Here is a 56,884-nt window from a genome sequence, read left to right as displayed (position 1 = left end):
CACCTCCCGCGACCCGATGGACGTCCCCTTCGGCGGCTCCGCGTCCATCAACCGCTACACCTACGCCGGCGCCAACCCGCTGGCCTACAACGACCCCACCGGCTACGCCTTCGGTTTGCTTGCTGCCCTGGTAGTTGTGCCAGGTGTCGGTGAGGTCGTCCTCGGAGCCGCGGCCATCGGCGCAACCGTGGCGACGGGGGTCTACGTCGGTCGCAAGGTCAACGACTGGCTGTACGACAACGACGCCCCCGCCGACACAGCACCCCAGGCACGAGCCGGAGCCGGAGCCGCGGCAGGCGTCGGATCAACCTACGGCTGGTACACCGACATCCTCCGCGAAACCGCCACCGTAGCCCCCGAACCCGTCATCGACACACTTCCCGAAGCATCGAACCCGCAGCCGCTTCCCCGTAACGACCCGCCCCGCATCACACCACGACCCGTCGCATCAGGCGGCGGCCCCGCCGCCGGTGGCCGCAGTCGCCGCCGACAAGATCAACCTGGAATGGCTCAACGCCCCCCTCATCTCCGCCACCGACCCCACCAACATCCCCGCAGCCAGACCCGCACGCGCCAACAGCAACAGCGGCGGACCCGGCCTCCAAGCCGACCTCGACAACGGCACCACACAGCCGTTCCAGATCCCCCAGTGCAAACCACCCCTACGCTGCATCGGCGACACCCCCAACAACACCAACCAGAACCCGAACCGCCTCAAAGGACTCGGCAAAGAAGCCCTCAAGGAACTCGGCCGAGAACTCCTCGAAAACCAGGGACCGGACAACTGCGCCGACACCGAACCCGGCGGCACCACCCTCAACAACACCTGCCAACCCAAACAACCCGGCGACCAGCGAGACAATGATGAAGAATCTTGCAGGAGGTCATCGGCCCCGGCGCGCGACTGTGAAACCGATGACCTGGTGCACGTGTACCGCGCTCCACAGCGGGGGAACGGGCCGGACGAACTTGCCAACGGACTCAACCCAACCCGCCATGAGTATGGCAACGGTCGTGCGTATGTGGGGACTCAAGATGTGGCACTACGCTATGCTGACTACTCAGTCGGCACACACGAAGACGGTTATATTAAGTTTACGTTTAGGCGACCGGATTTCGAGGAAAACTTTGGCACAGGATACCCTTACGAAGGAGGTCCCGGGCGCGAATGGGAGATACCTTACGAGCAAATTGATACATTCAATCGACTGACGGTATCCAGGGAATGGATCTACGCGCCATGGTAGAACTTCAAGATATCCACGAACTACCTTCCGAGCAATGGGGGGAGATTGGCATTGAATTGGTCGGGAGTGTGGTTGAGGTGCGAATCGTGTGCGTCCACACTTTCGGTGTGGGTGTCCAGCTGCAACCGGGTGGAGCCTACGGGCATGTAAACCCCCCACGCGTGACAGACGGCCACTTTACGGTAGACGAGGCCACCGCGCATATCGGAGAATTGCGGAAGGCCGTCGTTCTCGCAGCGGCTCCGGGCCGGCAGCCGACCCTGACGATCCGACCATCCGAAATTCCGGTAGATTGAGCTTCCTTAGCCTGGATGCACCGCCGCCTATTGCCATCTACTGGGGTTCCTGAACGTGGAAGTGCCCCCCGAGCTGGGAGGATGGGAGTTCTCTTGCGCTTCCGTCCGCCAGGTCGAGAGGGCACTTCGCACGTGCGGTTGTCGAATGCAGCGTCGAGAACGCACGCGCGGTTCCACGACCCTAACCTGATCGGCTGCGCGGGGCTGGCCCCGATGGTGCGCTGGTCAAGCAGGCCGGACTATCCGAACTCCTCGACCGCCAACGCCAACCCGCTGGCCTACAACGACCCTTCGGGCTACCTCGGCTTGCCGAGCGGGTTGCAGAGCCTCCAATCCGCGCTCGAGGGCACGGTCGGAAAAGCAGGCGAATTCCTTGCCGAGGGCACTGAAAAAGTCGGACGAACCGGCATCCACATCGTCGAGGAAACAGCCGGTGTCGTGGGCCGAACCGCCAGCACGGTCGGACGCGTCGCCGCCGGTGGAACAGTCGCCGTACTCACCCTCGGCTTCGTCGTCCTCATGGCGACCCCCGTCTACGACCTCCCCTACGAACCCGCCACCGACCCGGCCGCCCGTGAAGGCGCCGGAGGCGGAAACGGTGGCGGTGGCGGTGGCGGTGTCACGGTTCTGGAAAAGACCGCGCAAACCGTCAACCTCGAATGGCTCAACGTCCCCCTCATCTCCGCCACCAACCCCACCAACATCCCCGGCGACCGCGGAACACGACCCAACCCCAACAGCGGCGGCCCCGGCCTCCACGCCGACCTCGACGCAGGCACCAAAACCCCCTACACCATCCCCCAATGCGCCCCACCCCTACGCTGCATCGGCGACACCCCACCCCCCCACCACCGGAACCGGAACCAAACACCTCGTCGACATCACCATCACCACCCCCACCGGCCCCGCCACCCTCACCGCCACCAACCACCACCCCTTCTGGAACCCCGACACCCACCACTGGGAAAACGCCGACCAGCTCACCACCGGCGACCACCTCCAAACACCCACCGGCCAGCCCACCACCATCACCACCACCCACACCTACCAGCGCGTCGACACCGTCTACAACCTCACCATCGCCGACCTCCACACGTACTATGTACTCGCCGGCAACACCCCGATCCTCGTCCACAACAGCAACTGCAATATCATCGCGAGTGGTATTGATAACTCGGCGGCCCTGTCCTCTCACGGCGTGGGAGATGTATTTAGTGGAGTTTACGATCCCGTAGATGGACGTCTCGTGCTGCGGTTGAGCGTAGATGACGATGTAACCCCCCCGGGCTCCGGGTTCAGTTATGAGATTCGGAGGGCACGGTCAGATTCTATTGGAAGACTTCGCAGGGTCCCGATCGGCGATCGGATTTACGGTCCACTCTGAACAGGATGGATTTTCCGTCGGATGGAAATCAAGGAGCGTCAACCGGCGCAACTTCGGGGATCCAATGGCCCCGCCGGGATCGCGAACTGAGACACTGGAAGCAATAGAAGCTACGATGGGAAGGCGGACGTGGAGTCGTTGAATCCTGAGGATCGGATTGTCATTGCGGGGCTTCCGCTCCCAGTGGCTCTCGCTGCCGCAATACTGGAAGGAAGATGGAAGGTGCCCGCGCTGGCGGCGATGCGGAATGTATTCTACGAGGAGCCTGATCGGCCAAAATTCTACGACTTGAGCGGGATTCGTGCGACCTCCGTGGCATGGCAAAGTGGTTACCCGGGAGTTGGGTTTCAAGAGTTCTATCTCGGCGTCGAAAATTCAGAGAAGCCTCCCGGAAATCTAACCCCGCACCAGTCTCTGATTATCGGTGACCTCGGGCCCGATATGCCTTTCGCGCTCGACTACCGGGCCTCCTGTAGTCGACCGGCGGTTGTTGAATTGACAACCTACGACAACTGGCGCTACGTGGCAGACGATATTGATGAGTTTCTTGAAAAACTTGGACTCGCATCGTAATTATTAGGATCTATCCATTCGGTTTTGCTTGAAAGGTGGCAGAGGTTTTCGCGTGAAGGCCTGTAAGGTTATCGGCTCCGCTGTCTGTAAGTCGGTGGTGACCGTGTATTAGTCGAGCAGGATACGGTGGTGTGATTCCAGTCGAGAGCAAGATCCGGACTGTATCATCGGTGCTCGCCGGCGAGGTGATGGTCATGGAGGCCGCGCAGCGGAACCTGGTGCCGGATACATCGGTGTTGAAGGGGAAGCAGGCGTTTCTGGAGCCCGGGAATCAGGGCCTGGCCGCCGGCGGCCTCGGGCGGGCGTCGTCGCGGGAGGAGACGCTCGCCGCCGAGGTCGAGGAACTCAAGACCGCGCTCGGTGAGGCGCACATCGAGATCCGGGTGTGGAAGAAGTCCGTAGCGCCGGCTGGGCCCTACGCGGACATCGAGGTGATCAGGCTCGACGCCGGGATGTCGACCGCGAGGTTCTGCCGGCTGCCCGACATCCCGCGCTGTTCCTACGCCCTTTTCCAGGCCCGGCAACGTGTGGGGGCGCCGGCGGGGAAGAGCCCGTGGCCGGCACTGTCGTGGACCCCTTGGAGTCGGCCGCAGCGAAGTACGCCTCGGACTGGCCGGCGTGGGGACACCGGAGGATCCACGTGATGATGGCCGTCGGCGACCATCTGGCGTCGGCGTCATCGGTCGAGCGGGCGTTACGCCGCCGTGGGCTGTTCCAACCGGTCGACTTAAGGCTAGGAAAGGCCCGGTGACTCGTTGCGATCTTGAGAATGAGGGGCGACGCCTTGCGCAGCGGCCCTCCGAGGATCCGATCAGCCTCCTTGGCTTGCTGGTCGTCAGGCCCGTAGCGGATGCCGACGCGTATTCGGGGCGCCTCCGGAGTCTGATCGCTGCGGCCATCGAGATCTGCAGGGCTGCCGACTTTGAGCACGACGACGTCTCGGAGGATGGGCTCCCATCCTGGTTCTTGAATCTGTCGGACGGCAGTGAGGATGAGGCATATGGCGATGCTGTCGGAAGCGCTGGGAAGAGTCGATACCTAGAGGTAAGGGATGACCGTGCCTGGGATGCTGGGGAGTGGATCTATTGCTTCGATCCCGATCTCAGGAAATGGTCATGGTGGGATATTACCGTTGTCGATGACGGGGTCGTCTGCGTCTGGGTTGACACCAAGGGTGAGGCGCACATTCCGTGTGAAGAACTATGGTGGGCGGTCTTCGTTGCTGGGGCTCAGGAGGTTCAAACGATGACGTTGGAGACCTCCAGCATCTGGAGTCAACAGGACAGTGTTGGCCTCCGGAAATAGCGCCGTTCTCTAAAGCATGAGGCCCCACTTGAACTGCTTCCAGTGGGGCCTCCGGGGCGTCCGGGTAGAGCCTTCCCCCCACTCGCCAGACGTTCATCTCGCCCACACAGGCCGGTAGGTGTCAAGTCAACTGAGACAGTTGATCGTTGGTCGGTTGGCTTGGAAGTGGCTGGTTGATCCACACGGTCTCGGGTAGCCGGGGCGGCCGTGGCCTGCGAGCGAACCGTTCAGGGTGCGCCGCGCGGGCGCGGTCGAGGGTGGCCTGCCGGTGGGCCTGGACCTGCTCGGCGGTCCCGAAGTGGACCGAGGCGGGGGTGTGGAACCCGATCCCGGAGTGGCGATGGTCGTGGTTGTAGGCGGTGAAGAACCCCTCGCAGAAGGCACGGGCATCAGCCAACGACCCGAACCGGTCAGGGAAGTCGTAGCTGTACTTGAGAGTCTTGAACTGCGCCTCGGAATAGGGATTGTCATTCGAGGTCCGTGGCCGTGAATGTGACCGGTGGACACCGAGCTCGACGAGAAGGTCGGAGACCTGTTTTGAGACCATCGCTCCACCACGGTCCGCGTGGATCGCCCGCGGCGCGGCCCCGTTCCGGTTGATGGCGTCGGTGAGGAAGTCCTTCGCGACCACTGCGTCCTCGGCGGCGGCGACAAGCCAGCCGGTCACATACCGGGAGTAGATATCGAGGATGACGTACAACTTGTACCAGACACCTTTGGTCGGGCCTTTCAACGCGGTGATGTCCCACGTCCAGATCTCGTCCGGTCCGGTCGCGGACAGCTCCGGGCGGACCCGGGCCGGATGGGTCGCCTGCGCGCGGCGTTCCCGGGTCTGCCCGGCCGCGCGGGCGATCCGGTACATCGTGGACAGCGAGCACCAGTACCGGCCGGCGTCCAGCTCCCGGGCCCAGACCTGCGGGATCGCCAGATCCTGGTACTCCGCCCGAGCCAGCACCGCCAGCACCTGGGCGCGTTCGGTGTCGCTCAACGCCGCCGGTGGCGGCTTCCTCGCCGGCCACGGGCCGTGCAGCCGGCCACCAGGAGCTGTATGACGGTAATGCGTCGCCCTCGACCTGCCCGTATATGCGCAGGCCCGTTTCACCGGCACCCCCGCGGCACGGAGCTCGTCGAAAGCACCGTTCAGGGTCTGGTCTACGGCTTCTCGGTGTCCGTGCTCTCGGAGATCTGTTCCAAGAGCACGCGCGCTTTTCCCATGATATCCAGCGCGGTTTCAGTCGTTGYGAGCTTCGCTTTCAGTCGTTCGTTCTCCCTGCGCAGCTTCTCCAGCTCGATCTGCTCCGCTGATTTTCCCGGCTTCTTCTCCGGAGAACGAGCCGCACCACCGGATCCACCCAGCGCTCCCGCGTCCCGGGCCCGGGTCCACTCCACCACGTGTGAGGAGAACAAGCCCTCCCGGCGCAGGATCGCGCCTTTCTCTCCGTGTGGGGCGTTCTCGTACTCGGCGATGATCCGCAGCTTGTACGCCGTGCTGAACACCCGCCGCGACGGCCGCGGCGCTGGATCACGCCGCGACGGAGGACCGCCCGGACGTTCCTGCGACTCTGACTCCACGGGCACAAGGATCTCCGATCACGCCCTCTGTAGCCAACCCGCACCCAGCGGGTGTCTCACCCGAGACTGACACAGAGGGGGCCTCCTCGGAGGGCTATGAGGGTAGGCATCCCGAAACTGCGGACCGATTCATTTTTCCCGGCGCYGCCGGAACCCCGCCGGCGGATCGACATAGCGTTGCACGCGGTGGCGATGGAGGCCTATGTGCGCGGGGTGTCGACCCCTGAAGTCGACGACCTCGTCGCCGCGTTGGGTGTGGGGACGGCCGCCGGGAGGTCCTCGGTGTGCAGGTTGGGGACAGTGAGGGCGAAGCGTTCTGGACCAAGTTCCTGCGGCGGCCTACGCGACCGTGGCCTGGCCGTCGGTCCGAGCGGTGTGCGGCTGGTCCCGAGCGAACAGGCGCTGCGGCGATGTAGGAGTAGACGTACCTTTCCCGCCGCGTTCCAGGCCGACTCAACCGGGTCAGGGATCCGGTCCGCGGCGAGCTGGTCCGCGTGGCCGAGCGGGCATCGGAGCCGGGCGCCAAGGCTCTCGATGTCGGCGCACCGCGGCCGGGGCAGACCGCGGCGAATGGGCCGCCGGTGGACGCGGTGTCGGCATTGCGGTGCGCGCACGAGTGGCTCGTCACCGAGCCGCCGCACGACAACGAGATCACCGCCATGGCAGACCGCCTCCCCGTCGGCCCGAGGCTACGCCCCCAGCATGATCTCGACGATGCGGTGACGACGCCGCTGAGCGCCGAGCAGACAGCGCCCGAGGAACCGCGCCGCAGCCCACGGGCACACACGCTGGTATCGGCGCTTCTGGACGCGAGCAGGTTGGTCCCGGTCTCCTCTGCTGCCAGCCTCTCGGCTACGATTCGGCGCAGCCTTGTACGACATACCGCCCTGAGCGACTACAAAAAGTAAACATTCGGCCGACGGTTCGTGGGCCAGCCCGTGGCGGGCCCAGCTGTTCTGACGGGCCCCGCTGCCGGTCGCTGTCCGTACTCGACTGACATCAGGTGATCATGACTGACCCCTCATCGCCAGCTTCGCGTCATGCGACGATGTCCGGGCGGTACCTCGCCGGGCTGGCGAACCGTCTCGCCGACCGTCACCGGAAGGAGACGGCGGTCGTCGCCGTCGCCCGCGGCCACGCCGATCAGCTTCGTGCGCAGCTGGCACAGCGGGACACCCAGTTAGCGGAGTGCCAGCTGCAGCTTGGGCGCCTCCAGGAGCGGACCGGGGGACTGACCGCCGACCTCGCGCAGCGGGATCAGCGAGTCGCCGAGCAGGCTGAGATCATCGGTCAGCTGGAGAATCGGCTGGAAGTCGCCGAGCAGGCGTTGGGGTTCATCTCCCACGAGGCGCTACCCGCGTTGATCGAGGGCACGTATGCGCCCGCGTTGCCGGCGGCCCTCGGCGGCGATGCCGACATCGTGGCCCGCTACGACGGCATCGCCGGCAATATCGTCGAACTGCGCGACGCGCTGCGACAGGCACAGGAGGCGCTGCGGATCGGTGAACGACGGATCGCCGCCTGGGAGGAGGGTATGCGATTCGTCATAGACCACCAGCTTCCCGCCCTGACCACCGGTGATCTGGTTCCCGCACTGCCGGACGCCGGTGACGAGGCGATCGTCGGAGTGCTGGACCGGATCGGCGCGGCCGTCGCGAAGCTGGTGGAGCAGGCCCACGATCGTTTCCGGGACCGCGAGGAGGCCCTGCGGACCGCGACGGTCGGGCTCGCGCGCAACGTGCAGGCCGTGTCCCACCGGGTGCAGGAAGAAGCCACAGCCATGGTGCTGGCGCATCCGACGACACCGGATGTGCTCGAGAGCGGCTACCGCGTGGATCATGCGGCCGCGCAGCAGGCCCGTTACGCGCAGAACCTCGCKGTGCTGTGCGGCGAATCGCCGGGCCAGCAGTGGCAGGAGCCAGTGGCCGTAGCCGACATCGTGACCGCGGCTGCCTCACGGATCATCGCCTATCAGCGGGTGCACGCGTCCGGCGGCCCGGACACCGCGGTTGTCGCTCACGTCGCCGAACCGCTCATCAGCGTCATCGCCGAGCTGTTGGCCAACGCGGCGCAGTCCTCGCCGTCGACGACCGAGGTGCTGGTCGCAATCCGGTCGGTGCAGCGCGGAGTGGTCTACGAGATCGACGACTGTGGCGTGGGCATGGAGGAGTTCCGCCTGAACCGAGCGCGGGAGATCGCCTCGGGACGCCTGCCAGTGCGGGTGGCGGATCTCGGCCAGACGCCGCAGACCGGCCTGGCGGTGGTCGGCGAGTACGTGCGCCGCCACGGGCTGCGGGTCGATCTCAGCGAGTCGGTCTACGGCGGCGTCCGGGCGGTGGTCTTCGTGCCCGACGAGCTGACCGAGCTGTTGACCCCCGCCACACGCCTTACCCGCGGCCACCACCGGGCCGGCTCTGCGGCCGTTGGCACACCCCCGGCACCCGGCGGCGTCTCCCTGCCGGACCCGGCCTCGGTCCCCCCTGGCGACCCGGCCTCGGCCGCGGGGGAAGATCGCCCGTCGAAACCGGTGCTCCCGCGACGCCGATCGCCCCGCCATGCCGCGCTCACCGAGAAGGTCCCGCCGCCCGTCACGCCATCCGCGAGCCCGCCCGCACCGCCGCCGTCAGCCGACGAAGCCGGATCGTTCCTCGCGGCGATTCTGAGCGTCTCGCCGGACGCCGCTTCCGGTGGTGACGTCGCTGACCCGGGCGACTCCACCCCGCCCTCGCCCCCGCTCGCTCCCGCAGAGGACACGGAATGACCCCCGATGCCACCGGTACTCTCCACACCGACCACTGGCGTGGGATCGACGCCAACCGCTGGATGGTGGAGGAAATCGAGACGACGCAGGGCGTACGGCACGCGTTCGTGTTCACCGCCGATGGCTTTGTGACCGCAGTCTCCAGCGCCCTGGACCGCGACGGCGCCGAGAAGCTCGCCGCCGCGTGCTCGGCCATGGCGTCCCTGGGCAGGGCGGTTGCCGGGGACCACGGTGAGGGCGGCATTCCCAGCCACGTGGTGTACGAGCTCAACGGCGCCAAGCTGATGTTCCGCGGCGCCGGCGACCGCACCTACCTGGGTGTGATCACCGAGGCCGTGATCGACCCGGCGCTGGTCGCCCACCAGATGACCACGACGGTACGCAAGATCGGCGAGAGGTCGTTGAGCTCCGCCGAGCGCCCGCACTAGGCCGTGGTCGACCCCACGGACTACCTCGGCCCGGTTCGACCGTATGTGCTGACCGGTGGCCAGGCGCGCCCCAGCCGCAACACGGTCCGGCCGGAGACCCTGCTGGTGGCGAACACGGACGCCAGCCTGCCGCCCTCGGCCACGCGTCAGCATCGGTCCCTGGTGCAGCTGTGCCGGGGAATGCTGTCGCTGGCCGAGGCCGCCGCCCACCTGAGAATCCCGGTGAGCGTCGCGGCGGTCATGGTCTCGGACCTGGTCGACAGCGGCCATCTCGCCGTGCGCACGGTGGGAGCCGATCCAGACGCCCCGAACCAAGAGCTTCTCGAAAGGGTCCTGCATGGTCTCCGTAGCCTCTGATCACCGCAGGGCTGATCGTGACGAGGCGGACCGGTATGTCTCGCCGACGGTGCGCCAGTCGGTCAAGATTCTGGTCTCGGGCCCGTTCGGCGTCGGCAAGACCTCGTTGATCGACTCGGTGAGCGAGATCGTACCGCTGCATACCGAAGAACAGATGACCCGGGAAAGCCTGGGGGTCGACTCGCTGACGGGTGTCGAGCGCAAGACGTCGACGACGGTCGCCCTGGATTTCGGTCGGATCACCATCGGGGACGACATCGTGCTGTATCTCTATGGCACTCCCGGGCAACGACGGTTCTGGGACCACTGGGCAGGGCTGGCCGAGGGCGCGATCGGCGCCCTGGTCCTGGTCGACACGCGCCGGCTGGAGGAGAGCTTCGAGGTTTTCGACCAGATGGAACTGAGTGACACGCCCTTCGCCGTGGCCGTGAACGTGTTCCCCGATACGCCGGATATCCCGCTGGACGAGGTCGTCGCCGCGCTGGACCTGCCCACCGATACGCCGATGACGTCCTGCCGGGCTCTGGACCGGCAGTCCTCGATCCAGGCGCTGATCACGCTGGTCGAGCACGCGACGGTGTCCTCCCGGCTGACGGGGGCGCATCGATGATTTCCACCCGCCATTCCCTGTCGGACTTCACGGGTCTGACTCCGCTGTCGGAGACCACCACCTGCGCCGACCCACAGGCCGCCTACCGGGTGCTGCGGGAGCGGTGGGGGCAGGTCGCACCGGTGGAGCTCGAACCCGGTGTACCGGCCTGGCTGGTCATGGGCTATTCCGAGATTCTTCACGTGGTGCGCAACGAGCGCCTGTTCGCCCGCAATCCCTCGCACTGGCGGCTGCTGTCCGACGGTGTCGTGCGCCCGGACTCCGGACTGGGACCGATGATGTTCCCGCGGGACAACGCCTACTTCGCGGACGGAGCACGGCATCGCCGGCTGCGGGCCCCACTCGACGAGGGCATCGCGGGCATGGACCAGCACGCCCTCCGGCGCTCGCTGCAGGCGACCTGCCGAGAGCTGATCCGCGGGTTCGCGAAACGCGGCGAGGCCGACCTGGTCACCGAGTACGCGTCGGTCATTCCCATGCTGGCGGTCTCCAGCCTGTTCGGAATCTCCACCGAGCACGGCCATCAGCTGCGGGCCGGCCTGATCGCCCTGTTCGGCAGCGGCGAGGACTCGCAGGAGGGCAACCGCACCTTCGAACGCATCCTGACCGAGGTCATGCAGTCGCACGCGGCCAGCCCGGCCGAGGACCTCACCACCGCCTTCCTGGCGCACCCGAACCTGCACGACAGCGACGAGGTCGTGCAGTCCATCGTTCTGATGATCTCGGCCGGCTACGAGACGACGACCTCGTGGATCGCGCAGACCATCCGGCTGATGCTCACCGACCCCCGGTTCGCCGGGCGCCTGCACGGCGGCCGTCTGGGCGTGGATGACGCGCTCGACGAGGTGCTGTTCCGCGACCCGCCCATGGCCAACATGCCCGCCCGGTACGCGCTCGCCGACACCGAGCTCGCCGGGCAGCCCGTCCGTGCGGGCGACGCCCTGATCCTCGGCCTGGGCGCGGCCAACGCCGACGCGCGCATGCACACCGACGACCCCTGGCTGGAGACCGGCAACCGTTCGCACCTGGCGTTCTCCGCCGGCCCGCACACCTGCCCGGCCCTGGACCCCAGCCGTCTGATCACCCGCACAGCCGTCACGACCGTCCTGACCGAACTGCACGACCTCACCCTGGCCATTCGTCCGGATGAGATCGAGCTGTTGCCCTCGCCGTGGACCCGCTGCCCGGCAGGCCTTCCCGTGCGTTTCGCCGTATCCGACGTGCCCATCGTTGAGCAGGAGGTCTCGCATGGCTGACTCGACCGCCATCCCGCTGGTTCCCCTGGACCCCTTCGGCGCCGATCACCACGGCGAACAGCGCCGGCTGCGGGAGGCGGGTCCGGTGGTGCGGGCCGAGCTGCCCGGCGGCATCCGCGTGTGGGTGGTCACCGACCACGCTCTGCTCGCCGACCTGGTGGCGGACGAGCGGGTGAGCAAGAACTGGCGGAACTGGAGCGCCATCCAGGACGGGACGATCACCGACGACTGGCCGCTGATCGGCATGATCAAGGTGACCAACATGGTGACCAGCGACGGCGTCGCGCACTCCCGCCTGCGCCGACCGGTGACCCGGGTGTTCACGCGCGGCCGGGTGGAACAGCTCCGTCCCCGCCTCAACCAGATCGTCGCCGAGCTGCTGGACGAGCTCCCCTCCCATGCCGGCCCCGACGGATCGGTGGATCTGCGGTCGCATTACGCCTACCCGGTGCCGATGCAGGTGATCTGCGAGCTGCTGGGCGTCCCGCGGGAGTGGCGCGCCGAGCTCCGCCGGCTTGTCGACAGCATCTTCCGCACGGATACCAGCAGCGAGGAGGCCGTGGCCACCGAGCGGCAGCGCCTGGCCCTGCTCGCCGAGCTGGTGCGGCTGCGTCGCGACGAGCCCGGTGAGGACCTCACCAGCGAGTTGATCAAGCTGCGTGAGGAGGACGAGGAGGCGCTGACCACCGAGGAGCTCGTCGACACCATCTGGCTGCTGCTCACCGCCGGCCACGAGACCACGCTGAGTCTCATCACCAACGGCGTACGCGCCTTGCTCACGCATCCGGACCAGAAGGCCATCGCCGTCGCCGGTGACGCCGCGACCTGGTCCAGCGTGGTCGAGGAGGTGCTGCGCTGGGACGCGCCGATCGGGAACTTCCCCGCCCGCTACCCGCTCGAGGATGTCACGATCGCGGGCGTCACGATCGCGAAGGGCGACGCGATTSTCGCCGCGTACAGCGGTGTCGGGCGGGACCCCCGCCAGTACGGCGCCGACGCCGACCAGTTCGACGTCACCCGCGCCCCCCAGCGGCATCTGTCCTTCGGCGGCGGACCGCACCTGTGCCTGGGCGCGCACCTGGCGCGGCTGGAGGCAGGCGTCGCCCTGCCCGCTCTGTTCGCCCGGTACCCGGACCTGCGCCTGGCGGCCGACCCCGCGACCCTGCCGCCGGTTCCGTCATTCTTCTCCAACAGTGCCGCTGTGCTGCCGGTCCAGCTCGGTCAGGCCGCTGTGGCCCCGCCCTTCGTTCCCTGAGAGACGCTCGGGGGACCCACTGCGGGTCCGCGGGGGAACAGCGGCGGCACTCGGAGGTACGTGGCCGGCGCCGCTGCGGCCGGGCTACGACGACTGGCCCTCGGTGGAGGTCGGCGTGTCGCCCTGCCGTTGCTGCGGTGGGGCCGTGGTGGCGGTGGCGGCCGGGGCGGGTTTCACCCCGTTGAGACGTGCCAGGTAGGCGTTGTAGGCGTCGAGCTGCTCGTCGACCCCCAGCGTGTCGACCCGCCGCTCGCGGTTGCGGGCGCGGCGCTCGTCGGTGCGGGCCCACTGCACCGCGAGCACGAGCATCACGATCAGGGTCGGGACCTCGCCGAACGACCACGCGATGCCACCGGCGGTGCCCTGGTCGCCCAGCGGGCTGTCGCCCCACGGCCGGACGAGGACGTCGTACCAGCCGCTGCCCAGCACCGTCGTCGTGCTCATCATCGTCAGCCCGAGGAAGGCGTGGAACGGGATGACCGCGACCAGCATGAGCACCCGCCCCGGATGCGGTGGGCGTTTCGGCAGCGGGTCGACGCCGATCAGCACCTCGAAGAAGTAGAAGCCCGTCATGAGGAAATGGGCGTTCATGAAGAGGTGGCCGAGGTGGTTGTTCATCAGGTCGCCGAGCAGCGAGCTCAGGTAGATCACGTAAAGGCTGCCGGCGAAGTTCGCCGTGACGAACAGCGGGTGGGTCAGGATCCGGGCCGGCCACGAATGCAGGGCGGCGACCAGCCATTCCCGCGGTCCGCTGCGGTAGGGCGCGGGTGCGGTCCGCAGCGCCCGCAGCGCGAGGGTGATCGGCGCGCCGAGAACCAGCGGTATCGGCGCCAGCATGGTGAGGATCATGTGCTGGGCCATGTGCACGCTGAGCAGCACCGGCCCGTAGCGCCCAAGGCCGCCGGACGTCACCACGACGACCAGCAGGAGCCCGCCGAGGAACCCGATGGTGCGCCCGACCGGCCACCGGTCGCCCCGGCGCGCCAGCCGGATCACGCCGGCGATGTAGAGCCCGGCGGCGAGCACGCACAGCCCGATGAACACCCAGTCGGGACGCCAGTCGGCCAGCAGCCGCCACGGGGTCGGCGCCGGCGGCATCGGGTAGCCCAGCAGTGCCTCGGTGGCGTCCTTCGGCACCGCCGCGTCGTTGACCGGGGTCGACGTCCGGGAGAGGGCGGCGGCCAGGCCGAACGTCGCCGCGAGGACGCAGCTCTCGATCAGCGCGAGCCGGCGGAACAGCTGACGCCGGGCCAGCTGTCCGCCCTCGGCGGTGGCTTCGCTCCCACCCTCGGCGGTGGCTTCGCTGTCGGCGTCGGCGGTGGCCGCGGTCGCGATGATCCGGCGGCGGGTCAGGCCGCCGAGGGCCACCGCGGCCAGCAGACCAGCGGCCTTGCCGAGGACCATCAGGCCGTACCGGTCGTCGAACAGCGGGCCGAAGCCGCCGAGGCGGATCGCGGCGCTGGCGATCCCGCCGACAGCGGTGAACGCGGCGGCGCCGGCGGCGACCCGGGAGTAGCGGCGCATGGCGGCGGTGAACGGGGCGTCCGCCACCGTTCGCATGGTCAGCAGCGCCAGCAGGCCGCCCAGCCAGACAACCGCCGCCAGGATGTGCACGCCGAGCGCGACGACGGCCAGCGCGTGCTGCGACGACCCGGCGGCGTGACCGGTGAAGACCGGCGGGAGCAGCGCGACGCCGGCCAGCGCCAGCAGCCAGCCGGCGGCCACCGTCGACATCAGTGTCGGCGCGATCAGCACGATGACCAGCGCGCCCGCGGCCACGCCGACCAGGGCCTTGCCCTGCGACGTCGCGCTCACGAACGAGCGCAGCGCGGACGGGTCGAGGACGTCGCCGGCCGGGCGGGCGGAGATGTCGGAGGCGGTGAAGACGAGCTCCGCCAGCGTCGCGGCCAGCCAGACCGCGGCGGCGAGGGCGGCGGCGCGGGCGTGCCCGCGGGCGGCGGCGCCGAGCCGGCCGTCCCTGGACGGAATGAGAACCGCCGCGGCCAGCAGCCAGCCGACCACGCCGACCGAGGCGATCTCCCCCACGACCCGGGAGAGCGGCAGGCCCCAGTGGGTGAGCGTGCCGGCGTCCGGCAGACCGGGCAGGGTCGCCACGGTGGGATTGGTGGCGACCGTCACCAGGACCGCGATCAGTGCGAGCAGGGCGAGYAGCGGAGCGGTCATCGGGCTACTCCCGCTTCCGTCGCCGGAACACCACGTACGCGCCGCCCAGGGCGACCAGTGCGGCGATGAGGAGGCCGATGATCCACCAGTCCTCGCCCTCCTTCGGGGGAGCCGGTTGCGCCGGCGGTGTCGTGGCGGCGGCCCCCGCGGCCACCGACGTCGACACAGGTGCGGACGCCGGTGCGGACGCGGAGGCCGATGCGCTCGTGGCCGGCCCTGCGGTCGCCGTCGCGGTCGTGCTCGCGGCCGGGCCCGCGGCGGTGGCCGTGAAGGAGAACTCGCCGGTGATCGGGTGACCGTCGGCGGAGACCACGCGCCACGTTACGTGGTATCCGCCAGGTGTGGCGCCGCGCAGCGGCACCGTCAGGGTTGTCTCGATGACCTGCGGCGGGCCGGTCTGCAGGGTCCGGCCGTCGCTGCCGGTCACCACGACCGTCGCGTAGTCCGTCCAGACGGGTTCGTTGAAGACGAGGGAGATCCGGTCGGGCGGCGCGTTGACGGTGGAGCCGTCGCCTGGCTCCGTGCGCAGCACCGTCGAGTGCGCCCACGCGGCGCGAGGCGCCGCGAGCAGGGCTGCGAGGACCAGCAGGAGCAGCGCGGTCAGTGCCGCGGGTGCCGGGCGGGAAGCCGGGGCGAACGATCCTCGTTGCACCGGGCAGAGTCTACGTTCTACCAGCGGTAGAAGGACGGACGGTACGACCGCCTGGTGCCCGCGCCGCCGGCGACCCGACGGCCCCGGCCGGCCCCGGCGGCCCCGGCCGGCCCCGACGAGCCCTCAGCCCACACCGAACCCGGCCGGTGCGGCCCGCAGCGCGCCCAGCAGGCGTTCCAGCCGCCCCCGCGGCGTCTCCACCAGGGTCAACGTCAGGACGTCCTGCTCGGCCTCGCCCACCAGGGCGCGGACGACGGCCCGGGCCTCGTTCTTCGACAGTGCTCGCCCGTCCCGCGCCGCGACGCGGATGACACCTTCACGCAGGACGTTCCCGATCCGGCCGTGGGCACGTTCCAGCAACCACCGGGCGAGGAGATCGGCGCTGGCGGCCCCCTCTGGGTCGATCAACGCCGCCTCGACGGTCACGTGCCGCGCACCGCCCGACGAGGGCGACGACGACGGCGGGAAGCTCAGCCGGTATTTCGCGGCCAGCAGATCCGTGAGCTGGGCGCGGGCGGCCGGGGTGGAGACGTCGGGATGGTCCGCCGGCACCAGGAACCGAGCATGCGCCCCGGTCACGGCCAGCAGCCCACGCAGGAGCAACGGCCCGGGATCCGCGGTGAGGTCGACCTCGAAGGCCGCATCGGCATCGAGATCGCGCAGATAGTCCGAACCGGCGAAAAGCACCCGTAGCCCCATCCGGCGGGCTCCCGGCGGCCCGGCCGTCTCGCCGATCACCGTGGCCGGCCTGGATGCACTCGAAGGCGGCGAAGCGGGTGCAGCAGGTGACGCGGGTGATGCGGGTGATGCGGACGGCGCGGAGGCCCGGGTCGCCGTGGAGCCGCCGTCTCCAGCAGCCCGGTCCGCGCCGGCGGCGCTTTCCACCGACTGGCGGCCGTGGGTGTAGATGCGGGTCCCGAAACCTTCGGACACCCGGTCGAGGACCTTCCAGGTCCGGCTGGTCGGCGCGCACACGTACAGGTCACTCGCGCTGCCCACCGCCTGCGCCCCGTGGTAGCGGTTGAAGGCCGGGAGAATTGTCTCGAAAACAACGCCGAGCTGCTGTGCGGACTGCTGGACCTGAAATCCCAGCATCGGATGAAGGCGGCTGTGCCCGTAGGCGACGACCACCACGCCGTTCACCTTGTCCCGCAGGCCCGAAAGGCCGCGCCCCAGAAACAGCCCGACACCATCCGGCGTGTACGGAGGGTCGGTGAAGACGAGATCCGCCCATTCCCGTGCCGCGGGCGGGAGCATGAATCGCAGGTCACCGAAAAGGGTACGGATCGGGAGGCCTTCCGAACGGGCTGTCGCGTCGATGTACGCAAGGGTCCGTTCGTCGAGGTCGACCACGGTGATGTCGGCCCGCGGGCAGACCCGGGCCAGCGCGACCGAGGTCAGATCATGGTCGCCGACGAACAGCACCCGCCGACCGGCGAGATCGTAGGTGGAGCACAGCCAGCTCGCGCGGCGGGCCAGGGTCGGCGCCGTGGCGGCGACATGGTCGAGGTCACGGCGCGGAGCGGGCGCCCCCTCGATCAGCGCGGCCAGCGCCCGCACCCGCGCGGCGGACTCGGGATCCGCGGCGGGGCCGACCCCGTCGGTGGCGTCGAGGCCTTCGGCGGGGCCGAGGCCCGCGGCCCGCGCGGTGCCGGCCAGTTGGTCGTCGGCTGGCACGGCCAGCTCGCCCAGCCCGAAGAATTCTCGGTACCGGGCGGTGAGCTCCGGTCGGATGCGCAGCCCTTCGGGACTTTCTTCGAGGTCGCCCCCAATACTGCGCAGAAGGTCCTCCACAGCCCTTCGCGGGGTCGCCGTCAGGGCGATGAGCGCCTCGATCGGCTGGCTGCCCCGGGTCAACAGCGAGAGAATTTCGCGGAGCGGTCGCGAACGCACACCGAAGCCGCCGACAAAGGCCGCGACAGCATCCACCGTGGACTTTTCGCCGGTCATGTCGACAGTCATATCATTCGAGGGGGCAACCGTGGTCAGGTCGGTCCCGGGCACGCGGGAGGTCCCGACGTCCGCCGCCGTTCGGACATCCGCCACCGTTCGGACATCCACTGCCCCGACGCCCACCTGGCCGGTGGCCCGCGGGCGGGAGCAGGTGGCCAGGCCCCGGGTGGTCGTGCTCGGCGGCGGCTTCGCCGGGCTGCGCCTGCTGCGCCGGCTCGAGGCGCTGTTGCCCGCCGACCGGGCCGAGCTGATCGTGGTCTCCCCGGTGGATCACCTGCTGTACACCTCGCTGGTACCTCAGGTCTGTGCCAGCACGGTCGAGCCCCGTCATCTCGCCGTGTCGCTGCCCGCCGTGCTGCGGCGGACCCTGCTGTGCCTCGGTGACGCGGTCGCGGCGGATCTGGCGGCGCCGGCCGATGCGCAGGCCTCGGCTGACCTGGCAGCCCCGGCTGGCGGCATCGCCGCCCCGGCTGGCCTCACAGCCCCGGCCGCGATGGCAGCCCCGGCTGCGACAGCGGCCAGCGTCGGCCGGCGGACGGTGACCGTGCGTGCCGCCGACGGGTCGACCCGGGCGATCGCCTGGGACCGGCTGGTCATCGCCGCCGGTTCGGTGACGGCGACACCGGACGTTCCGGGACTCGCCGAGCATGCCCTGGGCCTGAAGAACCTCGACGAGGCCGTGGCGCTGCGTGACCACGTGTTGTCCCGGCTGGAGCTCGCCGACGCCACCGACGACCCGCGCCGGCGCGGCGCGCTGTGCACGTTCGTCGTGGTCGGCGGCGGCTACACCGGCACGGAGCTGGCCGCGCAGATGGCGGCGTTCACCCGGCGGGCCGCGGCGGCCTACCGACGCCTGCGGCCGGCGGACGTCCGCTGGCTGCTGGTGGACCACTCCCCCCACCTGTTGCACGATCTCGCCCCGGCGCTCGGTCGGCGCGCGGCACGGGTGCTGTCCCGGCGCGGGATCGAGCTGCGTCTGGGCACGTCGGCCGTGCGGATCGGCCCGGACTCGGTCACCCTCGCCGAGGGCGGGTCCGGCGTCCGCCGGCACACCCGGGTCGCGACCCACACCGTCGTATGGTGCGCCGGTGTGTGCGCCAGCCCGCTCGCCGCGGCGCTCGGCCTGCCGACCGTGCACGGCCGGATCGTGACCGACGAGTTCTTCCGGGTGCCGTCGGTCGAGGATGTCTTCGCTCTCGGTGACATCGCCGCGGTGCCGGACTCGGCCCGCGGCGGTGCGCCCGCCGGTCAGACCGCCCAGCACGCCGTCCGCCAGGGCGCGGCGGCGGCCCGCAACGTCGCGGCGTCGCTCGGCGTCGGGTCGCCGCGCCCCTACCGACATCGTGACCTGGGCTTCGTCGTGGATCTCGGTGGCCGTGACGCGGTGGCGAACCCTTTCGGTGTCACGCTGAGCGGGCCACCCGCGGCCCTGCTGACCCGCGGCTACCACCTGGCGTCACTCCCGGCGACCGCGAACCGGCTGCGGGTGGCCACCGACTGGCTGCTCAACGCCGCCTTCGGCCAGGAGATCACCCACTACGTTCCGTCCGGCACGCAGCAGGAGACGATCGCCACCGCCGAACACACCGGGATCTACCGCACGCCGACCGACACCGAGCCCTAGCCACTGCCACTGCCACGGCGCCGCAGGTAGGGCGTCAGCGCGCCGCGCCCTGGCGTGCGGCGGGCCTGCGGCCGGCGGCCTCGCCGCCGGTGGCACGGTCGAGACGGCGGCGGATGAAGATCCAGGCGATCTCCAGGAGCAGCCCGGCCCCGGCGGCGATCGCCACTCCCGTCCACGGCCCGGTGGTGCCCACCAGCGACAGCTGGAAGAACTCCTGGCCGAACGGCACCACCAGTACCAGCGCGAACGCCCCCGCCATCACGGCGACCAGCAGGATCCGCCACCACGTGTACGGACGAGCCACGATCGCCAGCGCCCACAGCGCCACCAGGAACAGCGTCAGGGTCGCCATGGACGTCTCGGCGTCCAGATCGTCGTAGATCGAACGGCCGACGAAGTAGGAGATCAGGGTCGCCGTCCCGGCGATGATGCCGGCCGGCAGCGCGAACGACAGGACCCGGCCGACGAAGTCCGGGCGGGCCCGTTCCGCGTTCGGGGCCAGGGCCAGGAAGAACGCGGGAATGCCGATCGTCAGGGAGCCCAGCAGCGTCAGATGCCGGGGCAGGAACGGATACGGCACCTGGGTGATCACGACGACGATCGCGAGCAGCACCGAGTAGACCGTCTTGGTCAGGAAGAGGTTCGCGACCCGCTCGATGTTGCCGATGACCCGCCGTCCCTCCCCCACGACCGAGGGCAGGGTGGCGAAGCTGTTGTTCAGCAGGACGATCTGCGCGACCGCCCGGGTCGCCTGGCTGCCGGAGCCCATCGACACGCCGATGTCGGCGTCCTTGAGCGCCAGCACGTCGTTGACGCCGTCACCGGTCATCGCGACGGCATGCCCCCGGGACTGCAGGGCGGCGACCATCTCCCGCTTCTGGTTCGGGCTGACCCGACCGAAGATCGAATGGGTTTCCAGGACGTCCGCCAGGGCGTCGCGGTCCTCGGGAAGGGTCCGGGCGTCCACGGGGTCGTCCGCGCCGGGCAGGCCGAGCGTGCGGGCGACGGCGCCGACGGACAGCGCGTTGTCCCCGGAGATGACCTTCGCGGCGACACCCTGCTCGGCGAAGTAGCGCAGCGTGTCCGACGCTTCGGGGCGCAGCCGCTGCGCGATGACGACCAGCGCCACCGGCGTGGTGCGGTCGGGAACGCCGCCCGGATCGTCGGCCGCCGCGGCGAGGTCGTCGCCGAACCGGGCCAGCAGCAGCACCCGCAGGCCCCGCGCGCCGAACTCGTCGACCTCGGAGAGCGCCGGGTGGCCGGCGGGCAGCAGGACGTCCGGTGCGCCGATGAGCCAGGCGGTCACCGCGCCGGTGGGGTCGGCGATCGCCGCACCGCTCCACTTGCGTGCCGAGGAGAACGGCACGTCGCCGCGGACGGTCCAGCCGTCCTGGGCGGGGTAGGAGTCGATGATGGCCTGCATGCTCGGGTTGGGCCGTCTGTCCGCGGCACCGAGCGCGCCGAGCACGGCGCCGACCGTCGCACGCGTCACCGCTGCGCCCGTGGCCGGCGCATCCGACGTCGTTCCCTCCGAGGCCGGCGCATCCGTGGTCGGCGCATCCGGCGCGGTCTCGTCCGAGGGCGACGCCTCCGGTGGGGCCGCGTCCGAGGGCGACGCCTCCGAGGGCGTCGGGCCGGGGTCGACGAGGCGCAGCTCGGCGACGTCCATCGCCGCCTCGGTGAGGGTCCCGGTCTTGTCGAGGCAGACGACGTCGACCCGGGCCAGCCCCTCGATCGCCGGGAGCTCCTGAACGAGGCACTGCCGGCGCCCGAGCCGCACCACGCCGACCGCGAACGCGACGGAGGTGAGCAGCACGAGTCCCTCGGGCACCATCGGGACGAGCCCGGCGACCATCCGCCGGATCCCCTCCGCCAGATCGTCGTCGTTCACCGTGATCTGGCTGATGACCAGCGCGATCCCGGTGGGAATGATCATCCAGGTGACGACCCGCAGGATCGTGTTGATGCCGTTGCGGAGCTGGGAGTTGACCAGGGTGAAGCGGCTCGCCTCCTCGGCGAGCTGCGCGGCGTAGGCGGCCCGGCCGACCCGGGTCGCGCGGAACGCACCCGTGCCCGCCACCACGAAGCTGCCGGACATCACCTGGTCAGCGGGCTGCTTGTGGACGGGGTCGGCCTCACCGGTGAGCAGCGACTCGTCGACCTCGAGGCTGCCCGCCTCCAGCACGAGACCGTCCACCGCGATCTTGTCGCCCGGACCGAGCTCGATCACGTCGTCGAGCACGATCTCGGCCGCCGCCAGCTCCGCGGCGACGCCGTCGCGGCGCACGAGCGGCCGTGCCTCCCCGACGACGGCGAGCTGGTCCAGGGTCCGCTTCGCGCGGATCTCCTGGATGACACCGATCAGCGTGTTGGCGATGATCACGCCACCGAACAGCGCGTCCTGGATCGGGCCCACGATCGCGATGAACACGAAGAGCACACCGATGATCGCGTTGATCCGGGTGAGGACGTTCGCCCGGATGATCTCGCCGACCGACCGGCTGGACCGGACCGGAACGTCGTTGACCCGGCCGTCCGCGACCCGCTCCGCGACCTCGGCGGCGTTCAGCCCCCGCGCGGAGAGCTCCGCGGCGCCACCGGCGCCGTCGACGTCACCGCTGGTCGCCCCGTCCGGCTCCTCGGCCCCGTCACCGGCGGCGGTGGGCCCGGTGGAGTCGGGCGACGTGGCCACTGGGCGGTCCATCAGCTACCTCCGGAGGGGACTGGTCGGCGCTCAGGCTAGGCGGGTGCCCCCGCCGACCCCACCGTATTGGACGCCCCACCGACGCCACTCGCCCACTCATCGCGACGAACCCGTTCATCGCGACGATGCCGCCCGACCAGTCGACGCCCGACCGGCCGGCACTCGGCCGGCCCGCCCGCCCAGGAACCGGAGGGCGCATCGCTGGGAGGCATCCGGTCAGATCCAGCCCTCTTCCCAGGCGATGTGCGCGGCCCGGTGGCTCCCATCAGGCCGTGGCGCCGCCGTCGATCACGTGGTCGTGGCCGACGACGTAGCTCGACTCCTCCGAGGCGAGCCACAGCACGGCGTTGGCGATCTCCTGTGGGTCCGCGACCCGGCCGAGCGGCACGGTCGGCGAGAGTCGGGCGTCCCGCTGCTCGCGGTTCTCGCCCGCCAGGTAGGACATCGGGGTGTCGATCGGCCCGGGGCTGATGGAGTTGATGCGCACCCCTCGCCCGATGTACTCCAGCGCGGCGGTACGGGTCAGGAAGCTGACTCCCGCCTTGGACGTCGCGTAGGCGCTCATTCCGGCCAGCCGCCAGTGGGCGCCCAGGTTGGAGGCGGTGTTCACGATGGTGCCGCCGCCGTTGGCTGCCAGGTAGGCGGTCTCGTACTTCATCGCGAGGAAGACACCGGTCAGGTTGACCGCCAGGACCTGGTTCCACACGTCCTCGTCGTGGTCACCGACCGGCGTGCCACCGCCGAGCACGCCGGCGTTGTTGAACGCGACATGCAGGCCACCGTGCCGGGCGACCACCGTGTCCACCATGGCCTTCACGCTTTCGGACCTGGTGACGTCGACGACGACGCCGGAGGCCTTCCCACCGTTGGCCTCGATCAGGCTCACGGTCTCCTTCGCCGAGCCCTCGGTGCGGGCGGCGACGGCCACGGTCGCGCCCTCGCCCGCGAACGACAGCGCGGCCGCCCGGCCCAGGGCTCCGCCGCCGCCGGTGACGAGGACGACCTTGTCGGTGAAACGTGCGCCCATGACGCAACTCCTTCGTCCTGGCGGACCTGGCGGACCTGGCGGGCGATGCCAGCCGGCACCTCAGCAGCAAGGGTCCACATAAGAGAACAGACATTCCACTATTCGGGGTGCGGCAGCACGCTCGAGCTGCATAACCACGCGAGCGCACGGTAACACGATCCGAAACGATCGGTCTAGAACCCATCCACAAGCCCAGGCCGGGCCCGGACAGTGATCAACACCGGCGACGGGAGCGGACACCGCCCACGCGCTGCGGCAGATCGACGCGGCCAGTACCCCGAAAGCCAGACCGGACGCTCTCATCACCCCGGCCACGACCTTTTCTTGACCGCTCGGTCTTGTTAGTCTCGCGTCCATGGGCAGGACGAGGGAATTCGACCCCGACGTGGTGCTCGAGCGCGCGATGGACCTCTTCTGGGCACGGGGATTCGAGGCGACCTCGATGACGGACCTCGTCGAGCATCTCGGGATCGGTCGCGCCAGCCTGTACGCCACGTTCGGTAGCAAGCACGATCTGTACCTGGCCGCCCTGCGGCGCTATCTGCTCCGCAGCGAGGCGGGTTTCGTCACCGCCCTCGCCCAGCCTGGGCCGGCCCTGCCGGCGGTGCGCGCGTTCGTCCGGAGCTGGATCGACGAGGCACTCACCGACCCGGACCGGCGTGGCTGCCTGGTGGTGAACGCCGCCGTCGAACTCGCCCCACGCGAACCCGAGGTCGCCCGTCAGGTGGCGGTCAGCTGGACCGTGGTGGAGACGGCGCTGCTGTCCTCCCTGCTACGAGCCCAGGCGCAGGGCGAGCTCGCCCCGGACAAGGACGCGCATGAGATCGCCAACTTCCTGCTCGTCGTGATGCAGGGCGTCCGTGTCGTCGCGCGGGCAGCGCCGGACGCGGACCGGCTTCGGGCCGCCGCCCGTCTCGCGCTGGCCGCGCTGGACTGAGCCGCACCGGCCCCAACCCCGATCACGCGGCCGGGATGGCCTCGGTCCGTCCGGCGAGCACGAGGGCCAGGAGCAGCAGCCCCAGGCCGACGCGGTACGCGACGAAGGGCGTGAAGTCGTTCCCGCCCACGTACCGCAGGAACCAGGCGATCGCCGCGTACCCGACGAGGAACGCCACCACGCTCGCACCCGCCAGCGGGCCCCAGGCCACGGTGGACGTCGGTTGCCTCGCCTCACGGTAGAGCCGGTGCAGCCCGAACGCCCCCGACACCGCGACCGCGGGGACGGCGAGCAGGAAGGAGAAGCGCGACGCGGCCTCACGCGAGTACCGCAGCACCAGCCCGCCGCCGATGGTCGCGCCGGACCGTGACACTCCGGGAATCAGCGCGGTGGCCTGCGCCAGCCCGATCAGCAGGCCGTCGCGGGCGGACAGCTCCGCCAGGGGCTTGCGATCACCGGGCCGGCGATCCGCCCAGCGGTCCGCGGCGCCGAGCAGCAGGCCGACGCCGGCCAGGGCGCCGGCCATCAGCCGCAGGTCACGCAGCCGGCCCTTCACCACATCCTCGAAGAGGTAGCCGCAGGCTCCGATGGGAACGGTGCCGAACGCGATCAGCCAGGCGAGCCGGGCATCGGCGGCCTGAGCCTCGGTGTCCCGAGCGTCGGCCCCGGTGCTGCCCGCCGACAGGGGCAGCGATCCGAACCAGGCACGACCGAGGCGGGCTATGTCCGAACGCAGGTAGACGATCACCGCCGCCGCCGTGCCGATCTGGGTCACGGCGGTGAAGGCCGCACCGGGGTCGTCCCAGCCGGCCAGCGCCGCCACGACCCGCAGATGCGCGCTCGACGAGACCGGCAGGAACTCGGTGAGTCCCTGGACCAGCCCGAGGATCGTGCCTTCGGTCCAGTTCACCGCGAGGTCCCGTGCATGGACACGACGTTATCGGTGCGCCGTCGCCGTCGCGCGCGTGCGCTGGGCCACGTAGCTTCCCGCGGCGAGCGCGGCCGCGATCGGCCACTCGATCGCCTCGACCGCCGCGAGTGTCCCCAGCCCGATGTAGTACGCCGTCATCTTCGCCGAGGGGATCGGGACGGGCCCGAGGTGGCGCCCGTCGTCCTTCGGCGGCGGTGCCATCTCCAGCCGGGCGGTGACGTAGGGCAGATGCAGCACCACCACCCGCTCGTCGTGATTCGGCCGACGGCTGCGGACGGCGGATCCGATCGCGCCGCCCACCGCGCTCCCGATCGTGTTCGCGGCGGACCCCGTCGCCCCGGACCCCACCGAGGCGACAGAAGCGATCCTGGACGCGACCGACCTCGGGAAGCCGGCCGTCACCGACACGTGACGCGCGGTGCGGGCGGCACCGGCCGACGTCCGCGCCTTCGCGGCGCTCCGGGGGGCGGTCGTGCGCGTCGTCGCCGTGAGGGAGGGCGTGGCACGGGACGTCGTGGCCCGCGCAACCGCGGAGCGTGACGCACCGGCCCGCGGCGTCGTGGCGCGAGTCGTCGCAGTCCGCGCCGGCGCGGTGCGGCTCGACGTCGCCCGGGGTGCCGTCGCTCGGATCGTTGTGGACCGGGACGTTGTGGACCGGGAGGCGGAGCCTCCGGGAGCGGAGGCAGCGGAGGCGGATCGCCGCTTCGCAAGCGCCTCGGTAGCGGCGGATTTCCCTGTCGGGGAGGCAGTCGAGCTACCGGTCGACGCCGTCATGGGCTGGGCCGGGCTCCCACCGACGCGCGCCGCGGGCACCGTCTTCGCGCCACCTGATGTCGCCTTCGCCGGCCCCGAGGGCGCCCCGGTGCCGGTCGTCGCCCCGGGAGCGCTGGTCGCCTTGACCTTGGTCGCCTTGGTCTTGGCGGCGGAGGGCTTGGCGGCGGAGGGCTTGGCAGGCACGGGCTTGCCGGCCGACGCTTTGCCCGACGCCGATTTGGCCGCCGCGGACTTGGTAGCGGCGGGCTTGGCGGTCGACGCCTTGTTGGCGGACGCCTTGGCGGCCGCGGGCTTGGCGGCCGAGGACTTGCTGGCCGACGACTTGGCGGCCGCGGGCTTGGCGGCCGAGGTGGCCCCGGCAGCCGAGGTCTCCCTGGGCACCGTCACCGCCGCGGAAGCGCCGGTCGACTTCGAGGCGGTGACGGGCTTCGAAGCGCTGGCGGGCTTCGAGGTGCTCGGGGGAACCTGCTCGGCGCCGTTGGTCGACCCGGCTGCCCCGGCGGCCTTCCTCGTCTCCGCGCTGGACGTCGCCGCGGACCCGCCGGTCGCAGGTGCGGCCGGAGCCACGGCGGTCGGAGCGGTGAAGGTCGGCATCGGACCGGGCCGGTGCGCGAGGCCGCCCACGGCGCCCGCACCGTTACTGGACGCGCTGGTCTCCGATGAACTGGTCGCCATGGGGCCGTTCCCTCCGTCGTGCGCCATGAAGCAACGAGCCCGAGCAGCTCATTGTCACTGAGCGTATATTACTCGTGACTCCGAGGGCGGGGCGGTAGCCGTCTCGCCGGGCACGCGCAGCCATGCGGCCCAACCGCCACTCCCGGCGACGACCCCGGAACATCAGCGCCCAGATCGGACGCGGCCCCCACGCCTGGCCCGACAAACCGTTCCATCCGCGGATCACGGCGAAAAGAGGAAGAGCCGATCCCTTGACGCCGTCGAACACATCAACCGTTTCGACGACAGGAGAAGATTTACGCAGAAATCACGCGGCGCCACCGGATCATCCCTCGGGGGTGACTGGAAGCAGCACGACCTGTCGCCGCCTAGAATGCCCCGACGGCCTCGACGAAACGTAGCCTGCTGATTACGGSATACCCGGCCTGATAAAGCGGGGAAAGGCTGTGGCCGGGTTCACGGAGGTCCTTCTCGGCCGCTTCGGCGTATCGGCGCCCGCCGTAGGTCAGCGCCCTGAACACGATGCGGCCCGCCGCCGGTGCCGGCGCTCGCTCGCCGTCCGCCTCGAAGCTGGTCAGGTGTGCTTCCGTCACCTGCAGGAAGCGGCGGGTGGCGGCGACCACCGTGCCGTGGGCACCGCCCCCGACCGCACCGCCGCCAGCACTCGCGTACAGGCTCGTGGTGCCGTCGGCCAACGAGACGACCGTTACCGTTCCCTCCGCGGCGCCGATTTCCATCAGCGCACCCCACACAATCGTGCCAGCCGTGTGACCGAGCATTCCCTCAACGACCGGATCGAGCGTAAGAACCCCCTCACGGAGCCGGTGGAACAATGCCGCACCGTTGTCTGAACGACGAAGCCCACTCGCAACGATCATCGTCCAAATCGTAGTGGCGAACTCCGGATCCGTCCTCGGCAAGAGGAAATATCGGCGAAGAGGATCAGTGCTGACTACACTTTCGGTGGTCCAGGTTGGCGACATCCGGACCAGCTCGGGACCATAACTACTGACTGATGCGGACCGAGCAGATATCGGTCACGACCCTCGGCTCAGCTGTCGGTCACCGCGGCACGGCGACGCCAGGTCGGCGGCTCGCCCGCACGCTCCGCGACCACGCCGCGGCGCTCCAGGGCGCGCAGGTGCGCCAGCGCCTCGGCCACGGCGCTGCGTTTCATGAAGCCCTCGATCTCGTCCCAGGGCCGTGACCACTCCATCCGGCTCGCGACCTCCCAGGCGGTCGCCGGACCATCGTCCAACGTGGCCAGCACCTCGCCGAAGCGCTGGTCGTGATGCCTGCGCAGCTGCGCGACCCGGTCCGTCAGGCCGTCGAAGCGGTATTCGTGCGCGGGGAGCGTGGCCTCGGCGGGCAGGGCGTCGACCTTGTCCAGGGAGCGCAGGTAGTCCCCCAGCGGATCATCCCCGACCGCGGCGCCGAACGGGATGTTCGGCGTGATGCGGGGCAGCACGTGATCGCCGGAGAGCAGCAGCCGGTTGGCCGGCTCCCAGAAGCACAGATGCCCCGGGGAGTGCCCCGGTGTCCAGACGGCCCGCAGGTCCCAGCCGGGGACGTCCGGGCGGTCGCCGTCGTCGAGGAGGATGTCCGGGCTGGCAGCGGCCGGGAACGGACCGGGTGGCAGCTTCTCGGCGGTGAACGCGCGCATGGCGCTCGGCGGTGCGCCCGCACGCAGCATCTCCGCGTTGAGGTTCCGGAACAGATCCGCCGGTTCGAGCGGGTGCGCGCGCAGCAGCGCGGCGTCCGCGGGATGCAACGCGATCCAGGCCCCGGACGCCTCCCGCAGCCGCCCGGCGAGTCCGTAGTGGTCGGGATGCATGTGGGTGGGCATGATGCCGCGCAGATCCGTGACGGAGTATCCGGCGACGGCCAGCCCCGCCTCGACGGCGGCGAAGGCCGCGTCGGTGTCCCAGCCGGAGTCGATCACGTAGGCACCGCGATCGGTCTCGAACAGATACATGAAGACGTGGGTCAGCCCGGCGGTCGGCAGCGGGACCGGGATGCTCCACAGACCCGGCCGGAGCCGTTCCACCGGGGGCAGTTGCGGGCCCGACGGACGCGCCACCCCGGTCACGCGTTGATCACACTGGTACGACGGTCAGCTTCCTTCATCCGGTCACGCCTCCCTGCGCTGCGCGTTCGCGGGCGGCTCGACCGGTGCCCCACAGGAGCCAGGGCCGCGCACCGCGCACTCACGGTCACCGGCGCTGTCACGATCACCCGGCCAACCAGGGCCCACGCGGTCGACGCCAGCAGGACGCGACGACATTATTCGATATATCTTTACTGCTAATCGAACGGTAGCCCAAACAGACCGCCGGTGCAGAAGGCGGGATGGCCGATCATCCGCCCGACCAAAGTCTCGCGATCTCGGTCCGATGGCGTGCCGCCCACCGCGGCACCGACGTGCCCGGGCCCGTCGGTGGCTCGTCGAACCAGCCGAACACCTCCCAGCCGATCACCTCGGTGAAGACATCCCGCCCGCGGCCCGCCTCGCCGAGGGCCACCAGGTCCAGCGCCAGCTGCAGAGCCGCGTCCAGGGTCTGAGGGTGCTCGTAGCCGAGCTGTCCCCGAGCCCATGCCAATACCCGCTCATGGAGAACACGGGCCTCGCATGGCAGACCGAGACCACGCAGAGCCACCCCCAGGACGAGTGCGGTGGTCTGGGTGTCCAGGTGGTCGGTGCCACACCGGCGGGCCCGCCGAGCATGGGTGTCCCGAAGCAGGACGTCAGCCTCCGCGAACTCCCCGAGCCGGGCCAGGATGTCGCCGAGGCCGTGCGCCGACCGCAACGTGTCGGGATCGTCCGGGCCGAACCGGTCGCGCTGGCGGCCAAGCGTGTCCCGGTACAGCCGCACCGCCTCGCCGCGGTCACCGATCTCGCCGTGTGCGCGGGCGAGGCTGCTCGCCACGACGAGCACCTCGCGATGGTCCGGGCCAAGTGTCCGCAGCCGGCGGCTGTGCGCCTGCATCAGAAGCATCTGCGCCGTCACCGCCGCGGCCGTCACAGCCGGTCCTGTTGGCCCTGCTGCTGGTACCGGTCCTGCCGACGGCGCCGGCGCGCCACCGAAGCCGGTTTCGGTGGCGCGGCCGCCATCCACGCCAAGGCTGTCCACGCCAAGGCCGTCCAGCAGGATCGAGGCCTCGACCACAGCGGCGGTGAGCACATCCGGGTGATCCGGCCCGAGGTCCCTGGCCCAGCGGCATCGCACGGGCCCGCTCAGCCCGCGGCCGTCCTCGTACCGCCCCGAGCGACGCAGAAAACCCACGACGAGCAACGTCAGCCGACGGAACTCCGCGCTTTCCGCCTCGGCCCCGGCCGGGCCGGCCGTGTCCATCCAGGCCGAGACGGCACGTACGTGCGGCTCGAGCCGCGTGAGGTGGGACCAGTGACCCGCCTCAGCGCCGTCGTGAAGATCGCGGCCGGCGAGGGTGAGCAGCCGCAGCGCGCCGCGCAGCGCTCGGCGCCGCCGTTCCTCGCCCCCGAGCCCTGCCTGGAGCCATTTCCGCACCAGCGGGTGCACCCGGATCCCGGCCTCGTCGCGCCAGACCAGCCCGAGCCGGAGCAGCTCACCGCCGATCACGTCGACGCCGTCGGCAACCACGAGAGGAAACGGGGCGGTCGCGAGGAACGCCAGTCCGTCCAGGATCTCTGCCGTGGCCGGACTGTCACGTTCCAGCCAGGCGCGGCTGGTGGCCACGATCCTGGGCAGACCGCCGCCGCCGGAGGCCTCGCTCGCAGCCCCAGCCGCCCCAGCCGCCTCAGCCGCCTCAGCCGCCTCGGCCGTCCCGGGCGCGTGCCACTCGTCGAGCAGGCGCAGGTAGGCCGCGATCGACAGCCCTGTCCCGGCCAGGAAGCGACCGGCCTGCGCGAGCGCGAGCGGCAGATCCCCGACAGTGGCCGCGAGCAGGGCCGCCTCCGCTTCACCGGCCCGGGTGTCATGTCGCCGCAGCAGCCGGATCGAATCGGCCCGCTCGAGGTCACCGAGCTCCACCAGGGTCGGCATGAGCCGGCCGACCTCGGGCGCACGGCCGATCATGATGACGTGCCCCGTGTCGGGCGGTGCGGCGATCCCCAGGTCCAGCGGCGCGTCGACGTCGTCGTAGATCAGCAGCCAGTCCGCGCGCCGGGCCAGCTCGGCCCAGAGCCCCCGCAGCACGGTGGTACCCGGCCCCGTCACGGCCGGCACGAGGATCGCGGCCAGGCCCAGCAGACACGACTCGGCCCGCGCCGGGGTCTGCGCGTCCACCCACCACACCAGGCGGTAGCAGCCGTGGTAGCGATGGGCGTACTCGACGGCCAGCTCGGAGCGGCCGACTCCGCCGGCCTCGTCCGCCCCGGCGGCGCAGACAATGCCGACGCCGCGTGCTCCCACGGCGCCGTCGGGCGTAGCCGCCCCGCGCAGCGCCCGATGGATGCGGACGAGCTCGTCGTCCCGCCCCACGAAATGCGGATCGCGTTGCCGCACGTTCCACACCGGCGGCAGCCGGCCGGAATCGCCGGCCCCCTGCATCGTCTCTGGCGCCGTCAAGATGTTCGCCCGTCTTTCAACACCGACAATGAGGCTTTTCCGTCTCACGGTGCGCCGCCGGGGACGCCTTTGGCCCGGACCCGCGACGGAAAAGGACCAATCCACCACAACATGCGCGTTGCCGCTCCCCACTTCCGATCGTTTCGTGGCGCGTGGCACCGGTAGCGGAACCCGGCCGCGGGGACGGCACCGCGTGCGGAGTCCCATTACCCAACGCCTCGAACGACACTCCTCCTTCCCCGACACAGCCGGCACAGGATGAAAGCCGGCAGCAGCCGGGCCGGTGTTCCTGTCCGGACTCCCCCACAGGCCTGCGAATGGTAAGGCTGGTCGTCCCGGAAATCCCGTCATGAACACGGGTACCGGGCCGGCGGGATTCGCGGGCCGCCGGACGTGGGCACGATGGGGCCGCGGCGGTCATCCGCGGCACGCTGGACAGCCGGCCGCGAGGGACCGGGCCTCGATACCCGGGCCGGAACCCGGGCCCTCCTTGGCCAGCTCACGGAACGTGCGAGTTGGCGGCCACGGTCACCCGGCGCGGAGATCCGAGTCACCGTCAGTCCACCGAACCGGCGTCGATGCCACCCGGGCCGGGACTCGCCGAGCGGTGGACTAATCGTTCTGATGCATGTCCTCATAAATGCTCGTATCGTCCGCGACGTCCCCCGTGGGCATTCCGCACGAGGGACCGGGACCCACCCATTTCCAACCGGGCCACCGACACCGGAGTAGGGCTGCCACGCCGTCGCCGGTCCGGTGCCCAGAAAGGTCGATGATGAGTAATCCGCGCACCCAATTGTCTCGGGCAGCCACCATGACCGCCGCGGTGGGACTCTCACTCGCGCTGGCGGCCTGCGGCGGAGGCGGCGAGGGCGCCGAAAAGCCCACCGCCACCGCGGCCGCGAACCGCCTGGCGGCCGGCTCCAGCAACGGTCTCGAGTCCAGGCCAGCCAGCGAGATCGTCGCGACCGCGGCCCAGGCGCTGAAAACGACCAGCAGCGTGCGGTATGTCGGCCGCGGCACCGAGGACGGCTCACCCTCGTCAGCCGAGTTACGGATGACCGCGGATGGCACGGTCACCGGCGTACTCGACGGAAACGGGCAACGGGTCGAGATTCTGCGGGTCGCCGGGGTCGCGTACGTCCGCGGCCCGAGCGCCGCCGGGCCGTATCCGGGTGCCAGGACCGATCAGTGGATCAACACCGGCCCGGTCGGTGCGGCCGACGACGACCTGTCGATCAGCAGCGCGGCCGACGCGATCCTGGACCTGAAGGCCGACATCGACGGAGGTGAGGACGCGACCGTCGAGCAGATGACCGAACAGGGCCGGCCCGCGGTACGGGTCGCCACGAGGACCGCCTCGTTGTACGTCGCGAATGTCGGCCAGCCCGTACCGCTGCGGCAGGTCTTCAACGACGCGAACGACAGGTTCGAGGTCACCTTCACGGAATACGGCAGTCCGGTGCCCGCGGCGGTCCCGACCGACGCCTTCCAGCCCCGGACCACACCGACATCCTGACCACTCCTGACCACCTGGCGCACCCGACCCACCTGGCCTCCTCGCCCGCACGGCTCGCCCGGCCCGCCGGACTCCCGCAGACCCCCGCGTCACCGAAATCACATGTTTCCCGTTGAATTCCAAACAGTCGACTCCGCACCGCGGAAGAACCGCGAGTGAGCATTTTCCGTCGTCGACTCGGACCCGACCCATCCCTGACTACAGGCCGTGAGACGGAAACGGCCCAGTGACACTGCGCCGCCGGATGACCCAACGATCGCGCGGCGCAGGTCACACCCACAGCGGTCACTGTGAAAAGCGCCATCACGGCCAGGGGACGGATTCGCCGGTAGCGCGCCATACCCTTGGGTCCGGATAGCCGCGCCCACCATGGACTCGAAGTCGCGTCCGTCGAATACGGGTTCATGGAACGCGGGCCGCGGGAAGCCGCGCCGGTCGGATGCGGGCGGCAGGAAGCAGTGATCGGAGTATGCGCATGGCGCACGGTCAGACGGCACCTTCGGCCGCCCAGGCATCTCCTCTCAGGCCGGCGCCCGGCCGACCCGTTCCTCGCGTGCCGTCCACCGGCCGGCCCCGCTCCGTCGAGGACGGCACCAGGCCCGGTGGCGTCGGGGTCCGGCACGCCGCCACCGGCCGTCGCCCGGTCACCGCCGCACCGGACGACGCAGCACCGGACGACACAGGGCTGTGGCCCGGCACCACCGGCTCGGTTCACGGCACGCCGGCGCGCCAGCCCGGCTCCGTCCGGCGGACGATCTCGGTCATGATGGAGCGCCCGCAGGGCCTCACCGGCCTGCTGCATCTGACCAGCACCGGCCGCGATCTGATGACCACCTCGGCCGGCGGCGCCACCGTGCTCGGCGAGGCTCGGCTGCGCCTCGTGATCGACTACATGGCGGCGCCCGGGACGATCCTGGAGATCGAATCCGAGCCGGCGGTGCCCGGCCTGGCGAGCCTGGTCGGTACCTCGTCGCGCGCCGGCTTCCGCGCCGCCGCCCGCCAGGTGCTCGCGGCCCGGCCTGACAGCACGGCCCATCCGGAGGACAGCGCGCAGGGCACGGCCCGCATGGCCATGGCCCGTCTGCTGCTCGGCCAGCTCCTGGACGACGTCCCGGTCACGGTGCTCGTGTCGGGGGCGGCGCTGGGGCGCAACGGCATCCACCGCTCGGAGTCCCGACCGAACGCAGGGGCGGAGTCGGGTGGCAATCCGATGATCGATGTCTGCGCCGGGTGGCAGCGTGAGGGGCTGCTCGCGCGTCTGTCCGCCGAGCGGCGAGCCGATCGGGACGCCGGCGGCAGCGGGGACCAGGCCACCGGCGATCGAACGTCTCCGGCCCGCCCGATCAGTGTCCCGGCCGGCGATCTCGCCGTGGCGGAGGATCCCCTCGGGTGGCATCCGTTGCCGCCGATGTCGACGCACGCCATGCGGCGGCTGCGCCGCATCGACGTCATCCCGGCCCAGGGCACGCCCGGGGTCGCGGTCAGGGTCGACGCGCTGCTGCGTGACTCCTACCTGGAGGCACCCGGACGTGAGTTCGTCGTGCACGAGTACGGTGTCGACGCCGATGTGGACGAGGCGGGWCTGTTCACTCGTTCGGAGGCCCGGGCGGGGGTGCTTCCGGGAGCCGAGTGCCCCGAAGCTCTCGGCAGTGCCGGGCGCATCGTGGGGATGCCCGCCACCGACCTGCGCCGCACGATCGGCCGGACCTTCGTCGGAACCTCGACCTGCACGCATCTCAATGACACTCTGCGCGCGCTCGGCGACCTGCCCGTACTGATCGGGTTTCTCGGAGAACCCAGTACCGACTGAGCTGACATGTCATGGCTGCCAGCCCGGGAGCGGATATTCGTGGACAGGCCGGAGGGGCGCTGCGAAACGCACACCATGTCACTGTGTCTTTCGATATCAGGACACCCGGACAAAAGTCCTGCCCACGGGGGTCCATACCGGCTGACCTGCTCGCCGGGCGCCCGACAGGCGCCTTCGGGCGAGTAGTTTCTTGATCATGACTGGAGTTCGCGTCTTCCTCCTGGACGATCACGAAATCGTCCGCCGGGGCATCCGCGAGATGTTGGAGGACTCCGGGGACATCGAGGTCGTCGGTGAGGCCTCCACCGCGGCCTCCGCCCTGCGGCGCATACCGGCCGCCCGGCCCGATGTCGCAGTACTCGACGCCCGACTGCCCGACGGCAACGGCATCGAGGTGTGCCGCGAGATCCGTTCCACACAGCCGACCGTCGGCTGCCTCATCCTCACCTCCTATGACGACGACGACGCACTGTTCGCGGCGATCATGGCGGGCGCGTCCGGGTACCTGTTGAAACAGATCAGAGGCAACGACCTCGTGGGGGCGATCCGAACGATCGCGGCCGGCCGGTCGCTGCTCGACCCGGCCGTCACCCAGAAGGTCCTGGCCCGCCTGCGGGACGAGCCCGTCGAGGACGAGCAGCTCTCCGCGCTCGGCGCACGGGAACGGCAGATTCTCCGGCTGATCGCCGAGGGCATGACGAACCGCCAGATCGCCGCGTGCGTCCATCTGTCGGAGAAGACGGTGAAGAACTACGTGTCCGCGATTCTGGGCAAGCTCGGGCTTACCAGCAGAACCCAGGCCGCCGTGTTCGCCGCACGCCTCAAGGCCTGAGCCCGGAAAGGCCTGATCTCAGACCTCCGGAGACCCTCGGCTTCGGCCACGTAATGCGATCAGCCTGGTGCTGCACGTAGCGTCTGGAGGTGTGCTGAACGGTGAGTCCGCCCTGCGGACCTGCGACACCTGCGGAAACGAGTACTGGATGGCCTTCGAGGTGCGTGTGGTCTCCGGGGAGACCTACCACTTCGACTGCTTCGAATGCGCCGTGCAGAAGCTGGCGCCTCGATGTGAGCACTGCGACTGCCGGGTCATCGGCCACGGCGTGGAGGTGTCCGGGCGCTTCTTCTGCTGCGCGCACTGCGCCCGCCAGAGCGGCGGCATCGGACGCGAGATCCGCAGCGCCGTGGGCGCGCATCCGACCTGACACCCGCCCACGGCGCGGTATCGATCAGCGCTGATCAGCCGGCCCGCTCTTGATCGCCTCGACCAGCGCGCCGATCTTCTCGCCGGGGAGGTTCCTGGCGAGGTCCGCCTCGCTGATCATGCCGACGAGCCGCTTGTTGTCGATGACCGGCATTCGCATCACGCGATGCGAGATCATCTGGTCGAGCACGGTATCCAGATCGGCGTCGGCGCCCACGTAGAAGGGCTTGCCCTGGCCCAGGTCGCCGGCGCAGACCTTCGCCGGGTCCTTCCCCTCCGCCAGACAGTGGATGACGATGTCCCGGTCGGTGATGATCCCGCCCAGCCGGTCGTCGGCGCCGCAGATCGGCAGCGCCCCGACACCGAGGTCACGCATCATGCGGGCGGCGTTGGTCAGCGGCTCGTCCGCCCCGATGCACCGTGCCTCGCCGTGCATGATGTCTCGAGCCGTTGTCATGGGAGTTCCCCCTCCGTCGGTGCTGCCCGGTCCTTCGCGCTGCGCCGAGTCATGGCGCGTTCGTCCCGCGCGACTTCCGACCATGACATACCCAAAGTAATCACATGCACACGATCAGGATGCGATGCCGAGGGCGAGCCGCCCATCGCGCACTGCCTTGTCGAGTGAGAGGCGGGCGTCGAAGCTGTCGAGCTCGATGAGGTCCGACCAGGTCCGCGCGGCGACGGCGGCCGCCTCCTTCCGCGCCTCGGCCTCCGACCAGCGTGCCTGCACGATCACACTGTCGCCGCGCTCCAGCGCCTCACGTGCCCGGCGCAGCAGCTCGGCATGGACCTCGTCATCCGAGCCGAACTCACGTGCCGGGCCCGAGTCCGACGCCGCCTCCGCGTCCGCGTCCGCCGGGCCCTCGCGGCGCGCCCCGGCGCCGGGTGGCACAAGCTCGCGTTCCACCGCGAGCTCACCGCGGATGGCGTCCGAGGCGAGGAGCACCCAGCCGTCCTCGTCCTGGATGAGACGCTCCGCGAAGGCGGCTCTGACACTTCCGGGCGCTCCGCCGACCAGGACGAGCCGCACCCGGGCCCGGCGCAGATGCTCCAAGGCGATCCGGACCAGGCGCCGGGCCTCGCCCGCCGCGGTCTCATCCCCCAGGTGGGCGCGTACCGCGGACTCCCCGGCAAGCAGGATCGCCCGGTGCGCCATGTAGAAGTGGGTGAGCGAGGGCGGGTGGGTCTCCCCCGCGAACTCCACGAACCACCGGAAGAACGGGCCGGTCAGCTGCGGCGCGCCGCGCAGCTCGAGATCCACGGCCAGCATGGACGCGTCCGCCAGGACGTCGGCGATGCGCCGGCCGTCGTCGGCCGAGAGCCGGTCCAGGATCCGCGGCCCGTCATCCAGGCAGAAGACGTGCTCGGCGAGCAGGTTGCCGTGCCCGTCACGGATCCGTCCGCGGGCGGCCCGCCCGTCGATCAACGGCCGGCGCCCACGCAGGTAGCGCTGGCCCAGCTCGTCGATCTCGGCGATCTCCGCCGCGTCCAGCATGGTCGCCTGGAAGGGGGTGAGCCCCTCGATCGCCGCCAGCCAGGCGGCTTCCAGATCCCGCAGCCGCCCGTGCTCGGCGATCTCGGCGGACGTCTCGCACTGCTCGTGGAAGGTGACGAGGGCCCGCGCGACCTCCCGCAGCGGCTCGTCGACCGGCTCGCCGCGTGCGAGCAGCTCCGAGAGCCGGCGTTCGCTGGGCAGCCGGCGCATGACCACCATGTGCTCGACCGGCGCGCCCGCGCTGTCCCGGACGTCGGCGACCCCCAGATAGACCCCGGGCGCGAACGGGCGGTTCCGGACGATCTCCGCGCGGCAGGCCTCCTCACGCGCCTCCCGGCGGCGCAGATCCGCCTTGCCGACAGCCGCGCGTTTGGGCATCTTGAAGACACGGTCGGAGACGAAGAACAGGGTCGAGTGCGCGGTCTCGACCGTGGACATGGTGGTCTGGTGTCCCCCGCCGCCGCGCCGGGTCGCCCCGGGCGGCGGCGCGACGTCGGCCTGCTGGCCGGACGTCCTGGACGTCGTCGAGCTGTTCACCTGGTTCTCCCTCGGCTCGAACGGACAAGCCCCGTACCTGGGGTGTGCCCGTCCGGAAGCCGGGTGGAGCGGTCGCCCGGACATCCGCCGGCGACCGGCATGTCAGTGGCGGTGCGCCGGAACCATCCTGGTCGCGTGCCGGGTCATCACCGTGCGGACACCACAGGGGTCGCTGCCGGTCGGCGCACACGGCTCGCACTCGGTCTCCACCGTGGCGTGCTCGACGCCGTACTTGTCGGCCAGCATCACCTTGACGCGGCCGGCGACCGTACGGGCTTCCTCCAGCGTCGGATGCCCGGCCACCTCGATGTGGGCGCTGGCCGCGAAGACCCGGTCCGACAGACTCCAGACGTGCATGTCATGCACCCCGGTGACACCGTCCACCGCGAGCACGTCCCCGTGGACGGCGGCCAGGTCCAGGCCGGCAGGAGTCGCCTCGAGCAGCACCCGGGACGTCTGCGCCAGCAGGCGCAGGCCCTGGACGCCGATCAGCGCCGCGACCACGAGCGAGAGCACCGGGTCGAGCCAATACCAGCCGTCCGTCAGCCAGATGACGAGACCTGCCCCGGCCACCGCAACCGAGACCAGGCAGTCGGAAGCCAGGTGGATGACGGCCGCACGGGTGTTGAGGTCGCCGTGCCGCTCGTGGACGAGCAGTGCGCTGAGGCCGTTGCCGGCGGCCGCTACCAGCGCGACCACCAGCACCACGAATCCGTCGATGCGCCCGGGATGGGCGAGCCGGCTGACCGCCTCGACACAGACGAGCGTGGTGGCCACCAGCACGCTGGCGGCGTTGGCCTGGGCAGCGAGCACGGGCCAGCGCAACCCGCCGAAGGTGCGGGTGGCGGACGGTTCCTGGCGAGCCAGTCTCAGTGCGACCAGGGCGAACGCGACGCCCGCGGCATCGGCGAGGTTGTGCGCCGCGTCCGCGAACAGTGCGACCGAACCGATGATCAGGCCGGCAGCACCCTGGCCGATGACGATCGCGACGTTCGCCGCGGTCGCGATCGCCAGCCTGCGGGCCTGGGCGGTGTAGCTGCGTGCCGAACGCCCGTCGGCACCATGCCCGTGGGCACCGTGCTCATCGGCGTGGTGCCCGCCGGCGTGGTGCCCGCCGGCGTGGTGCCCGCCGGCGTGGTGCCCGCCGGCGTGGTGCCCGCCGGCGTGGTGCCCGCCGGCGTGGTGCCCGCCGGCATCGTGGGCGTGCCCGCGGAGGCCGTGCGTGTGCCCTCCGTGGCCATGGCCGTCTCCGCCGTGCGCCGTGCCATCGCCGCCCGTCGGTGCCGTCAGACCCGTCGGTGCCGTCAGACCCGTCGGTGCCGCAGCACCAATGACCCGGGGCTGCCTCGGAACATGGTCGTGAACGTCACGCCGCCGACGGGCCTCGGAGTCGGAGGAGCTCACCGGTCCGGCCGATCGTCACGGCCGGGCTCGGCCCCGGCCACGGCCACGGCGGCCGGGGAGAACTCCGCCGTCGACAGCTCCACGTGATGCGGCGCGGGTGCGTCGAGCGGATCGTCATGGGCATGGTCGTCATGGGCGTGGTCGGGATCCACGGCGAGGACCACGCTGAGCAGGTCGTCCAACGCGTGCGCGAGAGCGGAGTCCGCCAGTTCGTACCTCAGCCGCCGGCCCTCGGACACCGCGACCACGAGGCCGCAGCCCCGAAGGCACGCCAGATGGTTCGACAGGTTCGTCCTGCTCACCGAAAGGATCTCGGCGAGTTCCGTGGGATAGGAGGGACCCTTGCGTAGCACCAGAAGGAGCCGTGCCCTGGTCGGGTCGGACAGCGCGTGCCCGAACCTCGCCAGCACCTCTCCATGCGCCACAAGCTTCACCATGTACTGAACAGTACAGCGGACGCTGACATCAGGCGACCCTGAACTATCTCCTGATGCGGACGGGCCACCCGGCACGCGCCGGCAGGCCCATCCGCCCAGTACCACCACCCGGGAGCACCGCCCGGGTCCGCGCTCAGCCGTCGATGTCGTCGATGCGGTCGATGAGCTCCTCGATGAACAGGAGAACGCGGGCCGGCACGCAGCGCCGACCCGGCCCGGCCAGCACCGAGTGCCCGCCCGGGACCACGGTGAGCTCCGCACGGGTGGCCGTGCGGGTCGTCATCCGCACCAGCGAAAGCGGACTGATCTGATCATCTCGGCCATGCACGAGGAGTATGGGGATGTCGGGCAGCACCCGCGGCGGCGGATCCGCGACCGGGATACCCGCGACGGGCACATGCAGCAGCGGCAGCCCGAGCAGGGCGAGCCCGTCGGGGCGCACGGCCGGTGAGCCTGCCATCGCCAGCGCGGCCAGTGCCCCCGAGTCGGAGCCGAGCAGGACGAAGGGCAGCCCTGGCCGGCGGACCTCACCGACGGCACGAGCGACGTTGACGCCGCCCGGCACGATCGCGGCGCTGTAGCCGTCGAGCGCGAGCCGTGCGGCGAGCCACTCGTAGGGCTTCGGGCTCTCCCCCCGGCCCATGAGCATGGCGACGGTGGCCCGGACGGTCTCTCCGGCGAGGCGACTGGCCGGGTCCATGTCGTGTTCGGCCAGCCGGGGGCTGATTGTTGCGGTCAGGGGCGTCATGAAGCCGTGTTCTCCTTCTCTGGCGCTCCGTTGCGCCGTCGCGGCCCACGGCGGGGCATGACGCTCACAACAACGTGTGAGCGCGGATCTTTCCGGCCAGGCACACTATCCCCCTCGGCCGGACGCCACGGCAGCACGCACACGAGGTAGTCCGTGTCCGGCGGACGACACCCCGGATCGCCTCCACACCACCGGTCGGCGCTGCCCGAAATCCCGGGCAGCGCCGACCGCACCGTGGCCGCGCAGAACCGCGCCCGGCCACGCGCTCCGCCCCAGGAGCGCCGGCCGGGCGCAGGAGCAGCTTCCCGGCCTGACCGGGCGCCCCGCGCCGCTCAGCTCTCGTGGATCTGCTGAGTCAGGTAGTTCGTCGCGCCGAGCTGCTCGATGAGCGTGAGCTGGGCGTCCAGCCAGTCGATGTGCTCTTCTTCGGAGACCAGGATCTTCTCCAGCAGAACGGCCGATCCCACGTCGTTCTTCGAACGGCACAACGCGATTCCGCCGCGGAGCAGTTCCACGGCCTCGTCCTCCTGCGAGCGGTCGGTCTCGAGCTGCTCGGGCACCGTCTCACCAATCCGCAGGGAGTGCAGCCGCTGCAGATTGGGTAGACCGTCCAGATAGAGCACGCGCTCAATCAGAGCGTCTGCGTGTCGCATCTCGTCGATCGACTCGTGGTAGTAGTACTCAGCCATGCGCCGATAACCCCAGTTCCGCTGCATCCGGGAATGCAGGAAGTACTGGTTGATGGCTGTCAGTTCGTTCGTCAGTACCCGGTTCAACAGGTCGATGATGTCCTTGTCGCCACGCACCTTCGCCATCTCCCTCACTCGCCTCTCGCGTCAGCCGACCACGGACGACGCCCTCCCGGACGGCCGCGCCCGCGACCGCCCTGAACGGACTACCTCGGCGTGCCCGGCACGGCAAGCCAGTTGGCCGCCGTCACCGCCCACCGCGAAATAGCCCAGGAAACAGGAAACCACACRGATGGGCGGAACACATAACGGCAGGAGAGCCGCGAAGGTCACATCGACACCCGTTTAGGCTAGCCTTTCCTCAGTTAGGGAAGGCTTCGCTGACCGGTCCTGGCGCACCTGAACCGAACGGGATTCACCACGCCCTCGCAGCGATAACAGGCCACCGGCCCGACCGGGCCGATCTGTTGCCGGCCACTCCCATAACGAGGACGTAAGCGTACGCAAGCGCCCTGTCGCGACACGGTCCAGTCGGGCCGGTTTCACGGGGCGCCAATTGCGGCACCCATCCGGAACGCGCGACGAGCGGTGCGCCCGGCCGCGAACGCCAACCGCACCTCAAGGCAGGCCACCGGACCCTGCGGGAGCGCGAAGAGTTACAGACATGCGACGCTCTGCGGGTAGCAGGTTCCCCGGAACCCCGTCGACAGGTGGAGTGGTCCCGATGCAGCGCGGTACGAACATGGGTGGTGCCCTGTTCGTCTGCTGCGCGCTCGCCAACGCCCTGGGCCTGCTGGGGCTGGTACGCGCCTTCGGCTACCCGTATCTGCTCAACGAGCCGGCCGAGGCGACCCTCGCGGACCTGGGCGCGCACCTGAGCACGCTCATCCCCTTCGCCGCACTCGCCGCGACCGCCGCGTTCCTTCTTGTCCCCCTGACAGCGAGACTCATCCGGCCCTCGCCGAGGGATCCGCTGCCCACACAACCCGTCACCGGCACCGCCGACGGCGGCCGGCACACCGGGCCCCTCGGCACCGGGCCCCTCGGCACCGGGCCCCTCGACACCGGCCCGTCGAGCCCCGCCCACTCCACCCCCCACCTGGACGGCAGGCGGCGCACCCGCCGACTGCTCCTGTGGGTCAGCCTGGCGACAAGCACGATGATGATCTTCGAGTGGTCAATCTGGCTGGTCGGGGTCCCCCTGCTCGCTCGCCCGACCGAGGTACCCGGGCGGATCCCCCCCGAGGTGATCACCTTCGACCTGCTGCGCGTCACGGCCGGCGTCGTGTCCGGGGAGACACTCGGGGCCCTCCTGCTCGCGGCCTGGACGACACTCGTAGCCACCCATTTCATCGACCCGATCTTCGACGGGTGGTGGCCATTCGGCCCGCTGCGCCCGATCGGGCGTGGCGTGACCCGCCACAGCGGCCCCTTCGGCCCTCTCATCGCGATCATCCGGGCCTGGGTCGACTCGCTTCGCGTGCGCGGCATGCTGTGGTCGCGTCCGGCTCTCGTGGGCGGGGGATTCGTCTGCGCCGCGCTGCTCGTCGGCGGTGCGGCGGCCACGGCGGGGCTGGTGCCCCTGGCACCGTTGCCGTTGTTCGCGCGGATGGTGTGGAGCCTGTGGCTGGCGGCGGTCGGTGTGGCGATCTGGATCGCCGGCACGCCTGCACGCACCGTGGCCGTGCGGATGCGCAGACCCCGGCTGATCACACTGCGCCGCTCCCCGCAGTCCACCGGACCGCACGCCAGCGACCGACCGTCCCACTTCGAGCGGCTTCCCTACCGGTTCGCCGCCTACGACGCGGCGCTGCGGCGAGGCCAGACCGGGCCCCGGCCAGTGCGGCCCTCACCGGACGACCTCACGGCCGACGCCGTCACAGTGGCCGGCGACGAGGTCGTGCTGCAGATGCCGGCCCCGCAGCCCGGCACCGACGGTCACCGTGCCACGGCCGCCGCGTCCGAGACCGGCCGACACGACGCTGACGCCGACGCCGGCTCCGGCTCCGGCTCCGGGACAGGGGCTGGGGCTGGGGCTGGGCGAGGCCAGGTCAACACCGACCCCGGGAAGGATGTCGACCCGCCCACCGAGATCGTCGGCGCACAGGGAGACCACGACCGACCCGTATGAACATGATCGCTCCGCCTGAAACAGCGCGTCGGGGAGCGCCGCCCGAGCCAGGCCCGGTTCGTCTGGCTGCCGCTGCTGCCGACCAAGATCTGAGGATCGTGGTCACCTGGGAGCGCCCAGCGAAATCCCGACCAACAGCAATAAACAGGACACAGAGTAATTCGACAATCCGCAAGAAGTGCGGATTCCGGTTGCTGCACACATTCCTTGCTCAGAAGCAGGCAGCGGAATCGCGGGGCTCGGGGCCGGAACCTGGCAGCCCGGGTTCATCCGCCAGCGGCGGTTTCAGCCGCGCAGCTGCGGAGGCCGCGGGGGRCGCACCGGAGCCTGCCGGCCGGCCTGGTGCACCGTCCAGCCGAGCTCATCCGAGCCGGTTACCTCCCACGGCGGTTCGCCCTGCTCATGGGCTCCCCTCGCTCGGCTTCCGCCGCCCCCAACGCCCCCACCGCGCACACCGCTGCGCGGGCCGGCGACGAACGCCGCGACGTCACGCATCGCCACGTCCACCAGCGCTCCCCGGCCAGCGGCCCGGCAGAGCACGACCGCCAACGCACCGAAGAGACCGGCCAGCGGATCCGCGATCGCGTCGCCGCAGAAGACCGGCACCGGGCCACCCGGCGCCGTCTGGTCCCAGGCCACCAGGCCCCCACCCACCGCCGCGTCATCGCCGAAGGCGACCGGCCCCGCGCCGTCGGCCTGCGCGGCGACACGCCGCCCGTACCCGGTGATGCTCAGCCAGACCCGCCCAGGCCGGGCCGCGACCCAGGCCTGCGCGTCCAGCCCGAGCTGGGCCAGCGCACGTGGCCGGGACCCCTCGATGACGACATCCGCCTGCTCGACCAGGTCTTGCAGGGCCGCGCGCCCGGCCGGCTCGTGGAAGTCGAAACGGGTTTCGTCCTGGCCCATGTGCAGCCACCGGTAGAAGTCCGGATCACCGCGGCGCGCCCCGTCCGGGCGGTGCACGCTCTCGACTTTGATCACTCGCAGGCCCAGCTGCCCCAGCAGTCGCGCGGCCAGCGGACCGGCCCACAGCGACGACAGGTCGACCACGAGCGGGGCGGGAGCCGACGTCGGCCCAGGCGACCCAGGTGGGCCGTCCGACGACGGACGGCGCCCGGTCGCTCCACCGGACACTCGGACCACCGCGAAACCGGACCCTGGATCGAGGCCGCCAGCGTCAGCACCGCCAGCGCCGCCATCACCAGCGCCGCCAGCACCAGCACCAGCGGCGGCGGCGGCGGAAGGCAACGGTGCCACCGGCAGGCCCAGCAACCAGGCGCGCTCCACCAGGTCACGGCTGCGCCACCGCGGCAATGCCGCGGCCAGCGCGTCCCAGACGTCATCCGTGATCTCGGCACCGAGCAGTGCGGGGACTGCGTCGACGTCGTCCGGGCGAGCGAGGTTGACCGCGACCCAGCCGTCGGCGGCCCGCATCAACCGACAGCTGCCGTTCGCGGAGACAGTGCCGCCACGGCGCAGGCCGAGGAGGGCGGCCCGGCCGCCGAGGATCTCCGCGACATCGGCGAACACCGGCGAGCCCAGCCAGGTCGACACTGCTGTCAGCAGCTCGGCGGCGGCGCGGGCACGGTCGAGCACCGGGGCTGCCGGGACGACCGGTGGCCGCCCCGGTTGGCCGGTGAGAGCCATCAGCCCGGACTCCGCCCAGTCCAGGGCACTGTGCGTCGGCGTCGGCGCCACCGGCATCGGCATCGGCATCGGCATCGGCCGACTCCCGGGGCCACCCCCACCGGTCGTGGCCTCCGCCGGCACGGGAAGGCCCGCGGCGCGCAGGGCGTCGCCGAGCTCGACCAGCGCCCACGGGGCTGCCGCCACCACCGCAGGCCCCGTCCGCGAATGGCGACCGTCAGCCGCTCGGTTCGGCACCACGGGCCGGAATCTCACCACACTGGACCACCACGAAACCACCCCGCCCGGTGTACTCGATCTGCGCGAGCTCCCCGGACGAGCGGCCGAACAGATTTCCGATCTTGAAGGAGGACACGACCCGGGTACGAACGCCTGCAGTCCAGGCGACGGCCGCGTCCCGGTCGACGCACACGGGCTCGTCGGTCGACAGGACCAGCGGGCTGCCCAGGCACAGCACCGCGACGCCGCCGGTGCCCGACACCTCGGTGTTGAACACGCCTCCCGCGATCATCGCGCCGACACCCCCCGACGTCGTCGTGATCTTGTAGCGGATGCCGGACTCCAGGGCAAGCAGACTGCGGCCGTTCACGGTCAGGCGGTCGTTGTCCAGGTGAAAGATCGAGATGTGGCTTCCGGACTCGGCGAACCAGGCCGTGCCACGCCCCTTGACCCGCATCAGGTCCTGGCCCTCGCCGGTCACCGCACGCCGAAGGTAGCCGCCGACGCCCTGGCCCTTGTAGGCGAAATCGATCTGGCCGCGGTAGGCGACCATCGACCCCTGCTTCGCGTACATCTCGCCACCGTCGAGGCGAACCCGCAGCATCCGGTCGCCCGATTCCAGGCCGAACGGCTGCCCACCGTCATTTCCTGCCGCATGCTGCCCGAGTGGTTGATTCACGGACACCATTGAGCCTTTTCCATCTCACGTTTGTCGAGTGCCGCAGCCACCGGTCAGACAGCGCGAGCCGCGGTCAGCTCCGGCGGTGGATGCTGACCGCGTAGCCGTCACCCGGTGCGCTCGGGGCGCCTTCCCAGGTGGCGAGGCGGCGTTCCAGGGCCAGCCCCGCCTGTGCGCACCACGAGTCGTACTCGGCGAGCCCGAAGGGCGCCTCGGGCAGTGGAAGGTGCGCGGCGTCCAGACCGAACCCGGCCACAAGCAGACCACCAGGCCGCACCCGCTCCGCAAGGGCCCGCACCACACGCGCCTCGGAGCCCTCGGCCAGGAGCGGTATGACGTTCCCCGCGGCGACGACCAGGTCGAACTGGCCGTCCGGATCCGCGAGGCCCACGAGATCGGCGAGATCGGCGAGGACCCACGAGACGGAGTCGGAGGCGGCCCGCGCCCGCGCCAGCATCGACGGGTCGACGTCGACGCCGGTGCAGGCATAGCCCAGTTCGGCCAGGCGGATCGCCACCCGCCCGGTACCGCATCCGGCGTCGAGGATCCGTCCGCCCGGCGGGACCAGGGCTGCGCAGAGAGCGGCCTCGCCGTGCACATCCATCCCAGCAGCGGCCAGTTCGGCGAACCGCCGCTCATAACGCTCGCCCAGGCCGCCGGAGGCCGCGGCGGACCGGCGGTCATTCGTTCCGCTGGTTCCGCCCGTTGCGTGCAGGCTGGCCCAGCGGCTGGGCCGCCCGCCGGGACCGAGCCCGGGCCCACCCGCGCCGTCAACGGCGGCGGTGTCACTCATCGCCACGCCCCACGGCCGCCCGCCGCGCCGGCGAGGCCCGGCCCGCTCACCAGGCCGGGCGCGCCGGCCAAACCCTGAACCACCACCGGCCGAGGCTATCGGAGCAGCGAGGCTGTCGGAGCAGCTGGAAGCCGGTGTTACACCGCCGCTCCGTGCCATGCCGGCACCCGGTCGGTGAGCCAGCCCTCGATCACCGCACGCAGGCTGGCCGGACGCAGGTCGAGCCCGTGCAGGCTGCTGAGCGTGACCGCGGTCAGGTCGACGTCGAACTCCCAACTGCCGATCTGCGCGCCCCACGGCAGGTCCGCCGCGAACAGCACGTTGATCTCCTGGTAGCGCACGCCCTTCTCGACGTACACATGCTCGGCGCAGCCGATGAACTCCAGGTCGGCGACCTCGAATCCGGCCTGTTCGCGGGTCTCCCGCCGCAGCGCGGCCTCCACGGTCTCGCCGGGGTCCACGTTCCCGCCGGGCAGGTAGAACCAGGACTGCCCGCGGCGGTTCGCCAGCAGGACTCGGTCGTGCCGGAGGAACAGCACCCGGGCGCTGATCTCGACAGGGGCAGCGGCGGTCATGAACGCTCCAGGAGGGCTAGACACATCGGTGCGGATCCGAGCAGGGGGTGGGCCTCGGCGGCCGGTGGAGGCTGCTGCGGCGGCGGTCAGTCGCCACGGGTGGCCGGCAGCGAGGCCGGGGCGAACTCCGCGGGATCGAGCCCGAGCACGTTCACCGCGTCCAGCACCACTGCCTGCTCACTGACGACGAACTCACCGTCGACCCGGCCGATGACCTCACCCAGCGCGATCACCGCCGCCGCTTCGGCCGGCCGGTTCCGGACCTTCGCGATCTCGGCCAGTGCGGTCGCGCGACCCTGCGTCGGATCGCTGACGAGCCGGGTGAGGTGGGCGTCGAACAGCGCCTCCAGCTCGTCCGGGGCGAAGTGCGACATCACCGGATCGCTGGCGACGAAGGCACGCAGCCCCTCGCGCTCGGCCGGATCCACCCGGCCGTCGGCGGCCGTCACCAGCGCGCACATCGCCACGGCCGCGTCGCGGAAGGCGTTGCCGCGCAGTTCCTCGCGCCTGGCGGCGAGCTGCGCCTTCAGCGACGCGACGCTCAGCCGGCGGCCGAGGCGCCCGACGTCCCCGACACCGGACGCCATCCCGCGCCACAGCGGCCACTCGTCCAGCACCCACCGGCGCACCGCCGTGGCCACCGGAAGCGGACGGAGCCGGGTCGCGACGAGCAGGCCCGCGTCGACCAGGACCAGCTCGCGCCCCTGCCAGGTGGGCGGGACGGGCGCCCCGTCGGACCAGTCGGCGGCGAACAGGATGGTCAGGGTGTGCGCGACCTGCGGGGCGGCGGCGTTGCCGAGCGCGTCGCCGGCGTGTTCGGCGGCACCGAGAAAACGCCAGCCGCCCGACGGCCCCACGGCCGCCGGTCCGCCGAGGACGACACCTCCGGCAAGGCCGGCCAGCTCACGGGCCAACGCACGTTCGGTGTTATCCCCCGGCGGCACCGGGCCGCCGGGCAGCTCATGCCAGTCGTCACCCGGTGAGCGGGCCAGCAGGACGCTGTCACCAACCCGGACAAGCAGGCGAGCCTCAAGCCGGATCAGGGCAGGCGGGGACATCGCGGAGTACCTCCCGACGGGGGCGAGGACGAGGAGTCACGGTGTCCGTTCGGAGGACACGCGTCCTACATCATCCCCCAGACGGGGGAGGGCCGGGCAGCGCATCGCCTACCCGCGCCCGGACCGATGTGGTCCGGTCGGCGACATCCGTCCGAGGGCGCCGCCTCACCTGCCGCGGACGCCGCCCTACCTGCGGTAGGAGACGTAGATCCGGGCCCGGTATCCCGTCGCGGCCAGCCGGCGGTGCTCACGGCGCGGGGTGCCACGCACCGTCTGGAACTCGAAGCTGTCCGGGTGGCGCCCGGCCCGCGCGGCGAGCCGGGTGGTCAGCGCCATCAGCCGCGGGTCCTGGGTAGCGATCATCGGATAGCCCGGCCCGGCCATGAGGATCCCCAGACAGGCCGCGAACCCACGGCGCTGGTCATGAAACGCGGGATCCGCCGTCGCCACCGACCGCCGGACCAGGTGCCAGCCGGGCCGCAGCCGCAGCCGCACCCGGGCGCCCGACCGGGCCAGCTCCCGGCAGTCGGCCGGGGTGCGGCGCAGATCGGCGCGCAGCGTCACCCCGGTCGTCGGCGCCGCACGGCGCAGGTCCGCCAGGGCCGCCAGAACCTCGTCCACCGAAGCCGGATCATCGATGTCGCCGTCGGTCGCCAGCGTGACGGTCGCGCCGACGGCCCGGGCCCGGGCACAGATCTCGGCGGCGTTGTCACGGGCCCTCTTCTCGCCGTCGTGCGGGATCTCCCGCCCGATCGCGGGCAGCCGCAGACAGATGTCGAGATCCTCGGCGATACCCGCGCGATCGGCGAGGTCCAGCAGGGTCAGATACGCCCTGGTGGCGGCGTCGGCGGCAGTGCTGTCCGCCGCGGCCGGGCCGAGCCGGTCGATGGTCGCCAGAATCCGGTCGTCGGCCGCCAGCGCGGCGCGCGCGAGCGCGTCCATCGGGCCGCCACCGAAGGACGATCGAGACTGCCTGGACACATAAAGTAGCCTCACGTAGCGGCTCGGCGGTGTCCAACCGACCAGTCACCTCGATGTCGACGGGGCGGGTCGGCGGCAGCCGGCCGCGGGAGCCGGTCCTTCGCCTCCCCGCACCCCCCGCTCGGACGGCGCCGGCAGAAACAGGTACCGACAGATGATCGCCACGATGGGACGGCGGACCCGATGAGCAAGCTCCTCCTCGGCCCGCTGCACCGCTACGCCGACGACCGTCACGCGACCGTCTGGGTGGAGACCGACGAGCCCTGCACCGTCGAGGTACGGGCCGAGGAGGGACCGCGCGCGGCGGCACCGACCTTCACCATCGCGGGCCACCATTTCGCCCTGGTCACGGTGGGCGACCTGGAACCGGGCCGGGCCTACCCCTACGAGGTCTGGCTCACCCGGGCCACCCCACCGGACGAGGCCGCCGCGGGTGACGACGCACCGCCCGGCCGGGCGGTGCTGGTCTGGCCGGAACCCGGCTCCGCCCAGCCACCGAGCCTGCTGCGGCCGCTCGGCGCCGAACGGCCGGTGCGGCTCGCCTTCGGCTCATGCCGGGTGACCGCCCCGCAGACGAGGCCGTACACCCTGTCCCCCGAGGCTGATCCACGCGGGCTCGGCACCGACGCGCTGCACGCGCTCGCGCTACGCCTGGCTACGACGCCACCGCAGGGCTGGCCGGACGTCCTGCTCCTGCTCGGCGACCAGGTGTACGCCGACCACGTGTCGCCGGACACCGCCGAACGGATCCGGCGCCGCCGCGACGTCGGCGTACCGCCCGGCACGGAGATCGCCGACTTCACCGAATACGCCTGGCTGTACCAGGAGGCCTGGTCACAGCCGGAGATCCGATGGCTGCTCTCCACGATCCCCACCGCCATGATCGGCGATGACCACGACGTTCGCGACGACTGGAACATCTCCGCCTCCTGGCGCGCCGAGATCCGCGCACAGCCGTGGTGGGACGCCCGGATCACCAGCGGGATCATGGCCTACTGGGTCTACCAGCACCTGGGCAACCTGGACCCGCGGACGCTGGCCACGGATCCGACGTACGCCGCGGTGGCCGCCGTACCCGACGGCGAGAACGTCGTCCGGGCCTTCGCCCGCCGCGTCGACCGGCTGCCGGACCTCGCCGCCCTGGCCGACCTGCCCGCGGTCGACCTCACCGGTGCGGCCGACGGCGCCCCGGCCGACGGCGCCCCGGCCGATGACATCGCCGCCGGCGCGTGCCCACCGGTGCCGCCCCGCTGGAGCTTCCGGTGGGATCTCGGGCGCACCCGGCTGATCGTCATCGACTCCCGGCTGGGCCGGGTCGTGGCCCCCGACGGAACCCGCGCGATGGTGAACGACACGGAATGGTCCTGGATCCGCGAGCAGACGTTCCAGCAGGGCGAGGTCGACCATCTCCTGCTCGGGACGTCGGTGCCGTTCCTGCTGACACCGACCATCCACCATGTCGAGGCGATGAGTGAGCGGCTCGCGTCCACGCGGTTCGGTGAGCGGCTCGGCGGGCGGCTCGGTCGGCTCTGCCAGTGGTTCGCGCGGACTGTCACGCGCCCGGTGGAACGGGTGCGGCGAACGCTCGACCTGGAGCACTGGGCGGCGTTCAGCCGGTCCTTCACGCAGATGTCGCAGCTGCTCGACGCGGTCGCCAGCGGCGAGCACGGGCCCGCACCGGCCAGCGTCGTCGTCCTGTCCGGGGATGTGCACCACGCCTATCTCGCCCGGGTCGGCTCCGATCGGGCGATGTCGCCGGTGTGGCAGGCGGTGTGCTCGCCGTTGCGCAACCCGCTCGGGCCGGGGATCCGCCGCATCGACGCGCTGTCCCGCCGCGCGGCGTTCGCCACCGTCTCCGGCTGGCTGGCCCGCCTCCTCGGGGTGCGGGGCATGCCGGTGCGGTGGACCGTCACCCACGGACCGTGGTTCGACAGCCAGCTCGCCACGCTGGAACTCGACGGCCGCACGGCGACCCTGCTCCTCGACAAGACCGAACCGGACGGCGAACCGGCCGGGCTCGAGGAGATCCTTCGGGTGACGCTGAGCCAGCCGGCCTGAGCCCGGCCAGTCGTTCGGGGCGGGTCAGCCGAAACGGTAGGGCTGGCCGGTGGCCTCCAGGACGGACATCCACAGATCACCGGCCGGATCGACCTGGTTGCGGTGGCTGACCGCCAGCTCGATCGGCATGTGGATGAAGCGGCGCCGCCACCGGCCGACCACCATCTGGGTGCGCCCGGACATGGCCGCATGCACCGCAGCATGCGCCAGCCGAATCGTATAGACGTTGTCGTACGGATTCGCCGGAACGCTGCGGATGTGGTAGCTCGGGTCGATGTACTTCAGGTTCAGCTCGGTGCCGTGCTCGGCGAAGTGGTCGGTGATGCGCCGCGAGAGCTCCGGCCCGATGTCGAAGAGCTTGCGGTTGCCGGACGCGTCGGACGACTCCGGCAGGCCCTCGACAAGGTCCTGCCCGGCGCCCTCGGCCACGACGACGACGGCGTTCCCCCGCTTCTCGACCCGGTGACGCAGGTAGGTGAGCAGGCCGCGCTCCCCGTCCAGGGTGAACGGCAGCTCCGGGATCAGCACCACGTCGGCGTCGCTCTTGGCCAGGCTCGCGTAGCAGGCGATGAAGCCGGAATGGCGGCCCATCAGGCGGACGACGCCGACACCGCCGGGTGCCGACGTCGCCTCGGCGGACGCGGCCCGGATCGACTCCGCGGCCTTGGCGAAGGCCGTCTGGAAGCCGAAGCTCTGGTCGATGTAGGGGATGTCGTTGTCGATCGTCTTCGGGATGCCGACAACCGCGATCTTCTCACCGCGCTCGGTGACGACGTCGGCGATCGCCCGCGCGCCGCGCAGAGTCCCGTCCCCACCGATCACGAACAGGATGTTGATGTTCATCCGGGACAGGCAGTCGACGATCTCACCCGGGTCCTGCTGGCCGCGGGAGGTACCGAGGATCGTGCCGCCGTCCTCGTCGATGTGGGCCACCCGCTCCGGAGTGAGGTCGACGACGCTGTGCCCGTACTTGGCGATGAAGCCCTGATAGCCGTGACGGAAGCCGAAGATCCGGTTCACGCCGTAGTGGTTGGTCAGTTCCAGCACCAGGCCGCGGATGACGTTGTTCAGCCCCGGGCAGAGGCCACCGCAGGTCACGATGCCCACCCGGGTCTTCGACGGATCGAAGTAGATCTTGCGGCGCGGCCCGGCCGGCTCGAAGCCCGGCAGCTCGTCCAGCGGGACCTTCCGGGACGAGATCATCGTGAGGGTGTCGTCGAAGAGGACCTTGTCGCCCTCGTCGATGTAGTGCTGGGTCGTCGGACGCTCGCCGAGCAGCGGCAGGAGCGGTGAATCGATCCGGCAGGGACCGAGGGTGCGCACCTCCAGCTCGGCACCGTCCACGGTCAACGCCTCGCTCACGGCCCCCCGATTCCGACACCGCCAGGGCATTCCCATTCCAGCGCCCGACTGGACCGGACCACGATCGCCCCAGCTCCTTCCCGCCTTATCGCACCGAGCGTACCGGTCCGGGCGTCTGGCCCATGACGGTCGTCGATCAGACAACCCGGTCATCCGGCTGGTGGACACCAGGCGATTACCGGCACGAAACACAAACGACGACCAGCGGACATCATCGGGACAGGGCGAGGACCACCACCTGTCCCGTTCACGGTCTTCGTCCGGTTCATGCCTCCCAGTTCAAACCTCCGGTTCAGCGGTCCAGCCGGTTCGCGCCGGGCCGAACCGGCCGCCGGGCTGGCGCCCGCCGTCCCTCCCTACGGGTTCTTCCCCCGGCCGCCTGGGTGACGCCAGACCGTCGGCGCTACCGGTGCGCGAGCCGGGCGAGATTCGGGAGCAATGCCCCGGCAAGGTAGCGCGTCGCCAGCGCCCCGCTTTCCTGGACGAAACCCGCGATATCGGGAACCGCGTCGGAATGCGGGTGGGTGCCGAGCCAGGCGACCAGCAGCAGCCTGCGCAGCAGAACCATCGTCGGCACGATCGCGAGGTCATGGCCCGCGAGCGGACGGTCGAGCTGATAGGCGGCCAGCCAGGCCTCGACCAGCTCCGGGAGCGCCGGACTGTGCTCGACGAAGGACAGCGCGGCCGCGAGGTCGTAGAGATACCAGCCGAAGCCGCAGTCATCGAAGTCGATCAGGTGGAGGCCCTCGGGCGCGGCGTGGGCGAGGCCGGGTTCCCGCCGGTCGAAGGGCGGCGCCACCAGCAGGTTCGCCAGCCGCATGTCCGCGTGGATCAGCCCGGCCCGGTCGGGGCCGCGCCCGTAGGCGGCAAGCTCGCGCTCCATCCGGGCGACCGCGGGGCGCAGGACCGCGAGCACCGGTTCGGACCACTCCGCGAGCGCCGCCACCACGCCGGCCTGCCAGCTCCCCCACCGCCCGCACGGGCCCAGCGTCGTCTGCCAGGACCACGAGAAACGCCTGAAGCCGGCCGGCCGCGGCCAGCGCTGCGCATGGTTGTGCAGCCGGCCGGCGAGGCCGCCGAGGACACCGAAGAACGGCACCAGCGCCACCTCGTCCCCGGGCGTCGGCGATTCGCCCTCGACCCAGTCGAACAGCACGGCACAGCGCACCGCCGCACCCAGCCCGACGGTGGTCACGACCGACCCGGACCGGTTCGCCACCGCTCGGGGCGTCRCCACGACACCGTCAGCCCGCAGCGACGCCACCCAGTCGAGCTCGGCGACGATCTCGTCGATCGCGTGGTAATCCGGCCGATGCAGGCGCAACGCCCACCGGCGCCCCCCAGGCAGGTCATCCACCCGGTAGGTCACGTTCTCCGAGATGTTGACCAGCACCGCCGTCGGGGCAGGACCAAGATCATATTCGGCCAGGACGTCGTCGAGCACCCCGGCGAGCTCGAGGAGCTCAGCGGTGATCACACCGTTGACGCCATCACCGGAAGCACCAGCCGTCACCGTCGCCGGCCTCCTTCGCCCACCTCGCAACCCGGCAGCCTGCCCGCCGACCAAGCTAACGCCAGCGACAACCTGAGGCCACAACCCGAAGATCCGATGATCCTGGCCGTTCCAACGACCAGAATCCTCAGGCCTTTCCCGGCAGCAGCGGCAGCAGCGGCGCCCGATGTTCGGGATCCCGCCACCCGGCCGGCGACGACGAACACCCTCAACTCCTCGAACTGCGGGCGTGGGCGGGCGGGGCCACGGTCATGCGCGTTTCGATGCCCGGAAAGGCCGGAGCTCCATTCCCGGCCAGTTCCTCCCGCACCGGGGCCGGCGAAATGCGCGACCGCGGCCCGGTGCCACCCACCGGGAAACACGAAAACGCGTCGGCCGCCTAACCACGCACGCCATGAGCCACCCACGCCAGCTGCGACGCGCACCGTCGCCACGACTCCGGCCTCTCGCCGTCCGCCCAGGTCATCCGTCTGCCGAGCCAAGCACCCAGGCACGGTCACACTGTGCCGACACCCGCCACGGAACCGGCCGGAAACTGGCCGCCGCGGGCTCACCAAATTCCTCCCCGACCCACGCCACCTGGGTTATCATTGGATACACGCAGAATCCGGGGAGACAACGTGATCGTTTCCGACAACACGGTTCCCGAAAGCAGCGTTCCCGACTCCGGCGTTCACGGCATCGACCTTTCCGCAGCCGCCGCTTCCACCACCGGTGTTTCCGAGATCTCGACCTTCTGTCTGCGCTGTGGTCGCCGGCTCACCAGCCCGCCCAGCGTCTCGGCCGGGTTCGGCCCCGGCTGCACCCGGCATTTCCGCCGCACCGCACCCACTCTCACGGGTTTCACCAGCCAGCAGCTCGAGGACGCGTTGGAACTTCTCGAGCTCGGCGGCATCGTTCCGTTGCGGGGCCGCCGTGTCTGGCTCACCATCGGCCATCGAGGAGCCACCTACCGCACCGCGCCCACCGGGCAGTGCACCTGCGCCGCAGGGGTCCACGGGAAGCCGTGCCACCACGTGGCGGCCGTCCGTCTCGTCGTCGTCTGAACGGCAGGCGCGGCAGGCGTGCGGGTGCACGGGTGCGGGCGCGGAAGTGGCATATGTGGGCAGGTCGCCGGGCGTACCGGGCACGCGCGGGGCGCTACGGCGCGCAGCCGGGTTCTGTCGGGCCGGCGCCGTATCGTCGCGGTGTCCCGCCGGTCCGTCGCCACGGGCGGACGGCGGCTCCGCGCCACCTGACCCACTTGCCGGAGGATCCCGATGCCCGCCCTCGACCAGGTCAAAAGCCGGTCACTGCGTCTGCTGGACTATCTGGCGGCGCTCGCCACGGATCTGCGTGGCGCCCCACGGCGGCGGCTGGCCGAGTACGACCCACTTCCGGTGCTGCCCGGCGACGTGCCCGGCCACGGAGGCGTGCCAGGCCACCGCGCCGTCCTGGTGGGTCCTGGGTCGTCGCGGGAAAGCTGGCTGGAGGTCGGCAAGGTCGCCGTGCCGGCCCCGCCTCGGCTTCCCCGCCTGCTGGACGCCTACCTCGGCGGCGTCGACATACGGCCCGACGCACCGCCCAGGCTGCCAGCCGGTCTGCGGGAGCGGGCGGCCGCGCGCAAGGAGGACCCGGAGGAGATCATCCAGGCGCACGAGCACTGGATGCGTGTCTCCTGGCAGCCGTGGGCATCGAGCGCGCGGGCCGCGTATGCCGCCCGTGATCTCTATGAGCGGCTGTTCGATCTGCGGCTGCGGCACAGCCACGACACCGCCGGATCACAGCTCGTCTGGGGGCATTCGCTGCTGAGCTGGCGGGTCGCGGCCACCGGCGGCGAGCAGGTGGTGGTCCAGCACCCGCTGCTGATCACACCGGTTCGGGTGGAGGTCGACCAGCACGACGGGGTCATCAGGGTCCTGCCCGACGGGCCGACCTCGCTGGAGACGGACCCGGTGCGCGGTCTGGAGGCTCCTGGGCTGCACGAGCTCCCCCGCCTGCGCGACCAGGTGCGCACCAGCCCGCCGGAGGTGTGGGAACCCGAGGATCTGCACCGTCTGCACCGCCAGGTCGCCGCCCCGCTGGGGCTGGACGCCGCGATCCTGCCCGGCCCCGGCGTGCCGGCGCCCAGCACGAACGCCTGTGTCGTCGACACCTGGGCGTTGTTCCTGCGACCGCGGCCGGCGGCCGGCGCGCGTTTCTACGCCGAGCTGCGGGAGGCGATGGCCGAGCGCGAGTTCCTGCCCGAGGCGGTGGCCGCGGTCGTCGCCACCGAGTCCCTGGTGGCGCAGGCGCTCGGTGAGGCGCTCGGCGGATCGTTCGACGGATCGTCGAGCTCGGCGAGTTCGTCCAGCTCGGTCGACGGTGCCGACGGAGGCGCTTCGGCTGGCCAGGGCGACCGCGAAGGCGACGACCACGACGACGGCTGGGCCGCGACCGGAAGGCGCCTGCTCATGCCCCTGCCGACCAACGACGAGCAGGAGCGGGTGGCCGTCCAGCTCGCCACCGCGCGGGGCGTCACGGTGCAGGGCCCACCGGGAACCGGCAAGAGCCACACCATCGCGAACCTCGTCTGCCACCTCGTCGCCCACGGGCTGCGCGTGCTGGTGACCGCGCAGGACGAGCAGGCCCTCACCGTGCTCCAGGAGAAGATCCCCGCCGACCTGCGCCACCTGTCCGTCGCCGTCCTCGGCGCCAGCCAGGCCCACATCGAGCAGCTACGCGCGTCCGTCGTCGAGATCCAGGCCGCGGTCGGCGACATCGACCTGCATCGCGAGGCCCGGCTGGTCGACCGGCTCGCGATCGATCTGGACGCGGCGCGCTCCCGCACCAGGGCGCTGGAGCTGGAGCTGGTGGAGCTGCTGCGCGGTGAGGAGCGCGAGTTCGACCTGCCGGGCGGCCGGCTCCGGGCCGCCGGGGTGTCCGAATGGCTGGCGAGCACCGCGGCCGAGCTGGGCCTCATCCCGGACCGAATCGACCCCGTCATCGCACCGCCGC

49 protein-coding genes and 1 pseudogene (1 of these 50 running past the window's edge) are annotated in these 56,884 nt (G+C 70.9%); 24 read left to right on the top strand and 26 right to left on the bottom strand.

Translation table 11 applies throughout. From position 1 onward, the window contains the following. Window positions 1-470 precede the first annotated feature (470 nt). From CcI49_RS41710 to CcI49_RS28415, 5 genes are all read left to right on the top strand, one after another. Complete coding sequence (locus CcI49_RS41710; protein WP_131831217.1) at window positions 471-1,247, top strand: hypothetical protein; 777 nt, start codon at window positions 471-473, stop codon at window positions 1,245-1,247. A gap of 870 nt (window positions 1,248-2,117) precedes the next feature. Beyond that, complete coding sequence (locus tag CcI49_RS44245) at window positions 2,118-2,927, top strand: polymorphic toxin-type HINT domain-containing protein (protein ID WP_076831118.1); 810 nt, start codon at window positions 2,118-2,120, stop codon at window positions 2,925-2,927. Window positions 2,928-3,149: 222 nt separating this feature from the next. Continuing rightward, window positions 3,150-3,500: an SMI1/KNR4 family protein gene (locus CcI49_RS41705; RefSeq protein WP_131831216.1), complete on the top strand. Its 351-nt coding sequence runs from the start codon at window positions 3,150-3,152 to the stop codon at window positions 3,498-3,500. A gap of 131 nt (window positions 3,501-3,631) precedes the next feature. Continuing rightward, the gene (locus tag CcI49_RS43615; protein WP_241840279.1) at window positions 3,632-4,144 is read left to right on the top strand and encodes a hypothetical protein; all 513 of its coding nucleotides are present in this window, start codon (window positions 3,632-3,634) and stop codon (window positions 4,142-4,144) included. A gap of 103 nt (window positions 4,145-4,247) precedes the next feature. Continuing rightward, complete coding sequence (locus CcI49_RS28415; protein ID WP_158230823.1) at window positions 4,248-4,805, top strand: hypothetical protein; 558 nt, start codon at window positions 4,248-4,250, stop codon at window positions 4,803-4,805. A gap of 121 nt (window positions 4,806-4,926) precedes the next feature. Here CcI49_RS28415 and CcI49_RS28410 read toward each other — a convergent pair whose 3' ends face one another. Continuing rightward, the gene (locus CcI49_RS28410) at window positions 4,927-5,907 is read right to left on the bottom strand and encodes an IS3 family transposase (RefSeq protein ID WP_076831196.1); all 981 of its coding nucleotides are present in this window, start codon (window positions 5,905-5,907) and stop codon (window positions 4,927-4,929) included. 50 nt (window positions 5,908-5,957) lie between these two features. Then, on the bottom strand, window positions 5,958-6,302 hold the full coding sequence (locus CcI49_RS28405) for a hypothetical protein (RefSeq protein ID WP_116437524.1): 345 nt from the start codon (window positions 6,300-6,302) through the stop codon (window positions 5,958-5,960). Window positions 6,303-6,473: 171 nt separating this feature from the next. Between CcI49_RS28405 and CcI49_RS43610 the strand changes: the two are divergent. From CcI49_RS43610 to CcI49_RS28360, 8 genes and pseudogenes are all read left to right on the top strand, one after another. After that, a pseudogene (locus tag CcI49_RS43610) lies at window positions 6,474-6,764 on the top strand (transposase); the annotation flags it as partial. 107 nt (window positions 6,765-6,871) lie between these two features. Continuing rightward, entirely contained in the window at window positions 6,872-7,285 is a 414-nt protein-coding gene (locus CcI49_RS40890; protein WP_131831215.1) for a hypothetical protein, read from the top strand. 101 nt (window positions 7,286-7,386) lie between these two features. After that, window positions 7,387-9,138 (top strand): ATP-binding protein, encoded by a 1,752-nt coding sequence (locus tag CcI49_RS28385; RefSeq protein WP_241840278.1) that lies wholly within the window; start codon window positions 7,387-7,389, stop codon window positions 9,136-9,138. Continuing rightward, entirely contained in the window at window positions 9,135-9,566 is a 432-nt protein-coding gene (locus tag CcI49_RS28380; RefSeq protein ID WP_076831102.1) for a roadblock/LC7 domain-containing protein, read from the top strand. Before CcI49_RS28385 ends, CcI49_RS28380 begins: the two co-directional genes overlap by 4 nt. Window positions 9,567-9,569: 3 nt before the next feature. Next, window positions 9,570-9,923 carry a DUF742 domain-containing protein gene (locus CcI49_RS28375; RefSeq protein WP_076831099.1) on the top strand — a complete coding sequence of 118 codons (354 nt, stop codon included), beginning with the start codon at window positions 9,570-9,572 and terminating at the stop codon, window positions 9,921-9,923. Further along, window positions 9,904-10,533: an ATP/GTP-binding protein gene (locus CcI49_RS28370; RefSeq protein ID WP_076831095.1), complete on the top strand. Its 630-nt coding sequence runs from the start codon at window positions 9,904-9,906 to the stop codon at window positions 10,531-10,533. The genes CcI49_RS28375 and CcI49_RS28370 overlap by 20 nt, the downstream gene beginning before the upstream one ends. Next, complete coding sequence (locus CcI49_RS28365; protein ID WP_076831091.1) at window positions 10,530-11,789, top strand: cytochrome P450; 1,260 nt, start codon at window positions 10,530-10,532, stop codon at window positions 11,787-11,789. Before CcI49_RS28370 ends, CcI49_RS28365 begins: the two co-directional genes overlap by 4 nt. Beyond that, on the top strand, window positions 11,782-13,044 hold the full coding sequence (locus CcI49_RS28360; RefSeq protein ID WP_076831087.1) for a cytochrome P450: 1,263 nt from the start codon (window positions 11,782-11,784) through the stop codon (window positions 13,042-13,044). Before CcI49_RS28365 ends, CcI49_RS28360 begins: the two co-directional genes overlap by 8 nt. An 84-nt stretch (window positions 13,045-13,128) precedes the next feature. On the opposite strand, the gene CcI49_RS28355 is transcribed toward CcI49_RS28360, so the two are convergent. The 3 genes from CcI49_RS28355 to CcI49_RS28345 all read right to left on the bottom strand — a co-directional run bounded on the left by CcI49_RS28355 (window position 13,129) and on the right by CcI49_RS28345 (window position 17,830). Further along, window positions 13,129-15,228: a cytochrome c oxidase assembly protein gene (locus tag CcI49_RS28355; RefSeq protein WP_076831084.1), complete on the bottom strand. Its 2,100-nt coding sequence runs from the start codon at window positions 15,226-15,228 to the stop codon at window positions 13,129-13,131. A 4-nt stretch (window positions 15,229-15,232) separates the two neighbouring features. Next, window positions 15,233-15,880 carry a copper resistance CopC family protein gene (locus tag CcI49_RS28350; protein WP_076831082.1) on the bottom strand — a complete coding sequence of 216 codons (648 nt, stop codon included), beginning with the start codon at window positions 15,878-15,880 and terminating at the stop codon, window positions 15,233-15,235. A 123-nt stretch (window positions 15,881-16,003) separates the two neighbouring features. After that, window positions 16,004-17,830: a bis-aminopropyl spermidine synthase family protein gene (locus CcI49_RS28345; RefSeq protein WP_241840277.1), complete on the bottom strand. Its 1,827-nt coding sequence runs from the start codon at window positions 17,828-17,830 to the stop codon at window positions 16,004-16,006. Window positions 17,831-17,999: 169 nt separating this feature from the next. On the opposite strand from CcI49_RS28345, the gene CcI49_RS28340 reads away from it, so the two are divergent. Next, window positions 18,000-19,457 (top strand): FAD-dependent oxidoreductase, encoded by a 1,458-nt coding sequence (locus CcI49_RS28340; RefSeq protein WP_235497980.1) that lies wholly within the window; start codon window positions 18,000-18,002, stop codon window positions 19,455-19,457. Window positions 19,458-19,491: 34 nt separating this feature from the next. Here the strand turns inward: CcI49_RS28340 and CcI49_RS28335 are convergent, their stop codons facing one another. After that, a complete protein-coding gene (locus tag CcI49_RS28335) occupies window positions 19,492-22,161 on the bottom strand; it encodes a cation-translocating P-type ATPase (RefSeq protein WP_083749758.1) in 2,670 nt (889 codons plus the stop codon). 265 nt (window positions 22,162-22,426) lie between these two features. Then, entirely contained in the window at window positions 22,427-23,188 is a 762-nt protein-coding gene (locus CcI49_RS28330) for an SDR family oxidoreductase (protein WP_054567190.1), read from the bottom strand. Window positions 23,189-23,543: 355 nt separating this feature from the next. On the opposite strand from CcI49_RS28330, the gene CcI49_RS28325 reads away from it, so the two are divergent. Further along, complete coding sequence (locus CcI49_RS28325; RefSeq protein WP_054567189.1) at window positions 23,544-24,125, top strand: TetR/AcrR family transcriptional regulator; 582 nt, start codon at window positions 23,544-23,546, stop codon at window positions 24,123-24,125. 22 nt (window positions 24,126-24,147) lie between these two features. Here the strand turns inward: CcI49_RS28325 and CcI49_RS28320 are convergent, their stop codons facing one another. Together CcI49_RS28320 and CcI49_RS28315 are read right to left on the bottom strand one after the other, a co-directional pair. Next, complete coding sequence (locus CcI49_RS28320) at window positions 24,148-25,035, bottom strand: undecaprenyl-diphosphate phosphatase (protein ID WP_054567188.1); 888 nt, start codon at window positions 25,033-25,035, stop codon at window positions 24,148-24,150. Between the two features lie 27 nt (window positions 25,036-25,062). Next, the gene (locus CcI49_RS28315; protein WP_054567328.1) at window positions 25,063-25,296 is read right to left on the bottom strand and encodes a hypothetical protein; all 234 of its coding nucleotides are present in this window, start codon (window positions 25,294-25,296) and stop codon (window positions 25,063-25,065) included. A gap of 178 nt (window positions 25,297-25,474) precedes the next feature. Here CcI49_RS28315 and CcI49_RS42245 point away from each other — a divergent pair, with 178 nt between their 5' ends. Then, window positions 25,475-26,566 carry a hypothetical protein gene (locus CcI49_RS42245; RefSeq protein WP_054567187.1) on the top strand — a complete coding sequence of 364 codons (1,092 nt, stop codon included), beginning with the start codon at window positions 25,475-25,477 and terminating at the stop codon, window positions 26,564-26,566. Between the two features lie 307 nt (window positions 26,567-26,873). On the opposite strand, the gene CcI49_RS28305 is transcribed toward CcI49_RS42245, so the two are convergent. From CcI49_RS28305 to CcI49_RS28295, 3 genes are all read right to left on the bottom strand, one after another. Then, entirely contained in the window at window positions 26,874-27,242 is a 369-nt protein-coding gene (locus CcI49_RS28305) for a hypothetical protein (protein ID WP_241840276.1), read from the bottom strand. A 314-nt stretch (window positions 27,243-27,556) separates the two neighbouring features. Then, window positions 27,557-28,594 carry an MBL fold metallo-hydrolase gene (locus tag CcI49_RS28300; RefSeq protein WP_076831072.1) on the bottom strand — a complete coding sequence of 346 codons (1,038 nt, stop codon included), beginning with the start codon at window positions 28,592-28,594 and terminating at the stop codon, window positions 27,557-27,559. Between the two features lie 268 nt (window positions 28,595-28,862). Further along, entirely contained in the window at window positions 28,863-31,052 is a 2,190-nt protein-coding gene (locus CcI49_RS28295) for a tetratricopeptide repeat protein (protein WP_131831213.1), read from the bottom strand. Window positions 31,053-31,866: 814 nt separating this feature from the next. On the opposite strand from CcI49_RS28295, the gene CcI49_RS28290 reads away from it, so the two are divergent. The 4 genes from CcI49_RS28290 (at window position 31,867) to CcI49_RS28275 (ending at window position 35,583) form a co-directional block, all read left to right on the top strand. After that, window positions 31,867-32,571, top strand: a complete 705-nt coding sequence (locus CcI49_RS28290) for a hypothetical protein (protein WP_241840275.1) — start codon at window positions 31,867-31,869, stop codon at window positions 32,569-32,571. Window positions 32,572-33,124: 553 nt separating this feature from the next. Next, complete coding sequence (locus tag CcI49_RS28285; protein WP_235497959.1) at window positions 33,125-34,381, top strand: DUF2889 domain-containing protein; 1,257 nt, start codon at window positions 33,125-33,127, stop codon at window positions 34,379-34,381. 196 nt (window positions 34,382-34,577) lie between these two features. Then, entirely contained in the window at window positions 34,578-35,213 is a 636-nt protein-coding gene (locus CcI49_RS28280; RefSeq protein WP_006538133.1) for a response regulator transcription factor, read from the top strand. Window positions 35,214-35,325: 112 nt separating this feature from the next. Next, the gene (locus CcI49_RS28275; RefSeq protein ID WP_035948607.1) at window positions 35,326-35,583 is read left to right on the top strand and encodes a hypothetical protein; all 258 of its coding nucleotides are present in this window, start codon (window positions 35,326-35,328) and stop codon (window positions 35,581-35,583) included. A 24-nt stretch (window positions 35,584-35,607) separates the two neighbouring features. Here the strand turns inward: CcI49_RS28275 and CcI49_RS28270 are convergent, their stop codons facing one another. From CcI49_RS28270 to bfr, 6 genes are all read right to left on the bottom strand, one after another. Continuing rightward, the gene (locus tag CcI49_RS28270) at window positions 35,608-36,039 is read right to left on the bottom strand and encodes a CBS domain-containing protein (RefSeq protein ID WP_006538131.1); all 432 of its coding nucleotides are present in this window, start codon (window positions 36,037-36,039) and stop codon (window positions 35,608-35,610) included. 114 nt (window positions 36,040-36,153) lie between these two features. Next, window positions 36,154-37,614 carry an AAA family ATPase gene (locus CcI49_RS28265; RefSeq protein ID WP_076831065.1) on the bottom strand — a complete coding sequence of 487 codons (1,461 nt, stop codon included), beginning with the start codon at window positions 37,612-37,614 and terminating at the stop codon, window positions 36,154-36,156. A 102-nt stretch (window positions 37,615-37,716) separates the two neighbouring features. Continuing rightward, window positions 37,717-39,018, bottom strand: coding sequence for a cation diffusion facilitator family transporter (locus CcI49_RS28260; RefSeq protein ID WP_076831061.1), 1,302 nt, complete (start codon window positions 39,016-39,018; stop codon window positions 37,717-37,719). Further along, the gene (locus CcI49_RS28255) at window positions 39,015-39,455 is read right to left on the bottom strand and encodes a metalloregulator ArsR/SmtB family transcription factor (protein ID WP_076831058.1); all 441 of its coding nucleotides are present in this window, start codon (window positions 39,453-39,455) and stop codon (window positions 39,015-39,017) included. Before CcI49_RS28255 ends, CcI49_RS28260 begins: the two co-directional genes overlap by 4 nt. A 133-nt stretch (window positions 39,456-39,588) precedes the next feature. After that, complete coding sequence (locus tag CcI49_RS28250; RefSeq protein ID WP_076831055.1) at window positions 39,589-40,203, bottom strand: alpha/beta hydrolase; 615 nt, start codon at window positions 40,201-40,203, stop codon at window positions 39,589-39,591. A 332-nt stretch (window positions 40,204-40,535) separates the two neighbouring features. Beyond that, on the bottom strand, window positions 40,536-41,018 hold the full coding sequence (bfr, locus tag CcI49_RS28245; protein ID WP_054567178.1) for a bacterioferritin: 483 nt from the start codon (window positions 41,016-41,018) through the stop codon (window positions 40,536-40,538). 598 nt (window positions 41,019-41,616) lie between these two features. Between bfr and CcI49_RS42240 the strand changes: the two genes are divergently transcribed. Then, window positions 41,617-43,023: a hypothetical protein gene (locus tag CcI49_RS42240; protein WP_158230822.1), complete on the top strand. Its 1,407-nt coding sequence runs from the start codon at window positions 41,617-41,619 to the stop codon at window positions 43,021-43,023. A 285-nt stretch (window positions 43,024-43,308) separates the two neighbouring features. On the opposite strand, the gene CcI49_RS28235 is transcribed toward CcI49_RS42240, so the two are convergent. From CcI49_RS28235 to CcI49_RS28210, 6 genes are all read right to left on the bottom strand, one after another. Further along, the gene (locus CcI49_RS28235) at window positions 43,309-44,859 is read right to left on the bottom strand and encodes a CoA transferase (protein ID WP_241840274.1); all 1,551 of its coding nucleotides are present in this window, start codon (window positions 44,857-44,859) and stop codon (window positions 43,309-43,311) included. A gap of 28 nt (window positions 44,860-44,887) precedes the next feature. Continuing rightward, window positions 44,888-45,577 carry an AIM24 family protein gene (locus CcI49_RS28230; RefSeq protein WP_054567176.1) on the bottom strand — a complete coding sequence of 230 codons (690 nt, stop codon included), beginning with the start codon at window positions 45,575-45,577 and terminating at the stop codon, window positions 44,888-44,890. Between the two features lie 64 nt (window positions 45,578-45,641). Continuing rightward, window positions 45,642-46,361 carry a class I SAM-dependent methyltransferase gene (locus CcI49_RS28225; protein WP_235497957.1) on the bottom strand — a complete coding sequence of 240 codons (720 nt, stop codon included), beginning with the start codon at window positions 46,359-46,361 and terminating at the stop codon, window positions 45,642-45,644. A 137-nt stretch (window positions 46,362-46,498) separates the two neighbouring features. Beyond that, a complete protein-coding gene (locus CcI49_RS28220) occupies window positions 46,499-46,936 on the bottom strand; it encodes an NUDIX domain-containing protein (protein WP_054567175.1) in 438 nt (145 codons plus the stop codon). An 86-nt stretch (window positions 46,937-47,022) separates the two neighbouring features. Next, window positions 47,023-47,994 carry a TerB family tellurite resistance protein gene (locus tag CcI49_RS28215; RefSeq protein ID WP_054567174.1) on the bottom strand — a complete coding sequence of 324 codons (972 nt, stop codon included), beginning with the start codon at window positions 47,992-47,994 and terminating at the stop codon, window positions 47,023-47,025. A gap of 186 nt (window positions 47,995-48,180) precedes the next feature. Beyond that, window positions 48,181-48,936, bottom strand: a complete 756-nt coding sequence (locus CcI49_RS28210; protein WP_241840273.1) for a proline dehydrogenase — start codon at window positions 48,934-48,936, stop codon at window positions 48,181-48,183. A gap of 222 nt (window positions 48,937-49,158) precedes the next feature. Here CcI49_RS28210 and CcI49_RS28205 point away from each other — a divergent pair, with 222 nt between their 5' ends. After that, window positions 49,159-51,033 carry an alkaline phosphatase D family protein gene (locus tag CcI49_RS28205; protein ID WP_076831042.1) on the top strand — a complete coding sequence of 625 codons (1,875 nt, stop codon included), beginning with the start codon at window positions 49,159-49,161 and terminating at the stop codon, window positions 51,031-51,033. Window positions 51,034-51,057: 24 nt separating this feature from the next. On the opposite strand, the gene CcI49_RS28200 is transcribed toward CcI49_RS28205, so the two are convergent. Further along, window positions 51,058-52,395: an ATP-dependent 6-phosphofructokinase gene (locus CcI49_RS28200; RefSeq protein WP_054567171.1), complete on the bottom strand. Its 1,338-nt coding sequence runs from the start codon at window positions 52,393-52,395 to the stop codon at window positions 51,058-51,060. A gap of 403 nt (window positions 52,396-52,798) precedes the next feature. After that, window positions 52,799-53,908 (bottom strand): phosphotransferase, encoded by a 1,110-nt coding sequence (locus CcI49_RS28195; RefSeq protein ID WP_076831038.1) that lies wholly within the window; start codon window positions 53,906-53,908, stop codon window positions 52,799-52,801. Window positions 53,909-54,528: 620 nt separating this feature from the next. On the opposite strand from CcI49_RS28195, the gene CcI49_RS28190 reads away from it, so the two are divergent. Both CcI49_RS28190 and CcI49_RS28185 read left to right on the top strand, forming a co-directional pair. Next, window positions 54,529-54,954 carry a DUF6011 domain-containing protein gene (locus CcI49_RS28190; protein ID WP_083473310.1) on the top strand — a complete coding sequence of 142 codons (426 nt, stop codon included), beginning with the start codon at window positions 54,529-54,531 and terminating at the stop codon, window positions 54,952-54,954. A 213-nt stretch (window positions 54,955-55,167) separates the two neighbouring features. Then, window positions 55,168-56,884 carry the beginning of an AAA domain-containing protein gene (locus CcI49_RS28185; RefSeq protein WP_076831033.1) on the top strand. The gene runs 2,852 nt beyond the window's last position, so only the first 1,717 of its 4,569 coding nucleotides appear in the window; the start codon lies at window positions 55,168-55,170; its stop codon lies beyond the right edge, outside the window.

Source organism: Frankia sp. CcI49, assembly GCF_001983215.1.
In the GTDB taxonomy this organism is placed as follows: domain Bacteria; phylum Actinomycetota; class Actinomycetes; order Frankiales; family Frankiaceae; genus Parafrankia; species Parafrankia irregularis.
This window is presented reverse-complemented; position numbering and strand designations above follow the sequence as displayed.

What these genes read in the sequence shown, in the direction of transcription:
- CcI49_RS28205 (WP_076831042.1), top strand. Translation starts at nt 49,159, where the DNA reads ATGAGCAAGCTCCTCCTCGGCCCGCTGCACCGCTACGCCGACGACCGT.
- CcI49_RS28225 (WP_235497957.1), bottom strand. Translation starts at nt 46,361, where the DNA reads ATGAGTGACACCGCCGCCGTTGACGGCGCGGGTGGGCCCGGGCTCGGT.
- CcI49_RS28220 (WP_054567175.1), bottom strand. Translation starts at nt 46,936, where the DNA reads ATGACCGCCGCTGCCCCTGTCGAGATCAGCGCCCGGGTGCTGTTCCTC.
- CcI49_RS28250 (WP_076831055.1), bottom strand. Translation starts at nt 40,203, where the DNA reads ATGACGCCCCTGACCGCAACAATCAGCCCCCGGCTGGCCGAACACGAC.
- CcI49_RS28280 (WP_006538133.1), top strand. Translation starts at nt 34,578, where the DNA reads ATGACTGGAGTTCGCGTCTTCCTCCTGGACGATCACGAAATCGTCCGC.
- CcI49_RS28345 (WP_241840277.1), bottom strand. Translation starts at nt 17,830, where the DNA reads ATGACCGGCGAAAAGTCCACGGTGGATGCTGTCGCGGCCTTTGTCGGC.
- CcI49_RS28380 (WP_076831102.1), top strand. Translation starts at nt 9,135, where the DNA reads ATGACCCCCGATGCCACCGGTACTCTCCACACCGACCACTGGCGTGGG.
- bfr (WP_054567178.1), bottom strand. Translation starts at nt 41,018, where the DNA reads ATGGCGAAGGTGCGTGGCGACAAGGACATCATCGACCTGTTGAACCGG.
- CcI49_RS28370 (WP_076831095.1), top strand. Translation starts at nt 9,904, where the DNA reads ATGGTCTCCGTAGCCTCTGATCACCGCAGGGCTGATCGTGACGAGGCG.
- CcI49_RS28290 (WP_241840275.1), top strand. Translation starts at nt 31,867, where the DNA reads ATGACCGCCGCGGTGGGACTCTCACTCGCGCTGGCGGCCTGCGGCGGA.
- CcI49_RS28215 (WP_054567174.1), bottom strand. Translation starts at nt 47,994, where the DNA reads ATGTCCCCGCCTGCCCTGATCCGGCTTGAGGCTCGCCTGCTTGTCCGG.
- CcI49_RS28365 (WP_076831091.1), top strand. Translation starts at nt 10,530, where the DNA reads ATGATTTCCACCCGCCATTCCCTGTCGGACTTCACGGGTCTGACTCCG.
- CcI49_RS28330 (WP_054567190.1), bottom strand. Translation starts at nt 23,188, where the DNA reads ATGGGCGCACGTTTCACCGACAAGGTCGTCCTCGTCACCGGCGGCGGC.
- CcI49_RS28230 (WP_054567176.1), bottom strand. Translation starts at nt 45,577, where the DNA reads ATGGTGTCCGTGAATCAACCACTCGGGCAGCATGCGGCAGGAAATGAC.
- CcI49_RS28335 (WP_083749758.1), bottom strand. Translation starts at nt 22,161, where the DNA reads ATGGACCGCCCAGTGGCCACGTCGCCCGACTCCACCGGGCCCACCGCC.
- CcI49_RS28255 (WP_076831058.1), bottom strand. Translation starts at nt 39,455, where the DNA reads ATGGTGAAGCTTGTGGCGCATGGAGAGGTGCTGGCGAGGTTCGGGCAC.
- CcI49_RS28270 (WP_006538131.1), bottom strand. Translation starts at nt 36,039, where the DNA reads ATGACAACGGCTCGAGACATCATGCACGGCGAGGCACGGTGCATCGGG.
- CcI49_RS28210 (WP_241840273.1), bottom strand. Translation starts at nt 48,936, where the DNA reads ATGGACGCGCTCGCGCGCGCCGCGCTGGCGGCCGACGACCGGATTCTG.
- CcI49_RS28325 (WP_054567189.1), top strand. Translation starts at nt 23,544, where the DNA reads ATGGGCAGGACGAGGGAATTCGACCCCGACGTGGTGCTCGAGCGCGCG.
- CcI49_RS42240 (WP_158230822.1), top strand. Translation starts at nt 41,617, where the DNA reads ATGCAGCGCGGTACGAACATGGGTGGTGCCCTGTTCGTCTGCTGCGCG.